This is a genomic window from Chrysiogenes arsenatis DSM 11915 (assembly GCF_000469585.1).
Taxonomy (GTDB): domain Bacteria; phylum Chrysiogenota; class Chrysiogenetes; order Chrysiogenales; family Chrysiogenaceae; genus Chrysiogenes; species Chrysiogenes arsenatis.
The window spans coordinates 1-56,045 of record NZ_AWNK01000012.1; the positions used below are offsets into that span (position 1 = coordinate 1).

Genomic DNA, 56,045 nt, shown 5'->3' on the forward strand with positions numbered 1-56,045 from the left:
TGCACGAATGGCGTAATGATCTGGGAGCTGTCTCGGCTAGAGACTCGGTGAAATTGTAGTAGCGGTGAAGATGCCGCTTAACCGCAGCAAGACGGAAAGACCCCGTGCACCTTTACTATAACTTGGCAATGATAATCGGTGTATCATGTGTAGGATAGGTGGGAGGCGTAGAAGCTGGGACGCTAGTCTCGGTGGAGCCAACCTTGAAATACCACCCTTGGTACACTGGCTATCTAACTCTCTCCCGTAATCCGGGAGGAGGACATTGTCTGGTGGGTAGTTTGACTGGGGCGGTCGCCTCCGAAAGAGTAACGGAGGCGCGCGAAGGTTTCCTCAGGACGGTCGGAAATCGTCCGCAGAGTGTATTGGCAGAAGGAAGCTTAACTGCGAGACCAACAAGTCGAGCAGGTACGAAAGTAGGTCAAAGTGATCCGGTGGTCCCGCGTGGAAGGGCCATCGCTCAACGGATAAAAGGTACGCCGGGGATAACAGGCTTATCTCCCCCAAGAGTTCACATCGACGGGGAGGTTTGGCACCTCGATGTCGGCTCATCGCATCCTGGGGCTGGAGCAGGTCCCAAGGGTATGGCTGTTCGCCATTTAAAGCGGTACGCGAGCTGGGTTCAGAACGTCGTGAGACAGTTCGGTCCCTATCTGCTGTGGTCGTAGGATACTTGCGAGGGTCTGTCCCTAGTACGAGAGGACCGGGATGGACAAACCTCTAGTGCACCAGTTGTCTCGCCAGAGGCACAGCTGGGTAGCTATGTTTGGAACGGATAACCGCTGAAAGCATCTAAGCGGGAAGCCAGCCTCAAGATTAAGTATCCCCATGAGAGTCCATGTAGACTACGTGGTTGATAGGCTGGGAGTGTAATGGTAGTAATACCTTCAGCTGACCAGTACTAATAACTCCATTGAACTTTTTAGATTTAGAACCTCGTTTGGTGCATTTTTTGATGATGGGCTTTCTAGCAGAACGATTACTACTTGCACACAACAACACTCTATTCGATTCGCAAACATGTAAACACAGTTTGTCTGGTGCCGATAGGGCAGAGGTCACACCCGTTCCCATCCCGAACACGGAAGTTAAGCTCTGCACCGCCGAAGATACTTGGGTTATCCTGGGAAAATAGGTCAGCGCCAGACTTTTTATTTTTTTTTAAATAGCCAAAAACACTGTGTATCGAACATTAAAACATTACAAATCATCTTGCCTAGCGCCGATAGGGCAGAGGTCACACCCGTTCCCATCCCGAACACGGAAGTTAAGCTCTGCACCGCCGAAGATACTTGGGTTATCCTGGGAAAATAGGTCAGTGCTAGGTTTTTTATTGTTTACAATTATGGACTATAGACGTCACATGCGAAATCCCCCTGAGAACAATGTTTTCAGGGGGATTTCGTGTATTTGGCGCTTTATAAAAGGCAGAATGTTATTCGTCGTTCTCAAACTCCGTCACTGTTTTGCCTCCAGTAGACATCCACTGCAGGTAGGCCTTAATAAAATCGTCTATAGCTCCGTCAAGTACGCTATCTGGATTGCCTGATTCATGCCGCGTGCGAAGATCTTTGACCATTTTATACGGGTGGAGCACGTAGCTGCGGATTTGAGAGCCCCAGCCGATTTCTTTTTTGCTATCTTCTACTTCACGTAACGCGGCCGTTTTGATCGCTAGCTCATATTCATAGAGCTTGGCGCGGAGCATTTTCATGGCTTGTTCTTTATTTTGGTGCTGGCTGCGTTCATTTTGACATTGTGTCACCAATCCGGTCGGCATGTGGGTAATGCGCACGGCAGAGTCGGTTGTATTGACATGCTGCCCGCCAGCACCGCCTGAGCGGTATGTGTCAATTTTCAGGTCAGATTCATTAATATCAATTTCGATGTCGTCGTCAACTTCGGGGCTGACAAATATTGATGCGAATGAGGTGTGGCGACGCGCATTGGAGTCAAAAGGAGAAATTCGTACGAGTCGATGGACTCCGGTTTCAGCTTTTAAATACCCATACGCATAGAGTCCCTGAATAAAGAGCGTGGCGCTTTTCATTCCCGCTTCTTCGCCTTCTTGATATTCGAGAATAGTAATTTTGAATTTATGCCGCTCCGCCCAGCGGGTATACATGCGGTACAGCATGCTTGCCCAATCTTGGCTTTCGGTTCCTCCAGCGCCAGCGTTAATGGTCACATAGGCATTTGACGGATCTTGTTCGCCTGAGAGTAAGACGGTAAGTTCATATTCTTGAACTTCTTTTTCCAGCTTATGAAGGTGTGTTAAGAACTCTTCGGTAAAACTTTCATCTTCTTGGGCGAATTCGTAATGGACGAAAGCATCGTCACAGCGACCGCGAAGTGCGCGGAATCCTTCGAGAGCATTTTTTAGCATTTTGTCTTCGCGTAGAATTTTCTGCGCCAGTTCCTGATTGCTCCAGAATTTCGGATCTTCCATCATTGGAACGATTTCGGCGAGTCGCTCTTCTTTTGCTGTTATGTCAAAGGCACCTCCGGAAAAAAGCAATTTTTTCATTCAGGGCGTTCAAGGTTGAGGCATGATGTTCAAGCATAAGTTTCCTTTGTTGTTATTCTTGCGTAGGTCGTCTTTGTGGGTAGTATGCCGTAAATTAGTGACACCCGCCGGATGAGCAGTTGTCTTTGCCGGAACAGCTTGAGCCACAGTTCTTGGGTGGCTCTTCTTTTTTTGCTCGTGCACGTTGCACGAGATAAACGACAGCAACGGCGATAGCGCCAAGAACAATGAGTATGTCGAGTGTTTTCAAAGTAAACTCCAATGAGGTCGCATCTAGTATTTGAAAATGGACGTTTGAGTATAGATTGAAATGCCTTAACATTTCAATCCCTCTGGAAAAAGGGAATTTTCTCAGCTATGATAGAAAGCTTGGTGATTCGGGCAGCCACCCCCACACCAATCCGGTTCGCCGGGGAAATTTTTTATTCGGGAGTGCACCATGGAAAAGCGCGAAAAGCTTTATGAAGGCAAAGCGAAAGTCATTTATTCGACAGATGATCCCACCGTAATTATTCAATATTTTAAAGATGATGCCACGGCGTTTAATGGGTTAAAAAAAGATCAGATTTTGAATAAAGGAATTATCAATAACCGCGCAAGCGAGATCCTTTTTCTGTATCTGGCGAAAAATGGCATTCCCACGCACTTTCTTGGACGACCCAGTGAGCGCGAGATGGTGTGTAAAAAAGTTAAGATTATTCCCGTAGAAGTGATTATTCGTAACATAATTGCAGGCTCTCTTGCCAAGCGACTTGGTAGTGAGGAGGGGGTTGTACTGAATAAAACAGTTGTAGAGTATTGCTATAAGTCGGACGAGCTAGGCGATCCCTTTATCAATATCTGGCATATTGATGCGATGGGATGGGCGACGCGTGAACAGATGGCGATTATTGACGATCTTTCTATAAAAGTGAACCAACTGCTTGTTGATTATTACAAAAGCATTGGGATTAAGCTCGTTGATATCAAGCTTGAATTTGGTGTCGATTGCGAAGGGAACATTATCCTTGCGGATGAAATTTGTCCCGATACCAGCCGCCTGTGGGATGCTACGACAAAATGAAAAAATGGATAAAGATCGTTTTCGTCGCGACTTGGGTAAAATTGAAGAGTCATATGCCGAAGTTATCCGTCGCATAGAAGAGCGGGGATGTAACTGATGCTTGCCAAGGTATATGTTACGTTGAAAAATGGCGTCCTTGATCCTCAAGGAAAAGCGATTCTCGGGTCACTCCATGCTATGGATTTTCAGAGCGCCCGCGATGTTCGCGTCGGGAAGTATCTCGAAATTGAAGTGAATGGCACGGATCCCGAATTGGTGCGGAGCGAAGTGGCTGAGATGGCGAAAAAACTCCTCGCCAATACGGTCATCGAAAACTATCGCATTGAACTGGTGAATGGATGAAGGCCGGTGTCATTGTTTTTCCCGGATCGAATTGCGACCACGATTGCTACCACGCGCTAAAGCATGTGCTCGGCGTTGAAACGGTCTTTATCTGGCACAAAGAGGGGTCACTTGGCGATGTCGATGCCGTAGTGGTTCCCGGTGGTTTCAGTTACGGCGACTATCTGCGTTGCGGCGCGATTGCGAAAAACTCTCCCGTCATGCGCGATGTTATCCGCTTCGCGGGCGAAGGGCGACCCGTTGTTGGTATCTGCAACGGCTTCCAGGTATTGACCGAAAGCGGCCTTTTGCCGGGTGCCTTGATGCGCAATCGTCATCTGAAGTTTCTTTGCAAATCCGTGCAATTGCGGGTGGAAAATGCAGCAACGTGCTTTACCGCTCGTTACCAACAGGGGCAAGTGATTGATATTCCGATTGCACACCATGATGGGAATTATTATGCGGATGCCGCAACGCTTGACACCATGGAAGAAAACCAACAGGTAGCTTTCCGTTATGTGGATAACCCCAATGGCTCGATGAGCGACATTGCCGGCGTCCTGAACAAGCGCAAAAACGTGCTGGGGATGATGCCGCACCCAGAGCGGGTTGTCGAGTCGTTGCTTGGTGGCACTGATGGTTTGCCTCTCTTTACCGCACTCAAAGAACACGTGGTGGGCGCATGACACAAAAAACAATGGTAGTGGGGCCAGAACTGGCTCGCGAATTTGGATTAAAGGGCGATGAATACCAAAAGGCGCTCGACATAATGGGTCGCGTCCCAACACTGACGGAACTCGGTATTTTCAGCGTTATGTGGAGCGAGCACTGCTCCTATAAATCGAGCAAAATTCATTTGCGTGGCTTTCCCACGGAAGCGCCTTGGGTCGTTCAGGGGCCAGGCGAAAACGCGGGCATCATTGATATTGGTGATGATGAGTGCGTGGCGTTTAAAATTGAATCGCATAATCACCCTTCGTTTATCGAGCCATTGCAAGGTGCTGCGACCGGTGTTGGCGGGATTTTACGCGATGTCTTTACTATGGGCGCGCGGCCAATAGCGGCGATGAACTCGCTCCGCTTTGGCGAACTCGACACGGCGAAAAACCGCTACTTACTGAGCGGAGTCGTCAACGGGATTGCGTGGTACGGCAACTGTTTTGGTGTGCCGACGGTGGCTGGCGAAGTCTACTTTGATGACCAATACAGCACCAACCCCCTCGTAAACGCATTTGCCCTTGGATATGTCAAAAAAGACAAAATCTACTACGGCAATGCCAAAGGGGTTGGCAATCCGGTGATGTACGTCGGCGCGAAAACAGGGCGCGACGGTATTCATGGCGCGACGATGGCGTCAGCCGACTTTGATGAGAACTCTGAAGAGAAACGTCCGACGGTTCAAGTTGGCGATCCTTTCACCGAAAAACTTCTCCTCGAAGCCTGTCTTGAGTTGATGCAGACGGAGTATATCGTCGGGATTCAAGATATGGGAGCGGCAGGGTTGACCTCCAGCTCTTTTGAAATGGCAGCGCGCGCGGGCAGTGGCATAGAGATGTGGCTCGACCGCATCCCTTGCCGTGAAACCGCAATGACGCCGTATGAAATGATGCTTTCCGAATCGCAAGAACGGATGCTCATGGTTGTGCACCCCGGTTGTGAAGAACAGGTACGTGCGATTTTTGCCAAGTGGGATCTCGATGCCGAAGTGGTAGGGAAAGTGACCGATGATGGGAGAATGCGCCTCCTTTTCCACGGCGAAACCGTGGCCGACCTTCCCATTGAACCGCTCGTTGATGCCGCTCCGCTCTACGATCGCCCAACCCAGCGCGGAGCGTATCTTGACGAGGTGCAAGGTTTTGACTTTGCCACGGTTGCCGAGCCAGAGGATTGTGGCGTCGTCCTCCAACGCTTGTTAGGTCAATCGACCATCTGCTCGAAAGAGTGGATCTACTCGCAGTACGATCATCAAGTGCGCACGAATTCCGTTTTTGTGCCAGGCTCCGATGCGGCGCTGGTGCGGATTAAAGGCGGCAGCAAAGGGGTCGCGATGACGACGGACTGCAATAGCCGCTATTGCTACCTGAACCCGTATGAGGGTGGCAAGGCGACCGTGGCCGAAGGGGCGCGTAACATTGCCTGTACGGGTGCAAAGCCGCTCGCTATCTCCGATTGCCTCAACTTTGGGAATCCGGAAAAACCGGAAACCATGTACCAGTTCGTGGAGTGCGTGCGTGGCATTAAAGAGGCCTGTCGTGAGCTGGGCATTCCTGTGATCAGCGGCAACGTGTCGCTCTATAACGAAACGGCTGGTCAGGGCGCTATCTATCCTACGCCAACGGTTTCGACGGTTGGTTTGATAAAAGATATCGAAAACCGCGTCCCTTCTGCGTTCCAACAGTGTGGAGATGTTGTGTACTTGCTGGGGACGAATCGCGATGAACTCGGCGGATCGGAATATATCAAGATGACGCTCGGGAAAATCATTGGTGATGCGCCGAAAGTTGACTTGAGCGAAGCCAAGCAGTTGGTCGAAGTGTTGCAGCAACTCGCACAAGCCAAAGTGCTGCAGAGTGCGCATGACTGTGCCGAAGGCGGTTTGGCGGTTGCCCTGGCAGAGTGCGGCATCAATGCTTGTGGCGGCGCGATGGGTGCCAGCGTAAATCTTGCAGGTGGCATCCGCACCGATGCAATTCTTTTCGGCGAAACACATTCACGTGTCGTCGTGAGCGTGGCACCAGAGCAGGTTGCCCGTTTTGAATCGTTGATTGCGGGTCAGTATCCTTGTGCGCGCATCGGGGTTACTGGGGGAACGGCGCTCAACATCAGCATTGAGCGTACGCCTGTAGTGGCGGTGCCGATTGATCGGTTGGCGTATACCTACCGGTATGCGCTGAGAGAGCGCATGGGAGTGTAAACTTCCTATTAAGTGTCCATACGACAAAAGCCGCCCCACCTTTGTGTGGGTGCGGCTTTTGTGTCTCAAGGGGGTTTCGATGAATGTTGTTCTTGGGTATATCACCACGCCTGATGTCGACTGCGCAATGAGTATAGCGCAACAGCTTGTTTCGCAAAAGTTAGTGGCCTGCGCGAATATCATTCCTTCAGTCACTTCGGTGTACGAATGGAATGGCCAGATTCAGCACGATTCGGAAGCGATTTTGCTGGTGAAAACCACTGCAGAGTCTCAATGTGCGGTGGCAGAGGCTGTGTGTGCCGTTCATCCGTACGAGTGTCCCGCTATCCTTTTTTATCCTTCGTCAGGCGGATTTCCGCCATATCTTGACTGGGTTGCGTGCCAAACTATTCGCGCGACGTAATGTAGATGGCACTGAGGTCATCCGATTGCAACTCTTTGCAAAACGTACCATCCGCTAGGCGCATGCCCGTGGCATTGGTAAAGGTGTCGATGATGGCTTCGAGCGAGTTGTGTGTGCGGAAGGCGTGTTGCAATTCCGGCGAGCTAAATTCGGGTGACTCGCATAAACCGTCAGAGTAAATCAGGATGCTGAATGATTGCGGTAGCTCTATCGCGGATACTTTGAACGTCGGGTAGTACACCATGAGTGGTGGGTTGTTCGAACGGTATTCTTGAATTTTCCCTGTGCTCAGGTCTTTGATCAGCAAAGGGTACATTCCGAAAGAAGCATAGCGCAGGCGCCGCTCACGAGCGTTGACACAAATCATCGTGAAAGAGACCAGCTCGTCGTCCAGAAGGTAGTTTTTAATATAATCAAAGTATTCTTTCACGGTTGCGTCAAGGCAACCGCTGATAGTAACGGCGTCAAGTCGATTAATAAAGGCTGCGGAGAGAGTGGCCGTTACCGAGGCGCCCAGCCCTTTTCCCATGCAGTCGATAATGTAGAACAATTGGTGGTCTTCGTCTGCTTTGATTACGCCGTAAATATCTCCACTCAAAATATCGCGAGGCTCATAGAAAATCGTACTGCTCAGCGTCGTGAGTTGTTCAGAATCATCGCGGATGATGAGTTGCTCTTTCGAAAAAGCGGTTTGTTGTTGCGCTTCCATGTAAGCGTGCTGGCTTTGGAGAGCAAAAAATTCTTGCTGTTTTCGTGCTTCTTCTTCCGTTATTTTGCGCTCAAGTTCTTTGCGTGTGGTGATGATATGTGCGTAGTAATCGATTATTTCGTACAGACGGGGTGTTTCCACTGGCTTGTTAATAAAACGATTGATCCCTATTTCGATCGCATCCACAAAGCAGTCACGATCGGAAAAAGCGGTCGTCAGAATAATCGGAACCGTACGGTTTTTTTCACGAATATGGCGTGCCATTTCGAGACCGTTCATCTTTGGCATTTGGACATCGGTGATGATGATGTCGGGGTTGGTGTTGTGGAACATTTCCAACCCTTCTTGGCCGTTCGTCGCCATATAAATGGTGCCAATCCGTCGTTTGAGAATCCGCGCATAGAGTTTGCGTGCCATGTCGTCGTCTTCGACGTAGAGCAAAGTCAGGTCAAGGGTGTTATTCTCGATGGCGCTCTTAGCGGAAAGCCCTGCGGTAGGGAGTTCGCAGCGATCTTCTAAGCGGAAGAAGAGATCGGCTTGTGTGCCATTTCGAGTGTAGAAGATGGCGTCACTCATCTCGATAGCCATACGGATGCCGCGATGGTGCAGGCTCATTACCCCTTGAGTGAGTTGGCGGGTAATATATGAATGAAAGCAGAAGCCGCCACCAGAATCGGTGATGGTGATGCGCATGAGGTTATGACGATAGCGGGTAAGCGTATACGAAATAGTGCCAATAGCTGATCGTGCGGCTTCATGAACGAAATTTTCGTATTCGCCATCCATAATCAGTGCATTCTTTTTCCCTTCATCTGCATTGATAGCAAGGATTCCGTGTTCAAATGCGTTCAGGATGATTTCGTGAAATACCAGCGCGATAGTTGATGATACGACGGAGGGAACTTTTTCTTGATTGAGGTAGTTGTCAAAATCAATTTCAGCTTGATTCACCGCATCAAGTGAGAGCGTAATGCTTTTCGGTGGGACAATAATCCGGTCTATTTGCTTGCCGTACAGGCACAAATGGAAGAAAGAGATTGACTGTTCTGCATCCAGCATCTCTTTATTCGTCCGAAAGAGAACTTGGTTGCGACTAAAGACGATTTCTTTTTGTTCACCCATTACTTGTGATAAGTAGGTTGAATTCGTGAGGAAGATGGTGGCAAGTGGGTCGGTCGGAATGACTTGAAGCGTAAAAGGAGCATTGTAGTTACCAAGTTTCGGCTCATGCTGCCGAAGTATCAGCGGTTCGCCATGTTCAGAATGGAGAATGACGGGCGGCATGCCAAAGTTGGCCACCAGCATTGTTTGGCGTACTTGTTGGAAAAAAGCAAAGAGCATGGGGATATCGTGGTGCGCATGAAACCGGATGTTTTCACGCACATATTCAATAAAGCGGCTAATGCGAAACTCTTCGCCATTCGACGCACTCACAAAGCGATCAAAGAGTTTAACGACTTGTTCGTGGTTTGAGGTGGTGTTCGTAAGCACCATCAATACGGTATCCGGAGTGATTGACTTGAGGAGTGCAGTCGACTGAGTTTGATTACTGAATGATTCTATAAAGAAATCTTCAGAAAAATGGTAGTCCGCATAGGATGGGTTCAGCATGGAAGTCCTTCCAGCAGCATGAGGGATTTTTCACCATTTTCGCAGCGAAAATGGTGAAAAATTCAACCGGCGGCTATGTCAAAATATACGAATCAACGAGCTGTACAAGCCGACTGATCTCTGGTTTGGTGATGGTATCGTTGACCCCCAGTGAAAGGGCTTTTTTGCGGTTTTCATCGCTCATGATTGAAGAGAACATGATAATTGGCAGCGAGTCAAACTCATCCATTTCGCGGAGTCTTTTGACTAAGTGCATGCCGTCCATGCGCGGCATTTCCACGTCGCTGACGAGGAGGTGAAGTTGATCCATTGCGTTTTCGCCAGAAGTTTTTGCCTCTTTTGCGGCACTCAGAAAGATGTCGAGCGCTTCCTGACCATTGTTCGCAGTCAATACGTTGTAGCCAGCGCTGTGGAGGGTGTCATAAAGAAGCTTACGGATAAAGGTTGAATCTTCGGCAATAACGACATGGTGCTGCTTGCGACGGCTGGTCGAGTCGCTGGTTTGGCTTACTTTGATATCGGTGGCGACATCGTATTTTTCCATACTGAGCTCAGGGTTGATGTCGGCAATAATTTTTTCAAAATCAAGTAGCATGATCAGGCGATCTTCAAGGCGTACAACGGCGACAACGCAGTCATTCCCGCCACCTTCAAGAAACTGGGAAGGAGATTCGACATTTTCCCAAGAAATGCGATAGATACGGCTGACGTTATCAACCGAAAATCCATTAAACATCTGGTTGAATTCAGTAACGATAATTCTTTTATCTTCCATCTTGTTGTCGGTAGTGATCCCAAGCCAGCCAGCAAGATCTATCAAAGGGATAAGGCGACCGCGGAGGTTAAATATGCCGGTGACGCATGGATGGGAGTTCGGGTAGTCGGTGGTTTCCGGCGGTTTAATGATTTCGCGAACCTTCGCAACGTTGATGCCGTAATACCCCACTTTGACAGATCCATCGGGCTGAATTTTGTTGATTTGAAACTCGATGATCTCTAGTTCATTCGTGCCACTCTCAAGGAGTATCCCTTTTCTATCCTCTGTCTGACCCATGGAGCCGTACCTCCCACCGTGAAATAAGATAGCGCGAATAGTAACGGTATTTATCGAGAAAGGCAACTATTCCCTTGTGGAATACGCGGCGTGTGAAACGACAAATTCTCGTTTGGCATTGTTATTGAATGCTTCCGTGATGTAACAGGAGGATAGTGCCATGGTTAACGGTATATACACAGCAGTCAGTGGTATGTTGATACAGTCAAAGCGATTGGATGTGGTGTCCAATAACTTGAGCAACATTAACACTGCGGCCTTTAAGAAAGACACAGTTACTATCGATAATTTTCGTGCGAAATCAACCACGCGCGAAGAGGAAGATTGGCGCAAAACGCTTTTTAACGAAACGATCAATAACACCCATAATATCCCTGCAATTGACGTTGATTACGGGCAGGGGCAGATTATCGAGACGAAGAACCCGTACGATGTTGCCATTGATGGCGACGCCTTTTTTGCGGTGCATACCCCATGGGGCGAGCGCTATACCCGTAGTGGCAATTTACAAGTTGACACGCAGGGCAACCTGACGACGAAAGAAGGTTTTATTGTCAAGTCAACGACCGGTAACGGTTTACAGTCTCGCATCACCATTACAGATCCTGAAACGCTCGATATCAATCAGGCGGGGGAAGTGTTTGTCGATGGGGCGCAGATTGCCGCTCTGAAGCTTGTCCGTTTTGAAGATGAGCGTGATTTGCGAAAAATCGGCTTTAACCAGTATGAAAAAATTTCCCCTGAAGTCGAAGAACAGCCAGCGACGAATTACCGATTGCGTCAGGGATATCTCGAGATGTCCAACGTAAACATGGTACGGGAAATGGTAGATATGATCGAGATCAACCGCTCCTTTCAGGCCTATCAGAAAATGGTAACGACGATAGATCAATCGATGACTGAACTCTTTGGCGCGTCCAAAGGGATGTAACCCGAAAATACAGAGGTGATGTATGCTTCGCGCACTCTACACAAGTTCTACCGGAATGATGACGCAACAATCGAACATTGATAACATTGCCAACAACCTTGCGAACGTCAATACTGTTGGCTTCAAAAAAGCCCGTGTGGATTTTCAAGATCTTATGTACCAAACCATTAAGCCAGCAGGCTCTTCAACCTCCGCTGGTATTACTCGGCCAGTTGGTGAGCAGCTTGGTTTGGGGGCGCGTGTGGCTGGCGTGACCAAAATGCATACGCAAGGCAGCTTCATGCAAACGGGGAATCAGCTTGACCTTACGATCGAAGGGGCGGGCTATTTTCAAATCGACATGCCTGACGGTACTATCGCGTACACTCGTAACGGGGCTTTTACCAAGAATAACGAGGGGCAAGTGGTAACAGTAGATGGCTTTACGTTGAATCCCGGCATCGTTATTCCAGATAATGCCGAACAGATTTTTATCGGTCAGGATGGAACGGTAACCGCAAAAATTGCGGGTGAAGTTGACCCTGCCGATCTGGGTCAAATAACCACAGCACGCTTTATCAACCCTGCTGGTTTGCACTCTATAGGAAGTAACTTCTACAAAGAATCGGCGGCTTCCGGTGCGCCGCTGGTTGGTGTTCCTGGCCAGGAAAGCCTTGGCGCTATCGCGCAGGGGTATTTGGAAATGAGTAACGTGCAACTGGTCGAAGAAATGGTCAATATGATTACCGGTCAACGGGCGTATGAGATCAATTCGAAAGCGATTATTACCGGTGACGAAATGTTGCAAACCGCCACCAACCTGAAACGGTAAGGGGTGATGCTATGAAATGGGTTCTCTCTTTTGGAATTATATTTTTTGTGGCGATCTCTTCGTGGGCCAGTTTTCCGGTGTTGCAAGTGCTTGATGCCCAGCAAACACCAACTCAGCAAGTGTCAATCCCTACGGTGCCTTCACAAAAACACGTGGGCGTGATTAAGGATATTATCGAACAGTACGTGCAGCAGGAGCTTGGTTTGCTCGCTGGGATTGAACGGATGCAGTATCGCGACGACAGTGTATTGCGTGGCAAGCGGCTTAGCGTTTCTGGCTACATTAACCGCAGTGGCGTTTCCATGCTCGACGTTCGCGATGAGCAGGGGAATCATTTGGAAGTTCGTGTGACGGTGTTGCAGCGGCGGGTGGTGTATCTGCCTGTCCGGTCGTTTGAGCGTGGCGAAGTCGTGACTCGCGACGACTTTGTCGAAGATGTGGCCGATGCCCGTTTTCAGCGGCAGGCGCTTGATATCGACCAAATGGTTTTTGACGACCACGTGGTGGCTACGCGTCCGCTGAGCCCAGGGAATGTGGTGCGCATTGGCGATCTGCGACGTGACCATATTGTGAAACGTGGCGATGTGGTGAAAGTTGTGTACCGTAATGCTGGCGTTACTATTGCTATGAGCGCGATTGCTCAGTCCAATGGCTATCGTGGCGAAACTATCACCCTGAAAAATACCAGCACAGGGAAAACCCTTTCGGCGCGAATGACTGGGCGTGATCACGCCGAATTTATTTTTTAGCAAACGAGAGTCGCATAAAAAAGGAGCCAATAATGAGAAGTTTACGGTGGATAGGCGTTGTGCTGGCGGCATCGCTGCTTCAGGGGTGCTACGTCTTTAGCTACTATCCGGAAACGGACACCTACGTGACGACCGTGGAAACAAAAAAATATGTCAACCGGAATTATTCGCGTGAACGGATGATGGAAGCGAATAATTCTGACTGCTATGCCTGCCATAGCTCAACCCGTTCGATGGCTCCGGCTCATGGTGGGTACATGCATCAGAATAGTATGATCGCTCCGCCCTCACATGGACAGCGGATGGCGATGTCGTCTCCTCATGGTGCCAATACTGGCGGGATGATTATTATGCCTCCGGGGTATACTGGTGGCCATCCAATGGCGGCTCCCGATGGGTACGTGTATGAACATACCGTGCCGACTATTCCAGCGGGTCCAGGCGGAATGCCGGTGCCAAGTTTTGGTTCTGTTCCTCCAATGGCGCAGCCGTATCGGTAAGTGGTGAACGTATGTTGATTGGGCTCACGGGTGGTATTGCCAGCGGAAAATCAACCGTCAGTCATCTTTTGCAGCAAAGAGGGTTGCCTGTCGTGGATGCCGATGTTGTCGCGCGCGAAGTGGTCACACCAGGTAGCGCGGTGCTTCGGGAAATTGTCGCCCATTTTGGTGCGAATATTTTACTGCCAGATGGGATGCTTGATAGAAAAAAACTCCGGCAGGAGATTTTTTCGCAACCTGAACAAAAAAAACAACTCGACGATATTTTGCTTCCGCGTATTATCGAGCGGCGTAACCAACGTATTGCGGAGTTGCAAGAGCACTCCCCTCACGTCGTCTACGACGCGGCCTTACTCATTGAATCAGGCAGCTACGCGCAGATGGACATTGTCGTGGTGGTGTATTGTGAAGTGCCGATTCAGGTTGAGCGGCTCATGCAGCGTGATGGTGTCACAGCACAAGCCGCAATGGAGGCAATCCGTTCGCAAATGCCATTGCACCGTCGTATGCGCTACGCCGATTATTGCATTGATAATTCCAAAGATCGCTCTGCGCTGGAAGCGAAAGTCGATCAGTTTTACCAGAAGCTTGTGTCTGGAGAACTGCGCCCCCGCGAGCATTGAGCGTCTTACTCTTCCTGATGACGATCCTGTTGCAGTACTTTCTCTTGGACGTAAATGTTGACAACGGATGCGAGGTCAGCTTCGCTCCCTTCATCCATGCAGCCACACAAGGTGTACAAAATGCCAGCAGGAATGGGATGTTCCTCCGCGATATCTTCTGCTAAATCAAAAAGTTCTTCCATTAACTCTTCACGGTTCATAGGAGCCTCGTTAGGATTTTTGTGTGATTATAGCAGGATTCTGGTCTAAAATAGGAATTTTCTCTGGAGAAAAATCGTTATTCATCATCAAGCTTTGCATGGTATATCATCCATAAATACATGCCTCACTGAAGGAGTAATACGGATGAATATTCACGCACTTTCGGTTAGTACCACCAAAGGGGTTCGCAAGCATAATGTTCCGATGGCGAAATTTCTGGAAAATCACGGAATTGAGGGCGATGCCCATGCCGGAAAATGGCACCGTCAAGTAAGTTTGCTTGCACAAGAGTCGATTGACACTATGGTGGAAAAAGGGCTGGACGTTAAAAGCGGAGATTTTGCCGAAAATATCACGACAACAGGACTTGATCTTACCGCGCTGGCGCTTGGGGATAGAATCCAAATAGGTGAAGAGCTGACGCTGACTTTGTCGCAAAAAGGGAAGGTGTGTCATCATCGCTGTGCGATTTATTACCAAGCTGGCGATTGTGTGATGCCACGCGAAGGGATCTTTGGCGTGGTCACTCGTCCTGGCACCGCTCAGGTTGGAGATCCTATCCGTCTTTTGAGCAAAGTACAGGTGACTGCTGGGATTATCGGCACCGCAGCCGAAGAAGAAAAGTGGGGCGAAACATTGCGTGCGACGTTACATGCAGCGCTGCAACCTGCTTTCGTCCGGTTTGATCAACTTGATGCGGCACAGGAAAAGTTGCAACCGATCATGAAAGATTTAGTCGACTATCAAGGGATCGAGCATTTGGTGCTTTTAGACGCCACGGGTGATATCTGGAAAAAACTTGGTTTGCAAGATGGCGACAGACCGCATACGTCAAAAATGGGCCAAACGACATTGTACGTTATTGCGCATCCGGCTGATCTGAACGCTATCTTTGGCCTTGTTGGAGGCGCCTAGCGTGAAGGTCTATACGAAGACAGGTGATAGCGGCACTACTGCGCTCTTGGGCGGCGAAAGGGTTTCCAAGTATCATCCGCATATCGTTGTGTATGGTGAGTTGGATGAACTGAATTCGCTTGTTGGTATGCTCCATGCTTCGCTGACGACGGGTACGGAACGAGAGTTTCTCCTTGGCGTGCAAGCGGATCTCTTCCAGATGGGCGCGTGGTTGGCACTGCTGCCGGGTTCGCCACTCATTGAGCGTCTGGCTCCGCTGCGTGAAGAGCAGGTACGGCAACTTGAGGAGCAGATTGACATATGGCAAGGCGAATTACCGGAACTAAAGAGCTTTGTTCTGCCAGGGGGAGATTCGAGTGCAGCGCTAGCACATCTGGCGCGTACCGTATGCCGCCGTACCGAGCGAGGTGTTTGTCAATTGTTGGATGCGTTGCCAGAGGGTGCGTATCGGATACAGATTCAACGGGTGGCGGTGTATCTTAACCGCCTATCGGATGCCTTGTTTATGCTGGCGCGCGTTATAAATGTTATGCGTGGTGTGTCGGAAAACGTGTGGCACCCTGTGGCTCATTAAACTAGATTGCGAGAAAAAGGAGCGATTTATGCCGTATGTCAACATTAAGGTAACGAAAGAAGGATTAACGGTCGCCAAAAAAGAGGAGTTGATTCGTGGGGTAACGCAACTGTTAGTTGATACTTTAGGGAAAAATCCTGCTACGACGGTAGTGGTGATTGATGAGGTCGATATGGATAATTGGGGAGTCGGGGGCGAGCGGGTGAGTGTTATTCGCGAACGCCAGCAATTACAGCAGTCTCAGCAGTAGGCACATGGTATGGTGCAACTGCCTTGTATAAAAAGTGTTGACTTCGGATTAAGGCGTGTGTCAAAAATTGCACGTTTGCGATAAACATTCTTGAACAAAGGCGTATCTATGTTTGATTTTCTCTTTGGAGTGTTTTCAAAAGATTTAGCGATGGACCTTGGGACGGCCAACTCTCTTATTTACCATAAAGGGAAAGGGATTGTCCTGAATGAGGCGAGCGTTGTTGCGATCGATAAGTCGAGCAATAATGTTATCGCTTGGGGGAATGATGCCAAGAAAATGCTTGGCCGGGCAAATCAGGATATTCGTGTTATTCGTCCGCTAAAAGATGGGGTTATTGCTGACTTTGAGATTACGAACAAGATGATGCGCAAAATGATTGAGGCGGTGTATAACCGCGTGCACTTGATCAACCCACGGATGATCATATGTGTGCCAGCCGGGATTACGTCGGTTGAGAAAAAAGCGGTAATCGATGCCGCGGAGCAGTCTGGCGCGCGCTCGTGCTATTTGATTGAAGAGCCGATGGCGGCGGCGATTGGTGCCGGATTGCCGATTAGCGAGCCGATTGGGAACATGGTCGTCGATATTGGTGGCGGTACGACGGAAGTTGCCGTTATTAGTCTTGGGGGAATCGCGTATTCTGAAAGTGTCCGTGTGGCGGGCGATGAATTGAATGAATCCATCATGCGCTACTTGCGTACTGAATATAATATGCTGATTGGCGAAAATCTGGCGGAAAACATCAAGTTTGCAATTGGAAGCGCCTACAAGCTGGAGCATGAAATTTCATACATGGTCAAGGGGCGGAATCTGACAACGGGGATCCCTGGTTCTGTAGAGCTGAGTAGTGTGGAAGTCCGTGCAGCGATTATTGAGCCGGTAAACGCTATCGTCGATGCTATCAAGCGGGCTCTTGACAAGACAAGCCCAGAATTGATTGCTGATATTGCCGATCACGGTATCGTTCTGACGGGTGGTGGTGCTCTCTTGCGCAATTTGGACGTGCTTATTTCACGCGCGACAGGCTTAAATGTCATTGTGGCGGACGACCCTTTAACCAGTGTTGTCAAGGGGACGGGCTGGGCGCTTGAAGATATGCGCACGTATCAGAAAGTGTTCGTTAACTGACACGTTAGCGCAACGTGGCCATGATATGTTTCTCAGTAAGATAAGTAAATATGCAGGCTGATGCTCTTTTGCTCAGCCTTTTTTTGTGGCAGAATTTCTACGCTTGGCATGTGAATTTTTTCGAATGATTCGCTTGACACGTAGAAAAAGTTGTTTTATTTCTTCATTACCAAGGAGGTCATAAATGGCAAGTCTTATCCGGCGTGAAACCGATTATGCGATTCGAATTGTGGCGTATCTGGCTGGACGGAAAGGGGAGCGCGTTAAAATTTTTGATATCTGCGATCGATTGTTTTTAAGTAAGCCAATCGTAATTAAAATCATTCAACAACTCAAGCGTGGGGATATCGTAGAAGCAAAGACAGGGAAAGCTGGTGGCGTGATGCTCAGTGCTGACCCAGAAACGTTGAGTATTTACGATATTATGGTTGCTATGGATAACCAAAGCTCTATTAACAGTTGTAATGATGCCGAAGAGAAATGCGAACTCCAGCCTCTGTGTCGGATTTCACGGTTTCTAAAAGAGCTTCAGGGTGACGTTATTCGGCAATTCCAGGCAGAGAAAATGAGTCAGTTGGTCTTTTTGGAGAAGGATTTAGAGAAATTACACGCCAAGTAAGTGAAATGAGTTGAGCTGGAGGTATTCATGAATGATTATCGGTATGACAACGAAACCGTCAAAGGGTTCATTGTTTCGGCCTGTTTCTGGGCAGTTATAGGGCTGCTGGCCGGTCTATTGATCTCAATCCAGATGTGGTCACCAATGCACAATTTTACCCCAGAACTTGCGTTTGGCCGGATGCGGGCATTCCACACGAATGTGCTTGCGTACGGTCTTGGCATTGGGGCGGAGTTTGGTCTTTTTTATTACCTTACCGTCCGTTTGTGTAAACGGCCATTGCTGTTCCCGAAGCTTGCCCGTTTCCACCTGTATCTTTTCAACGTAGGGATATTGTTGGCCTGCGGTTCTTTGCTTTTGGGCTACACGCAATCGCTGGAGTATGCCGAATTTGAGTGGCCGTTCGACATTGCAATCGTTGTATTATGGGTTATCTTTGCTATCAATATTATGGGAACTATATTTACCCGTAAAGAGCCACAAATGTATATTTCGTTGTGGTTTATTATTGCCACGGTTGTGACGGTGGCCATCCTCTATATCGTCAATAACCTTGCGATTCCAACGGGGCTTATGAAGTCGTATCATCTCTTTGCCGGTGTTAATAGTGCCAACGTGCAGTGGTGGTATGGCCACAACGCGGTTGGTTTCCTCTTTACAACGCCGATTTTGGCTATGCTGTACTACTTCTTGCCGAAATCGACTGGGTTGCCGATTTATTCGCATCGGCTGTCTATCGTCGCATTCTGGTCGTTGATTTTTGCTTATCTGTGGACTGGAGCGCACCACCTTGTGTATACGCCAGTCCCCGATTGGATTCAGACATTAGCTATTGCGTTTACCCTCTTCTTAATCGCGCCTTCGTGGGGATCGGTTTTTAATACCTTCTACACGGTTGATCAGGATTGGTCGAAGATGCGGACAAACTATCTGACCAAGTTTTTCCTCGTTGGCGTGACATTTTATGCATTGCAAACGGTGCAGGGGCCATCGCAGGGCATTCGTGTGATAAGTTCGCTGATTCACTATACCGATTGGGTGCCAGGGCACGTGCACATGGGTACTATGGGTTGGGTTACGATGATTATCGTGGCATCGATCTACTACGTCATTCCGAAAATATACCATACGGAGATCTACAGTGAACGGCTAGCGAACGTCCAGTTCTGGTTGGTGTTAGTCGGTCAGTTGATTTTCTCTATTTCCATGTGGATAGCAGGGATTATGCAAGGGGCAATGTGGAAAGCAACCAATCCTGATGGGAGCTTACAGTACACCTTTATGGAGAGTGTGAGCGCCAGCTATCCGTATTGGCAGATCCGGACCTTAGGCGGACTTATCTTTGTGGTCGGGATGCTGCTTTTCCTCTACAACATATACATGACGATGCGACGCGGGAGTCTTCAGCGTCCGCAAACCGTGAAAGCGTAGAGGAGGGGAAACATGTCAGCAGATAAAAATGGATTCTACTCAAAGTCCGTACTGTTCACGCTTGTTGCCACGGTTACCGTGTTAATCGGAACCGTTGCGACGGTTTTCTACCCTATGTTTACAGAAGGGATGAACCCTAAGCTCGCTAACCTCCAGCCATTTACCGCGCTGGAACTTGCGGGGCGTGATATCTATCAGCGTGAAGGGTGTGTAAACTGTCACACGCAGACCGTCCGGCCACTGAAAACTGAAGTCATGCGCTATGGAGAGTACTCGAAAGCAGGCGAATTCGCGTACGATTATCCTTTCTTATGGGGCTCAAAGCGGACAGGCCCTGATTTGGCGCGCATTGGTGGTAAATATTCTGACACGTGGCACGTGGCACATATGGCCAATCCTCGGACGTTTTACGCCGATTCAAACATGCCAGCGTATGCCTTTATGGCTGATCGTATGGTAAAAGCAAATGCTACGCGTCGTGGCATGCAGGGGCTTGGCTTTCCCTTCACGGAGGCTGAAATTGAAGCGCTCTCTCAGAAGACAGAAATGGATGCGATTATCGCGTACTTGCAGGTGACAGGAGCTGCCGTAACGGGTGGTGTGAAGAAAAGTGGTCAGTTAAATCTTGACGACATCGAATCAGTGAGCCCGCTTGATGGCAATGCCTCGGCCGCTGCGGCAGGGCGTAACGTCTTTATTGCATTGTGTGCTGGGTGTCACGGCGATCAGGCACAAGGGGTACAGGCGAATGATTACTACGCGCCATCGCTTATCGCTCATGCTCAGATGAATCTGGAAGACCGGATGAGCTTTGTGATTATTGCTCAAGGTGGCCGTGGTATGGGCTTTCTGATGCCTCGCTACGGCGAACAACTGACCAAAGATAAAATCTGGTCTGTTGTTGAATACCTGAAAACGCTACGCCAGCAGTAACAATGAGGAGGTTCACGTATGGCATCGACACCAGATACACACGAAGAATTTGATGATTTTGAAACGTTTGAAGCGCATGAAACAGCACGTAAACTGCCGATCGGGTGGGTTGTGCTCTATCTTGGGTTGATAGTGTTTGGCATCTACTATGTTGCGGCATATACGCCAATTATTAGTGGTTGGAGCCAAGATAAGGCCTACCAAGAAAGTATTCAAAAGTAAGTATTCGCAAGCGTCTCTCACTCGCAGAGTGGGAGACGCTTTGCATTGGAAGGATGTATGGAAACAGGAACCTTGTGGTATTTGTTGTTTGGTATTGCACTCGTTGTTGTGTTGATTGTGATTACCATTCACACCTATCAAAAAAAACATCGCGATCACATTGAAGAGCCAAAGTACCGTATGATGCAAGACGGCGATGAGTGAATTAACGCCATACCGTACGTGGCGTCGCTATGCACGGTGGTTTCAGGCGGTAGTTATCTTTACGCTCCCTTTCGTGCTGATTGACGGGGAAAGCGCTTTTCGCTTTGATATCCCAACACTCACCTTGTTGGCATTCGGGAGAGCGTATGCCCTCGAAGAGTTCTTTTTTCTGGTTGTCGCTCTCTTGTTTTGCGTGGCGGTGTTTTTTGCCGTTACGGTGGCGCTTGGTCGAGTGTGGTGCGGCTGGGTCTGTCCACAGACGGTGTTTATTGACGTTACCCGTTCGCTTGATCATCCCGGTTCTCTGTCATTGGTGGGCATAGCGGTGGCGTACTCGCATCTGGTTATTGTGGCGGTGCTTACGAGCGCCAATCTTATCTGGTACTTTGTCTCGCCGTACGACTTTTTCGGGCAGCTGTGGCATGGGGAACTTGGTGCCGTGGTGTGGGGATTTTGGATCACCCTGAGTAGTTTTTTCCTCCTCCATTTTACTCTGGTGCGTCACAGTTTTTGTACCACAATTTGTCCGTATGCAAAGCTGCAAGGGGTTTTGTTTGACGATACAACGCTGGTGATTGCATTTGATGCCGAGCGAGAGGGTGATTGCATCAAGTGTCATCGTTGCGTAAAAACTTGTCCGGTTGGCATCGACATTCGTGCTGGCGTGGTTTCCGCCTGCATCAATTGTGCAGAATGTATCGACGAATGTCGTGATGTGATGCGTCGATTGGAGAAAAAGACTCTCATCGATTACCGCTTCGGTGTGGCGCGTGGCTCTCAGGGGTCATTCTGGCGTCCCAGTGTCCTTGTGCTCAGCGGAGTGTCACTGGTCTTGTTGGCCATATTGATATGGATGGGCGCAGCCCGAACATCATTCGAGGTTATCGTCCGTCCGCATTACTTGTACCCACCAACGCAGATTGGCGAAGATGTGGTGAATGCCTATTTTATCAAAGTAAAAAATAAACAACGCGACACACAGGAGTTCACCTTGGCTGTGCATAGTGAATATCCTGCTGAACTCCGCGCCCCAAGCTTGCTGACGTTAGGCGGTGGGGCAATGCAAGAAATTGCCGTTATGATGGCGCTGAAGGCACCGCTAGAGGAGAGACGGGTATTGATACCAATTGTGCTTTCTGTAACCAATGCCGCTCGCAAGCACACCGCTTCGCAAACCCTGAACTTCCGACTTCCTGAAAGGAACTAATACTCATGGGCTACATGAAATATTCTCTGTATGCGGTTATTTTTTTCGCACTGGCTGCCGTGTTTTCCAGTGCATGGTTCGGGGTACGATATTTTGACGGAACCGTTGTTGCCAAACCATACGACGCCGCATTAGCGTGGGATCGTGCCTTGGTCGAACGTGAGCGACATGGCTGGGCCATGATGGTCGATGTTCCTGCGCCGTTGCAACGTGGGCAGACGATAGTGGACATCCGTTTCATGCAGCCTGATGGCTCGGTTGCTCCTATCACTACCGCGCATATCCAAGTAGTTGCCGTTCATCGCCATCAGGAGCGGCAGGAGTTTGTTGTTACGCTGGAAGATGGGCGCTTTCGGGTTCAGCCAGATTTCCCCTACCCAGGCGCATGGCAAGTCATCGCCACGCTTCAGCCTGAAACCGTCCCCTTTACCATCGAACAGAACCTGTACGTCGTGGAGTAGCCGGTATGACTTCGGTGCTTATTCTGATTGTAATTAGCTTAGTGCTCGGACTCGGAGCGTGGCTGGTGTTTTTAGCCGCGCTCCGTTCCGGACAGTTTGATGACGTGGAAGGGCCAAAGTACCGTATGCTTGATGATGACGAAAAGGATCCTACATGAAAATCAGCATAATGGAATCACAGGATAAGCCACGAGAAAAACTTGAAAGTCGCGGTGCCGAATCGCTTTCAACCGCAGAACTCGTCGCCGTTATCCTTGGGAGTGGCACCCGTGGTTGCGATATTCTGAGCATCGGTAAGCGAGTTGAGGCACTGATGTTGCAACATCGTCAAGCGTTATCGCTGGATGATTTGCAGGGTGTCGCTGGTATTGGTGCGGCCAAAGCGTGCCAGCTCATGGCGGCACTGGAAATGGGGCGGCGGCTGTATGCGGCGCGTGGTGCGCGCATTGCTTCTTACCGCGATGTGGTTCCATTGCTTGAAGAGTACCGCCATAAAAAGCAGGAGTATTTTGTGGTGCTCACCCTTGATGGGGCGGGTTGTCTGATTGAAAGGCGTGTGATTACTATCGGAACGCTGAATGCCAGCTTAGTTCATCCGCGTGAAGTGTTTGCGGATGCTTTGTGCGACCGTGCGGCAAGTATTATTGCCGCACACAACCACCCATCAGGATCATTAGATCCCAGCAACGAAGACAAAGCTATCACCGAACGGCTGCGCAAAGGGGGAGAGTTGCTCGGGATACAGTTCCTCGATCACATTATTATCTCGCCGCAGGGCGAAGTGAGTTTAAAAGAGCTGGGGTTTGTGTGAGAGCATTGATTGAAGCGTAGATGTTCTCTTCCTATTATCGGTTGCGCATCAGTGCACGGTATTGCTGGACATACCTGTTGTGTTCCTGAAGTGTTGCACTGAAGGCATGTCCCCCGCGTCCGTCCGCAACAAAAAAGATATAGTTCGTTTGTGCTGGAAGTAGCACGGCGTTGATGGCTGCGGCGGAAGGCGAGCAGATAGGCGTTGGTGGCAAGCCATTGCGCGTATAGGTGTTATGTGGCGTATCGGTTTGTAGGTGACCGCGCAGCAGCGTGCCGTCATAGGAATCAAACATGCCGTAAATGACCGTTGGATCGGATTGCAATCGCATTCCCCGTTTGATGCGGTTGTAAAACACCGAAGCAATGAGCGGCATCTCTTCTCGATTGCCTGCCTCTTTTTCGATGATAGAGGCGAGGATCAACCCTTCACGAGCCGCCTCAGGCGTAGGAAATTGCGCCAGCATGGCTGTTGTTTTTGCCTGAATCTGCCGCATCAACTCTTGCTCTCCATTCACTTTGGCGAATAAATAGGTTTCTGGATAGACGGCTCCCTCAAACGTATCGAGCGCTGGTTGCGCGGCGATGAATTCCGCGAGTAATTTTTCAAAAAGCGCCATATCTAAAAGGGTATTTTCGTTGATGATCGTGCGAATCTGTTTCCAGTTTGAACCCTCTGGGATAGTGATGGCATGCAAGACGGAAACGCCACGGTGCAATATGTTAGCGATGTCGCGCAGGCTGGCATCTGGTGTCAGCAGATATTCGCCGCTTTTGGGTGGCAGGTTTTCTAAGCGGACGAGCACAGGGTAGAGCCAGTGATACGGTGCGATATCCAGCGTTTGCAGTTGGCGGCCAATATCGCGAACAGAGGTTCCGCGTGGTATTTCGAGTATGCTTTCTGTAGTGACCGCAGGAGTATCCCATTGCGTTTGTAACCAGTGCCAGCCACCAAATGCGACCGCGATGCTTATGGTGAGAAGAAGCGAGCAGGATATGCCAATGATTTTTAAATGGCGGGCCATTGGTGTTCTCCAGCACACCAACGCGTCGTGTGCGGTGTTAGGAGGGTTCGAAAGAGCGGGAACGCTACCATATCGCCCGGAAAAAAGGTGTGGTGGCGTACCAGATGAACAAGAATCGGCATAATAGTTTCGTGGGAAATTGAGCCATGAGCCGAGGCGTTGTCAGCGATGCCTACGGCGATATTTTTACCTGCTATTATTGGGAAGAGCGTACATCCAAGCAAGAACGAGCGGGCGCACATTTGAACGCGCCCATCAAATTCGAGATCGCAACACCACGTCCAAGCAAACAGGGAGAAATCTAACGAAGACCCAACGCCACACTTTCCGCCACAGATAATCGCCGCGTGCACCGTCGCAGGCGTCTCTGCCTTCACGCGGTTGGCGGTGGTCAGATTCGCAAAGCTTTTTTGGAGCTTTGGCTGATGTTGTTCGTCGAGCAATAGGATGTTTTGTGGTGCCAGAGCGGGCAGGAGTGTGACCTCGTCACTGTGGTGCGTGTGGGGTTCTGCCATCAATCCATAGAAGAGGCTGCCTACAGCAGGGGTAATGCGGTCAGGTTCCCAAAAGCCGAAACGTTCAACAAGTGAATCGTTGCGACGGAAGCGACACACTGGCGTGGCGATGGTATTCATGTCGTCGCAGATGCGATGAATTGTTCGAGACGGTGCTTGTTCAGAGCGCCTTCGCGGAGAATCACAACTCGCCCCTCTTGCCACGTGATAATGGTGGAAGGGGTGGTTTGTGTACTGTCGTCGTCATGAAGCACGGCATCAACCGCCAGTGGCAGGCAGGCAACCGCGCTGGTGGCAGCAGGTTGTCCACTTTGATTGGCGCTGGTAGCGCTGATAGGGCCGGTATGTTTCACAAGAGCACGCAAAAGAGCATGCCCAGTGATCCGCACCGCAATATTCCCCTGTGCGTCGACAACACCAGCCGGAAAAGGGATGCGAGCCGGGAGCACTGCCGTAAGCGGTCCTGGCCAGAAGGCTTCCAGCAGTGGGCGTTGGTACGGTTCGATTATAACGCAACGTTCGACCTGTTCCCATGATCCGCAAATTACCGGCAGCGGTTGGTCGTATTGGCGCCCTTTAATGGCAAAAATACGGCGCGTAGCGGACTCGCTCACGGCCAATCCACCAATGCCATAGGTGGTTTCCGTCGGGAAGCAGAGAACCTGCTCCCCTTTCACGGCACGGACAAGCTCAAGGATTTGACTGAAAACGAATACTACTGGCTGATTCACGTTATATATTCCACTCTGCTTCAACTTTAGCCGATTTTTCGAGAACTTTTTTCGCCATATCTGCCTTGAATGCTTCGAGTTTCGTGGCGACCTCTTCGTCAAAAACACCGATCATTTGTGCGGCATAAATAGCAGCATTTTTCGCGCCTGCTTTACCGATTGCCATTGTGCCAACTGGAATGCCTGCTGGCATCTGCACAGTGGAAAGGAGGGCATCAAGGCCTTTAAGGCAGCTGGAGTCAATGGGCACGCCAATGATGGGGAGGGTCGTTTTTGAACTGAGCACACCGGCTAAGTGTGCCGCCGCACCGGCACCAGCAATAATCGCTCTGAATCCACGTGAGCGAGCGCTTTTTGCCCATTCTGCCGTGCGATCAGGGGTGCGGTGTGCCGAACAGACGATGACCTCAGAACGTATGCCGAACTCGCGCAGTTGCAGCACCGCTTCTTTCATAATGTCCATATCGTTGTCTGACCCCATAATAATACCGACGAGATGTGACATAGAAGCTCCTTGAAAAATTTATTTATGAGGCGTACACCCCAACGAACCACTAAAAAATGGCGCAAGAGTAAGTGAAAATGAGTCCTGCGACAAGTAAAATCGGTGGTTGACGTTGCACGCATCGGCTGTTATAACGTGCAAGCAATCTTCATCAAGAGTAGCTGAGGGACGGGCCCGACGAAGCTACAGCAACCAATCCTTCGGGAAAAGGTGCTAATTCCCGCGCTTCCAGTGCGAAGCGAAAGATGGGGTCAGCACGGTATGTCTCCACAGCATCCGCTCCTGATCTCAGGTGCGGATTTTTTATTGCTTGTAAGGAGAAATGCTGACATGGATAAAATGGTTGTTCACACCAGATCGTTCACGTTACACCTTGGCGAAAAAGGACTTTTTCTGCAATCAGGGCGGATTTTACCGGCGGTTACGCTGGCGTATGAAACCTATGGCTCGCTGAATGAAGAGAAGTCGAATGCTATCCTTATTTGTCACGCACTGACGGGGAATGCGCACGCTGCTTTTTACCATCATGAGTCAGACAATAAGCCAGGATGGTGGGATGATGTTATCGGGCCAGGGAAATGTATTGACACCGAACGCTATTTTGTTATTTGCACGAATATTATTGGCGGATGCGATGGTACGACGGGGCCACGCAGTATAAATCCTTTAACGGGACGACAGTACAATACGCAATTTCCTGTGGTAACGATTGCCGACATGGTGCATGCGCAACGGTTATTTTTGAGTCAGTGCTTTGGTATCCGCCGCCTGTATGCTGTGGTCGGTGGCTCGCTTGGCGGTATGCAGGCGCTGCAGTGGGGGATAAGTTATCCCAACCGGATGGAGCGGATCGTTGTTATTGGTGCTACAGGGCGAATTTCGGCGCAGGCGTTAGCGTTTAATAAGGTTGGTCGGCAAGCTATTATGCGTGATCCGAATTGGAAAAATGGCAATTATCCCGATGGTGCGGGGCCGATTGATGGCTTGGCCATTGCGCGGATGATGGGGCATATTTCATATTTAAGCTATGACTCGATGAACCGAAAATTCGGACGTGATTTTAAGAAAACAGATGGTTTCTACGATTTTTTCGGGGAGTTTCAGGTGGAATCGTACCTGAATTACAACGGGTACAATTTTTCTAAACGGTTTGATGCGAATGCCTATCTCTATATTACCAAAGCGATGGATCTGTTTGATGTCGGCCTGGAGCGCTCGTACCACGAAGCATTAGGGATACTCAACGCGCGTGTATTGATTGTTGGTATTACCAGCGATATCTTGTTCCCGATTGCAGAAAGCGAAAAATTGTGCCATTCGCTGGTGAAGCAGGGAAAAGATGTGACCTATTATGCTATGGAATCAGATGTCGGGCACGATGGCTTTTTGGTGGAGTACCCCAAACTAACGCCAATTATGCAGGATTTTCTAAATAGTTAAGGTGTGGGCTGGTTCTCTGTTGGCAAAATGTATGGCGTAGCTGCGGTGCTAATTGCAACTTTCGTGCGCCACTCCGTGTTGGGGTTGGTGCTCACCGACAAGGAATTGATACCCTTTCGAAATCGTAAATATTCCGTAGATAATGACTAGCATCATGGCGACGCGCATCATCCATGTGCGCAAGCGTGTTTGTTTGATAAGCCCGACAAAAGTGCCAAGTAGTAAGAGCGGCGGAATGGTGGCAATTCCAAAGGTGATCATCACCAGCGCTCCCCAGATTGGGTGAGCGGTCGCCGCTGCTGTAATGGCAAAAAAGTAGACAAAACCACATGGCAGCAACCCATTCGCCATGCCTAACGCAAAAAAACTACCCAAGCTTTTGCCATGGATAAGTTCAGTAATCCATGCGCGATACCACGTGGTATGTGACAATGAATGTTCGAGCTTTTGCAAGAAAGGGATTTTTCCGGCAAGGCTAAATCCGGCTGCAATCATGGTAACGCCAGCGAGCATGAGCAGTATTCCGCGTGCGGTATTCGTAAACGCTAGTACACTGCCGAGTGCGCCAAAGAGGGCGCCGATCAGTGCGTAAGTGCTGACACGCCCGAACCCGTAGGCGAGGTGTGCGGGTATTTGCCGGAGTTTTCCTGAGCTTTCATCGATTTTAGCACCGCTGTACGCGATAACAATTCCGCCGCACATTCCTACGCAATGTCCGAAGCCGCCCACAAGGGCGATAGTGAAGAGTGAGACAAAGTCAAGGTTTATCATGCGTTTTCTTGTTACATGTTGACAGTGCGTGTTGCGTTGTAGTGTCTAAATTCATCCATTTCGGCATTTTGTTCAGCGACGCGTTTTTGGTTGATGGGTTCGTACTCTTGCTCGAGAGCTGCCACAATTGGTCGATCAAGATGATCATCGCTTACCATTTGTTGAAGCATGTGCCGAACGTCTTTTTTCTCCATACCACGGCGATAGGGGCGGTCTTCGGTAAGTGCAACAAAGACATCAGCCACACTGAGAATACGCGAGCCGAGTGGTAATTGTTCTTTGGTTAAGTGGAATGGATAGCCCGTACCGTCGAGTTTTTCGTGATGCAGCGAGGCCCATTGGTTGACCGTCTGTAGTTGACGGAGTGGCTCTAGGATGCGATAGGTATGGTAGGTATGTGATTGCACAAGGTTATATTCTTCTGCTTCGAGCGGTTCGGGTTTTTCTAGAATCGTAATGGGGATAGCGAGCTTACCGAGATCATGAAAGTGCCCCGCGATGCGGAGCTGGGCTTGTTCGTGTTTGGAAAAGCCGAGCCGTTCACCAAGTTGTTCGGCAACTACAGCGACTCCGCGTGAGTGGTTGGCGGTAAAGGCACTGCGGAAGTCGATGACGCGGCTAATCATAGCGGAAAACTGCAGCATCATGTCCATAGAAAATTCAAGGCTCATGGGCTGTGCTTTTTGACGCAGGAGAAATTCGGTATGCTGTGAAAGGGCATCAAACCAAAAGTATTCGCGTTTTGCAAGATCGGCAAATGTGAGGCAGAGCTCGCGTGGGAATATGCGCACTGCTTCGCGTAGTACCCGTTCGCGGATGGTTGCGAGTGATCGCATCGGGTCGGGGTACTCACGAAGCATGATGTCAACGCGGTCGGCTAAATGGAGAATAGCGCTTTCAAGCGGCATTTCAGGTGTTTTTGTCGTCCATGGATGGTGGTGGTAGCGGACAATGGTTGCTGCGCGCTGGAACGGCTCAAAGAACGACAGCATGTAGTAGCCTGTTTCGGCATGCCGTTCACCTGCTGGTGTATAGTCAAATTGAAGGGTGGCAAGCCTTGATGCAAGATTCAAACTGCCAATATCGTGCAGTGATGATGCGATAAAAAGGTGTTGTTGGTCAACCGGATGGATCTCCATTGCTTCGGCAATGGAGAGCGCAAGGAACGTTACTCTCTGATGGTGATCAAGGAAGATTGGATCGATTAAATCTATAGCGTGCGAAATAGAGAGAATAAGATTCGTACTCTCAACAAAACGATCGTTGTCATGCATATCATCCCCCTGTTACGTGTGACCCCACACCACACTAATATCTGCATCACAGAGTAGCAGGGAAAAAGATGGAGAAACAAGGGAAAAGTAAAAAACAAAAAGCGCCCTGGGGTTACCAAGACGCTTTTCTTGAAAAGATAGAATGAATGCTACGCAGGTGCTGGCGCTGGAGGAGCGTCTTTTTTCTTGCGTTGCGTGAAGTAGAGAGCAATCAGTACCGCTAAACCGATGACGTCGGTCATGTGATCCGGCGAAACCAAGGCAAAGGCGGTAATGAAGAGCACTGCCTGTTTCCAGCGAACGACATGGCCGAAGAACCATGACTGGACAGCTGAAGAGAGAGCAAAAATACCCAACATGGCGGTGGCGAAGCGGAGAATAACATCAATGTACGTATGACCCATCTTATCCAGCAGCTCGCCGTTGAGGAGCAGATCTGGCGCATAGAAGAACATAAAAGGAACGATGTAGGCGGCGATTCCAAGCCGGAACGAGGTGTAGCCGGTTTTCATCGGATCCGATCCACTGATAGCCGAAGCGGCATAAGACGCAAGGGCAACTGGCGGCGTGATGGCCGATACGCAGGCAAAGTAGAAGACAAAGAAGTGGGCGATTAAGGGCTCAATCCCCATGCTAATCAACCCAGGAGCGACGACAGATGCTGCTACGGCATAGGCGGCCGTTGTTGGCATCCCCATTCCAAGGACAATGGCGATACACATTGCAAAGAACATAGCGAGAAATTCACTGGTGCCAGCAATGCCGAGGAGCAATGAAGAGAACTTGAGGCCGATACCAGTCAGGGCGATGACACCCATGATAATCCCGGCCGCAGCACACACGCCCATCAACTGAATACTCCCTTTAGCACCGGTTTCAAGTGCTTTATACACCTTACCGAAGCCCATACGGTTTTCTTTATTCACCCAACTGATCAGGAACGCTGCGATGATAGCATAGAAACCAGAACGGATAACCGATACCCCCATCATGAGCATTCCGAAAAGGATGACGATCGGGAGGAACATATACATGCGCCGCATAACATCGCCGAGCGGTGGCAGCAGGTGACGCGGAACACCGAGGAGGTTTAGTTTGCTGGCTTCCTTGTCAACCATGAAGTAGGTAGAAGCAAAGTAGAGTATTGCGGGAAGAATGCCCGCCATCATGATGGTGGTGTACTTAATGCCCGTCATTTCGGCCATAATAAAGACCCCGGCGCCCATGACGGGAGGCATGATTTGCCCGCCAGCAGAGGCAACGGCTTCGGTTGCAGCAGCAAAACGCGGATTGTAGCCAACCTTTTTCATCAGTGGGATGGTCAGTGAACCTGTCGCTACCGCGTTTCCGGCAGAGGTTCCATTGATGGTTCCCATAAGGGCACTGGCCAGTACAGCAACCTTGGCGGGACCACCGCGGAGGTGTCCACTAACAGAGAACGCCCATTCTACAAAGAACTTCCCTACGCCAGAGACGGTCAGGAAGGCACTGAAAATAATGAAGATGATAATGTATTTTGAGGAGATATCAGTGGGGACACTGAATACGCCGTCTAGGCTGTAGATATAGGTAAAGAAGCGTTCCATGCTGTAGCCGCGGTGGTAGAGCATGCCGGGCAGGAATGGGCCAAGGAACGAGTAGCCAATAAACACAAGGCAAAGGATCACCAGCGACCAGCCGCTGACGCGACGTGCCATATCAAGCACAAGGAAGGTGCCGACGATACACATGTAGAAGTCAAGAGTTGTTGGCATAACTCCCATGCGGAACATCATTGCCTGATAGTCTTGGATGATGTAAACCCCGACAACGATACTGGCGATTACCATTAACCAGTCGATAACATGTGGTTTTTGTTTACAAGCACTTGACCAGCCGGGGAAAAGCAGGAAGCCAAGAGTGGAAAGTGTCATAACGTGAAGGATACGGAAAACCCATGGGTCAATCGGGTAAAATACAAGGCTATAAATATGAAAAACGGAAATGAGCACCGCCGCAAGGGCGATAGCTTTTCCCAGCATGTTCTGTGGATCGCGCAACGCATTGAGCTCGATGTCTTCATCGATTTCAAGTTTTAGTCGCTCTTGGGCGGCCTCGAATCCTTTACCTTTTTCTGAATTCGTCATATATGGAGTCCTCACATTCCTCTGAAATGTGTCTCAAAAAAAGCACCCCCGCCGCAAGTTCGGGCGGGAATGCTTTCCAAGACACTCTTTTGTCGGTCGAAGTAATACTTACTGTTTTTTGTACTCAGGTGGGTACACGTCTGGGTGAAGTGCAATACCTTTTTCTTCATAGTAGCGGATGGCACCAGGGTGCATCCACATCCATGTGTTTTTCGTCACGGCTTCTGCTTCAGTTTCCTTGGCAGCAGAGTGTGCATTTACGAGTTGTCCATGGTTCTCAAAAACACCTTTTACGATTTCATACACGAGGTCATCAGGGAGCTTTTTGCTGGCAATAGCCATATTCCAGATGCCGATAGTTTCTACATCGTTCTGCAAGAAGTCATACGCAGAAGCCGGAATGGTTGCTGGAGCAAAGTAAGGGTACTCTTTTACGACTTTTTCGCGGGCTGCGCCATCAACACCGAACATGACGATCTTGCGCTGGTTGGACATTTCGAGTACGGCGCCAACCGGAAGGCCTGCTGCAAAGCTGTTGGCTTCAAGCTGCCCGTCCATGTGTTGTCCAACAAGGTCGCTGATGCCAGCGTGACGTACGGTTGCTTTAATGCCAAGCAGGCTCAGAATGCGTGGGTGGAAGGTGCCGGCAGTGCCGCCCTGTGGTCCAACGCCAACGCGCTTCCCTTCGAGGTCAGCAAGGGTTTTGATTCCAGAATCAACCGTTGCCCACCACTGCGAATAGGTGTTGTACATTGGGAAGATAGCGCGAACTTCGCGGTGCTTCACGCCGTTCGTCCAGTTTTCAAGACCATTCCATGCTTCAAAGGCTGGTCCCATGGTGACCATGCCAAGGTCGAGATCGCCCTTGTTGGTAAGCATCATGTTGTGGTTTGGACCGCCGGTAACTTCTACACTTGTAGGGATGCCAGTAACTTTTTCGATGATCTGCGCCCAACCACTGCCATACACGTAGTAGGTTCCACCAATTGATGCTGAACCGATAACCAATGTGCGTGGCCAGTTCTTCTTTGCTGGATTACTCCATGCCATTGATGCGGCAAGAGCCACAACACCGACAGCAACAACCGCTGTCTTAAAAAACTTCTTCATTCCCATGCGTTTCTCCTTTTTTTCTTTGGAATCAGAAATCACTTCCATAAAGCTGTTCTAACGCGAGTATATATGGCACACACTCAGATAAAAACAAGCGTAATTTACACAAAGGTAAGGATACTGCCCTGATATGCACAGAGAGCGGGTTTAATGGTACTGTTGGACGTTGAGTAAAACGCCCGAATCATGACGCAGTTTGTCAACATTTGTCCCAAGAAACGGAGAACAAAAATCAGTTTGAAATAATGAATTGACCGAGTAGCATGCAGGCCACAATGCCGAGTAGGCAGTAGAGTGCTTTTCTATAAACAGTGGCAGAAAAACGGCTCCGCACTTTTTGTCCGTAGGTCACTCCACCGATAGCAACGAGCAAGAGTGGTGCGGAAATAGTCAGCAGATCAAAGCTCAGCTTTCCCAGTGCACCGAATGTTATGGTTTGAATGAGTTTGCCCGCTAGGAAGCTGAGGTTCAGCACTTGGATCATTGCAACAGTGGTCAAACCACTTTCTAAAAGATAGAGTAGGATAATTGGTCCGCTCACATTCACGGCGCCGCCCAGTGTTCCGCCAAAGAGCCCAAACCCTACCATGCTACTGCGGGGAAATTTCCTGATAAACGACCATGAGATGCGACCGGGAAAAAACACCGTGAAAAGGTAGAAGAAAAGGGCACCAGCCAAAATGAGGCGGAAGGTGTTCGAGTTGTAGTGTACGAGGAGCAGGGTGCCTAGGGCGCTGCCGATAACCATGGTGAGCGGGAGGAGCCAGTGTCGCGAAACATTGCTTCGCCAGTTGCCGCCATTGCGGATGCTGATAATATTGATAGCAATATTGGGGATTAGTGTCACGAGGATGGCAGTCTGGACATCGGTAAGCAGCGCAATCAGTGGCGTTCCAACCATGGGAAAGCCGATGCCGAGTGCCCCGTGTATGAGTGCCGCGACACCGACAATTGCCAGCGTCCAAAGAAAGATTTCGGGTGAGAAAAAGTCCATAGCGTGTGTTAGCTCTTCATGTTGATAAATTGCAGCGCAACAGGTAAGTCAGTGGTGCGCAAAAGGGCAATAACTTCTTGCAGATCATCAATTTTTTTCCCAGTTACGCGCACTTGGTCGTCCATGATGGCGGCTTGGACTTTCAGGTTTGCATCTTTGATGATCTTGACGATTTTTTTGGCGGATTCTTTGTCAATCCCCTCTCGCAGGGTAACAACTTTACGAATCATCCCGCCAGAAGCGGCTTGAATTTCCCCGAACTCCAGACATTTGGGTTCGATTTTCCGCTTAATTAGGCTGCTGATCATCATGTCACGAATGGCGGTCATTTTCATGTCGTCCTCGGTCAGCAGCGTGATTTTTTTTCCTTTTTTATCAAATGTGATCTCTGTTTTTGAACCTCGAAAGTCGTAGCGGGTGGCAAGCCCTTTTTGCGTAATGTTAATAGCATTGTCAAGTTCCTGAAGGTCAAGTTGACTGACGACGTCGAATGATGGCATACGGTGGTCTCCTTTCGGGTATTACAGCGGCACTATTTCGTAATGCTCTTGGTGGAAGTGATTGTTTGATTTAATGACTAATTTAACATCGCAGTCATTTTCCAACGTTTCGACGTAGTCGGCGGCCTCGGAAAACAGGATATCAGCGATGTCGGAGTACGCTTCGACATAGAGTTTTTTGCCGCGATACACTCCGCTGATACGGCGGATTTCGCGGAAAATCTCATAGCAGACGGTATGGGGCGATTTAATAAAGCCTTTCCCTTCGCAATAGTGGCATGGTTCGCACAAAATTCGTCCTAGACTGTCACGCACCCGCTTGCGGGTCATTTCTACCAGTCCCAGCTCGCTAAATGGTAAGACATTTGTTTTCGCGCGGTCGATTTTAAGGGAATGCTCGAGCGCTTGCACCACTCGCTGACGGTTTTCTTCGTCTTCCATGTCGATGAAGTCGATGATAATGATGCCGCCGATATTGCGCAGTCGTAATTGATAGGCGATTTCTTTAGCCGCTTCAAGGTTGGTCTGTAACAGGGTATCTTCAAGGTTTTTCTTGCCGACATAGCGACCGGTATTGACATCAACCGCTGTAAGTGCTTCGCCTTGATCGATGACGATATAGCCACCTGACTTCAACCAGACTTTGCGGCTGTAGATTTTTGCGACTTCCACTTCAATGTTGAACGCATCAAAAATAGGTTCTTTGCCGCGATAGTGTTCAATGCGGTCGTGAAGGTGAGGCAAGAGGCGGGCGGCAAATTCTCGTGCGCGGTTGTATTCCCCTTCATCATCGACAATCAGGCTATCGACTTCGCGCGTAAATAAGTCGCGCATCGTTTTAAAGGTGAGGTCAAGATCCTGATACAGCAACGCGGGCGCTTTCACCGAACCGCCATTTTTTTGTGTAATGGTTTTCCAGAGACCGCTCAGAAAGTCAAGATCGGCGCGTAGATCGTCAGCGTTTTTATTTTCTGCAACCGTACGTGCGATCATCCCCACGCCCGCTGGGCGCATGGCTTCTAAGATCGTACGGAGTCGTTCGCGTTCGTGTTCACGCTCAATGCGTCGTGAAATGCCGACATGATTGATGGTGGGCATGAGTACTAAATGGCGTCCAGGGAGCGTAACATAGGTGGTAATGCGCGCCCCTTTGGTGGAGATGGGTTCTTTTGATATTTGTACTAAGAGCTGATCGCCCACTTTGACGAGCTCGTCGATGCACGGGAGTTCGACCGTGCTGCTGTGTTCTGGGTCGCGGTTGACTCCGTCGATCAGATGGGAAAAGTCGTCATTCGCGCCTTCGATATCGGCAACATACAGGAAGGCGGCTTTTTCAAGCCCGATATCAACAAAAGCGGCCTGCATTCCCGGTAGCACCTTGGTGACAACACCTTTATAGATATTCCCGACGAGAGAGCTTTCTTGTTTGCGCTCGATGAAAAGTTCGACCAGTTCATCGTTTTCAAGGTACGCAACGCGTGTTTCATACTCTTTGCGGTTAATAATGATTTTTCGTGACATGAGTACCTATAGTCGTAGCGGTAAAGGGGTCTTGGTAAAAAAGCCCAGAATGCCGCTTTGGTGTGAGCAAAGCGGATCTCTGAGCTTTTTGATGTTTGTGTCCAGCAGGGAAGCAAAAGCCAGTGTTATTCGCCGTTGAGTTTCTGAACGATTTCTTCAAGAATGAAGACTTCGAGTATATCTCCGACCTGAATGTCGTCAAATTTTTCCAAGCCAAGTCCGCATTCGTAGTTCGTCCGCACTTCTTTAACGTCATCTTTGAAGCGTTTCAGCGAAGCGAGTTTGCCGGTATATACCACGATGTTGTCGCGTACCAAGCGAACATGTGAGTTGCGGTTGACGTCGCCATCGGTGACGTAACCACCAGCAATGGTGCCAAGTTTCGGCACACGGAAGGTCTCACGCACTTCAACGTGGCCGGTAATTTTTTCGACAATCTTTTTGTCGAGCATCCCTTCCATCGCCTTTTTAATGTCGTCAACCACTTCATAGATGATGGAGTAGGTTTTCACTTCTACCCCGTCACGTTGTGCCAGATCCTGCGCTTTTGGTTCAGGGCGGACGTTAAAGCCAATGACGATGGCATTTGAGGCTGAAGCAAGGTTAATATCGGTTTCGGTAATCCCGCCCGCGCCTTTATGAAGCACGACAAGTTTGATTTTCGGTGTCGAAAGTTTTTCCAGCGAACTGGCCAGTGCTTCGGCAGAGCCATGCACGTCGGCTTTGATGATGACGCCAAGTTCTTTGGCTTCGCCATCTTGAATTTGCGTAAAGAGATCGTCGAGTGTCATTTTCGACTTGCTGGCAATGGTAGCCGCTTTGGATTTATCTTCACGGCTTGAGCAAATCTGGCGCGCAATTTTTTCGTCAGAGACTACTGCTGCCATATCACCAGCGTCAGGGACTCCAGTGAGGCCGAGTACTTCAACTGGGGTTGAAGGGCCTGCTTCGATAATCGCTTTTCCGTGCTCATCAAACATGGCGCGGACTCTGCCATAGCAGGTTCCGGCGACCAAAATGTCACCTTTGCGCAGTGTCCCGTTTTGAACAAGGATAGTCGACACGGCGCCACGGCGTTTATCAAGACGAGATTCAATAACTGTACCGCGTGCTTCCCGCTCAGGGTTGGCTTGGAGTTCGAGCACGTCCGCTTGCAGTAATACCATTTCGAGTAGCTCAGGAATCCCTTCGCCCGTCTTGGCAGAAACGTGCGAGAAAATCGTCGTGCCACCCCAGTCTTCTGAGAGAAGTTCAAATTCAGCCAATTCTTGCTTCACGCGCTCAGGCTTCGCATCAGGTTTGTCAATTTTGTTGACCGCTACGATGATTGGTACCCCCGCCGCTTTTGAGTGGGCGATGGCTTCGCGTGTTTGCGGCATAACTCCGTCATCGGCGGCGACAACGAGGATGACAATGTCAGTCACTTTCGCTCCGCGTGCCCGCATCTGGGTGAACGCTTCATGGCCAGGCGTATCAAGGAACGCAATGCGGCGGCCATCGCCAACGTCGACGTTATACGCACCGATGTGCTGTGTGATCCCGCCAGCTTCGCGGTCGGCAACCCCAGAAGAGCGGATTTTATCGAGCAAGCTCGTTTTTCCGTGGTCGACGTGTCCCATAATGGTGACGACGGGCGGGCGTTGGATCAGGTTGGTTTCGTTGTCTTCTAGGACATCAAGCAGGTGCTCATGGTCAAGTTTGCGCACTTCAATAATGGCGCCATATTCACTTGCCAGTAATTCTGCGGTTTCCGCATCAATAACTTGGTTGATGTTCGCCATAACGCCGTACCCAACAAGTTTCGCAACAATTTCAGTGGCTTTCTTGGAGACAGCTTTGGCGAAGTCGGCAACGCTGATCGCTTCGTGCACAATAATTTTGACTTGCTTATTCGACTCGATAGTCGAGACGTTCTTGAGATTCCGCCCTTCGCGGCGTTTTCTTTTTTTGCCGCCGCCAACACGTTCGATATCGTAGGCGTCAATTTTCCAGCCGCCAGCGGTACGAATTTTCTTGGGGATAGCATCAGAGGTTTCTGGTTTTTTGGCAGTTGCCTTGGGCCCAGTAGCATCTTCTTTTTTGATAAACTTTTGTTTGTCTTTAATTTTATCTTTTTTGCGGTTCGCAACGTCAAGTTCTGGCGCTGGTACCGCGGAGTCGTCGGTTGGTTTGGGGCGCATCGTCCGCTGACGGTTGTCTTGGCGTGGTGCATCCTTATCCTGGAATTGGCCTCCACCGCCGCCACCAAATGGTGGGCGTTGCCCTTGTCCACCTTGGCCGCCACCGCCGCCTCCCATGCCAATGCCGGGGCGACCAGAACGGTCAAGTTTAGGCCGTTCACGATCGAGACGCGGGCGGTCAGGACGATCACCCGCAGGAGCCGCAGAAGGGTCTTTGCGCTCAAGGCGTGGTCTATCTGGACGGTCTGCATCCACTGGGCGACGTTCAAGGCGTGGTCTGTCTGTACGATCCGCGCCGCCTGCGGGGCGAGGTTCGCCAGCTGGACGTGGTTGTGGCGCATCGCTACGCACTGGGCGCGCTTCGCCGTCGCGCGTAAAGCTGAATTCGCGTGTTGGGCGGCGGCGTGGTTGTTGCCCTGGCGCGGGACGATCGCCCTGCGGGCGAGTCGCGCCGTCGCTTGTTTGACTGTTCGGAGTAAATTCGCGGCGTGGCCGTTGTGGTTCTTGGCCATCTCCGACGGCAGGACGAGGCGCCGGTAGCTCGTCTTTCGCAATGCGCTGCTCCTGAGGGTTCGCCGACTGTTCAGCAGGTGCCGCGGGTTTAGGTGAAGACTTGGGGGTCGTCTGTTCGGCCGCTTGCGGTTCCGGCGCCGTTTGAGCTGTTTTAGGAGCTGCTTCGGTGTGTCCGGCTGCACGGGTTTTGCCAGGAGATGATTGCTTCTGCTTCAGTTTGGCCGCATCACCAGCTTCGACCGTTGCGAGGGCCGATGAAACGTCAACGCCAATATCCTGAAGCCCTTGCATGATCTCCTTTGAACTGGTACCCAGTTCCTTGGCAAGTTCGTGAACTCTCAGTTTTGCCATGTAGCACTACCTTCTTCCAAAATTCTGTATAGTTCTAAAAAATAATTCATCGATTCGGCTATCCCTGCGTCGCAAATGACAACGCAACTCCTGTCGTCAGCTTGGAATAATTCTCCAAGCTCACTTTGCTGGAAAATGTTAATTAACTTAAGGTTACGATCGTGGACAAACGTCAGTATATTTCGTCTCCGCGATGGTGAGATATCTCTTGCGAGCAAAACCAGCGAAACCCGTTCGCGAGTCAATACCTGCATCACCTTGGTGTAACCGGAAAAAGCCTTTCCAGCCTTGATTCCAATCTTAACATAATTGAGAAGAGTTGTTTTAGTCAATTGCATCAGTTCTGCGATTTTTTCCCGCTCTTGATAGGGTGCAATCTCTGTGGTGCGTAAGGCGGTGGTGATTTTTTTGTGCTGTATCCCTTTTCTGAGACAGTTCCAGTTCAGGCAAAGCGAAGCTCCGCGTCCGGGAAGTTTATGCCGTAAATCCCATACCAGCTCACCCGTTGGGGCGAGGCAAAGGCGAACAAAAGTACTTTTTTCATGCTTTTCACGGCAGACAATGCAGGTGCGTTCCGCTTGCTTCAATCAGTCCTCACTCATCCCCGGCTTGCGGGGCTTCATCTTCGTATCCGTCTTCGTCATAAAACTCTTCTTCAGTGCCATATTTTTCGTCATATTCCTCTTCTGAGTAAATGTCGATTTTCCAGTTTGTCAGCTTCGCTGCCAGTCGTGCATTTTGCCCTCGCTTGCCAATGGCGAGTGAGAGTTGGTCTTGTGGTACAACAACAATGGCGGCGTTTTCATCGTCATAGATGTCAATTTTAATCACTTTTGCGGGGCTCAGTGCGTTGCGGATAAACATGGCGGGCTCGGGGAACCACTGGATAATGTCGATTTTTTCGCCACCAATTTCTTCGACAACAGCACCGACACGGCTCCCTCTGACCCCAACGCAGGCACCAATTGGATCCATGTTGTCGCGGTTCGCGCGGACGGCAATTTTACTGCGCGAGCCTGCTTCACGGGCAGCAGCTTTGATTGAGACAGCCCCAGATGATACTTCCGGGACTTCCTCTTCGAAAAGACGACAGAGGAATTCTTCGTTCGTGCGGCTCAGGTAAACGCGGATGCCGCCACGACGGTTATGTTCCACGTCGCGGATGACGGCTTTGATCATCTGTCCGGCTCGAAAATGTTCGTTTTCAAGGTAGTCCTTAACGGTCATAACGCCGTCGCATTCGCCAAGGTTCAGGATGACGCGGTTGTTCTCTACGCGGTCAACGGTGCACAAAATAAGCTGTCCGATGCGGTTGGAGTAGTCGTCAAAAGCCTGTGACTTTTCCACGTCACGAATTTTCTGAAGAATAATTTGTTTCGCGGTTTGCGCAGTAATGCGCCCAATGGCGTGGACATTGGCGGGAACTTTGATGGTCTGGCCAACGCGCAAGTCCTCGTCGATTTTAGCGGCGTCCGCTGCCGATATTTCAAGGTGGCGATCGCGGACATTGCCGACGATAACTTTTTCAAAAAAAACATCAAACGCGCCCGTCTCTTCGTTAATCGAAAAATGGATAATGCTTTCTTGCGAATATTTCCGCTTTAATGCGGCGATAACGGCGGTTTCGATGGCTTCCATAAGCGTGAGTTTATCGAGTGATTTTTCACGGCAGAGTTGTTCAATTGAGCTGATAAAATCGTTTTGCATGGAGTTACTCCCACTCATATTCGAGGTTGGCTTTTTCTATTTGGGTTACAGGGATTTCGATCGGTATGCCGCGATCTCGTTCTTTCAAAATAATATGCTCCGCACTCGCGTACTCGATATAGCCCATGTGGAGCTTGGTGTTCAGAAGCGGTTCGCTCAGTTTGACCCGTGCGAGCTTGCCAAGGTGGCTCTGAAAGTCGGCTACACCTCTGATTTTTCGATTGATCCCCGGGCTGGAGACTTCTAAATTATAGCGAACTCCAACAACATCTTCGACGTCGAGAATATTGCTGAGTTCAACACTGACCCCTTCGCAATCGTCAAGCGTGACGCCACCTGGGCGGTCGATGTAGACGCGAAGATACCAGCCGCTGGCATTGATAAGTTCAATGTCAAAGAGCTCTAAGCCGCGATCCGCTAGGATTGGCTCGGCAAGTGTTGTGACGGTGGCGATTATGTGTTCCTTCTCCATGATCTCTTCTTTACTCCTGCGCCATTGGCGAAAACTCTCAATAAAAAAAGTGGGTGCGGAACCCACTTCACGTTTCAACCGATTCTGTTCGTTTCAACCCATTCAGTGCGAGTTTTTTAGCATAGAAGTTTTCCCTTTGGCAAATGGAATATTTGAACGGTCATTTCGTGCTCATTCGCTGCCAGGGAGGACGGTTCCGAAAATAAGTCGCCTGATGTCGTTATAAAAGGCAAAGATCATAAGGGTGGCTAGCAGCGCCATGCCGATACGAGTGGCAATCTCACGGACGCGGATGGTCGGGCGTTTTCCCGTCAGGGCTTCAATGAGGTAGAACATAAGGTGCCCACCGTCAAGGATCGGTATTGGCAAGAGGTTCAGGATGCCGAGGTTGACCGAAATCAGCGCCATAAAAAAGAGAATGGAATTCATGCCGTGCTGCACCTGATCGGCGGCGACTTGTACGATCATAATCGGGCCGCCGATATTGTCGGCCGGAATCACTTGCTGAATCATTTTTACAATGCCGGTTACGGTGAGTACAACCAATTCCCACGTTTTCACACTGCCGAGCCAGAGCGCATCAAGCGGTCCGTAATGGACTTTAACAACGTCTTTGCCTGACGCAATGCCGATCAGGCCAACGGGTGTCTCTTCGCCGAAAATATTTTTACTTTGTGACAGGCGTGGGGTTACGATGAGGTCATGCAATGTTCCGTTGCGCTCAACCGTAATGCGGGTTTGCTGCTCAGGGCGTTCGCGCACGGTGTTCACCAGATCATCCCACCACGTGACGCTTTTTCCTTCAATCTCTACAATACGGTCGCCCGCGATCATGCCCGCTTCGGCAGCGGCCGAGTTTTCCATCACGTTACCGACTACGGATTTGAGGTGGTTGACACCGTTCATGTGGACGGCAGCAAGGAGAATAATTGGCAAGGCGATATTGGCAATTGGCCCCGCTATAACGATGGCAATGCGCTGCCAGACGGTTTTGTGGGCGAAGGATTTTTCTCGTGCCACAGGGGCGTTTGGGTCGTCGCCGTCAAGTGATTCTCCTTGCATTTTCACATACCCGCCAAGGGGGATGAGTGATATCTGGTATTCGGTTTCGCCGAATTTTTTCCCCCAGATGCGCCGTCCAAAGCCAATTGAAAACACGTCCACGCCGACACCACACAGCTTGGCAACGGTGAAATGTCCAAGTTCGTGGATGAAAATAAGAAATCCAAGTATCAGTAGGGCGGCAAAAAGACTCATCGGGTTACCTCGGCCTCTGCGGCCAGGCGGCTTTGCATGTCAAGATTCATTAGGTGCTCCAGTGATTCGAGTGCAGTAGGGCGGTGGGCGCTAAGAACCGCCTCCACAATATGTGCAATGCGCACGAAGGTAATCTTGCCTTGCAAGAACGCGTCCACGGCGACTTCGTTGGCGCTGTTTAGCACTGCCGCTGCGCTGTCGGGTTGGCGCATGACCTGCTGTGCAAGGTGCAAGCAGGGATAGCGTTGAAGATCGGGGGCTTCAAAATGCAGGGTAGCTAGTTCGTGCAGTCGGAGTTTTTCAACGCCGACTGGGTGGCGTTCGGGGTGAAAGAAGGCGTATGCCAGTGGTATTTTCATAGATGGGCGGCCAAGGTGTGCCAAAAATGAACCATCGCGATATTCCACCAGTGAGTGGATGATGCTTTCGGGATGGATAACCACGTCAAGCTGGTCAGGATGAACGTTAAAAAGCCAGCGCGCTTCGATAAGTTCCAGCCCTTTGTTCATCATCGTGGCGGAGTCGATAGTGACTTTGCGTCCCATATTCCAGTTGGGGTGGCGGAGCGCCTCATGCACCGTGGCTTTTTCGAGTTCGCTCAGTGGTAATTGGCGTAAAGCGCCTCCACTGGCGGTGAGGATGATATGAGAAACATCTTCACTCCGCTGCCCTTCGAGGCACTGAAAAATGGCGCTGTGTTCACTGTCGACCGGAAAAATGGTTACACCAGCCTGTTGGGCGCGTTGCATCACCAGTGCCCCACCAGCCACAAGTGTTTCTTTATTGGCAAGGGCGATATCTTTGGTTTCATTGATCGCGGCCAAGGTGGGGGCAATGCCGGCACTTCCAACCAGTGCCGCAAGGACAAGGGTGGCGTCGCGTTCGCATGCTACTTCTAAAAGGCCATTTTCGCCACTATAGACAGGGATATCGATTTGTTGACGGAGCCATTGCGCATCGGCTTCACTGGCGATGCTGATGAGCGCGGGGCGAAAGTATGCCGCCTGTTGAAGAAGGAGCTCCCGGTTATTGCCAGCCGCGAGCGCACTTACTTGTAAGCGATCAGGGTATTGCGCCACAATTTCTAGGGCGCTCGTGCCTATCGATCCTGTTGAGCCAAGGATGGCCAGTGTCTGCATGGAATCCTCACAGTACGATTTGAGATGCAATGTAGAAAAATGGTGCCGTAAAAATAAGGCTGTCCATACGGTCAAAAATGCCACCATGTCCGGCAAGTAATGTTCCGGAATCTTTGGCTCCTGCATCGCGCTTAATCGCTGATTCTACCATATCCCCAAGAACGCTGATGCCACCAATGAGCGCACCGCACAAGAGCGGCAGCGGGAATCCTGTGGGGAAATAGTGATCCCACAGCGCAAACACAAGCGCAGACCCCGCCACACCGAAGGCAAAGCCTTCCCATGTTTTTTTCGGGCTGATGGTAGCGGCCATTGGATGTTTGCCGAGAGCTTTCCCTCCGAAATAGGCGAAGCTATCGGCTGCCCAGATGGTAAAGAGAAGTGCCAGAAAGAGCCAGACATGAACCGAATGAATCAGGATCATGGCGCTGTAGCCGATGCCGATATACATGAACGCAAAACTATAGCGTGCCGTGGAAACAATATAACGGGAAATCGGATTGGTACGGCTCATGCGCAGGGCGATGCTGGAATAGAAGAGGATGACGCTGACGGCCAGTCCGAGTTCGATGCCAAAGCTGAACATGAATACTGCCAGAAAGAGAGAAAGAAGGAGGTAGAGGCTTTTCGTGTTGGTGAAAGAGAAGTATTCGAGCGCGGTAATGCTTGCCGCGAGTGCGCAGACAAAGCCAAAAACGTAAAAGGGAGAGTACAAAATGACCGCCAGCACCGCAGGGATGGCGAGAAGTGCTGTAATAATCCGTTGTCGCATGATTCCTACCTGTAAAACGGCTCACACTGGTTGATGAAAAACCCCAATCTGCGGTCTCTCGAAGCCTGAGGGACGTGTTCGCTCAGGTGGAGAGCGGTGCATATCGGGGTTTTCATCGCGTGTGGGGAGAGTAAATTTCTTCCTGAAACGTCAGGTTACACTTTCATCAGCTCCAGCTCTTTGGCTTTTGCGAGATCGTCAATTTTCTTGCTGTAACCATCGGTAATTTTTTGAATTTCATCTTGGGCTTTTTTGGCCTGATCTTCGGCAATGGTTTTATCTTTTTCCAGTTCCTTGACCAGATCATTGCCGTGGCGGCGGATGTTGCGGATGGCGACTTTCCCCTCTTCGGCAAATTTCTTTACCTGTTTGGCAAGATCTTTACGCCGTTCTTCGGTCAGTGGTGGCACGCTGAGGCGGATGGTTTTTCCGTCATTGCCCGGAGTCAGGCCGAGGTTGGCTGCCATGATCGCCTTTTCAACTTCGGCGATGATGTTCGATTCCCACGGGGTGATGAGCAGGGTTGTCGCGTCACTGACCGTTACGGTGCCGATTTGTGAGAGAGGTGATGGATTGCCGTAGTAATTGACCCGCACGCTGTCAAGGATGTTCGTGGATGCCCGCCCAGTACGCAGCGTGGTAAATTCTTTCTTGGTCGCCTCGACCGCTTTGGTCATTTTGTCATTCATCTCGGTATAAATATCTTGAACCATGTGTTAACCCTCAACTATCGTCCCGATTTTTTCACCGCATAAAACACGGTAAATGTTGCCTTCAACTTTCAGGCTGAATACCACAATGGGAATCTGATTGTCCATACATAAACTCGCTGCGGTGGAGTCCATCACTTTGAGTTCTTTTTTGAGCAGATCAATGTGGCTGATCGTGTCAAAGCGCACGGCATCTGGATTCTTTTTGGGGTCGCTATCGTAGATGCCATCAACCGACGTTGCTTTCATAATGATTTGCGCGCCGATTTCGTTCGCGCGCAGTGCGGCAGCGGTATCCGTCGAAAAGTACGGGTTGCCCGTTCCCGCGCCGAAAATAACCACGCGACCTTTTTCGAGGTGGCGCACGGCACGGCGGCGGATGTACGGTTCGGCTATGGAGTTCATTTCAATGGCCGACAAGACACGTGTCGGTACGTGAAGTTTTTCGAGTGCGTCTTGCATGGCGAGGGCATTGATCATGGTGGCGAGCATGCCCATGTAGTCCGCGGTGGAACGATCCATCCCTTTGGCACTAGCGGCGACTCCGCGGAAGATGTTCCCGCCGCCAATAACCAGAGCAATCTGAATATTGTGGCTCAGTGCTTTTTTTATTTCTTTGGCGATGTTGGTGGCGACCGTCGGGTCAATGCCATAGCCCAGTTGTCCCATTAACGCTTCGCCGCTGATTTTCAGCAGTACCCGTTCATAGTGTGCCATTCGTTCCTCCGGTAGTGTCAGGAGTGTTTCCACTCAGGTTTTTTGCAAAAAAAAAGCTCAAGTTGCCTTGAGCTTTTTGTGTTTCTAAGAGTTAGCGGGCTCCCTGAACCTGCTGCATAACTTCTTCTGCAAAATTGCATTCTTTCTTTTCAATCCCTTCGCCAAGCTGGTAACGGGTGAAAGAGAGTAATGTCGCACCTGCTTCGCTGAGCAATTGCTTGATTGTTTTATCAGGGTCTTTGACAAATGTCTGGTTCACCAAGCACACGTCTTTGAGAAGTTTTTCAACTTGCCCTTTGACGATGTTCGGGATGATTTTTTCGGGTTTGCCAGATTCAACGGCTTTCGCGGTGAAAATCTCTTCTTCTTTCGCAAGGTAGTCCGCGTCAACCGAGTTTTGATCAAGGAAGAGTGGATTTGCCGCTGCTACGTGCAAGCAGAGATCTTTGGCTAAGTCGGCGCTTCCACCTTGCAGGCTTACGACAACACCAATTTTGCCGCCCATGTGCGTGTAGGTGGCTACTGGGTTGCCTGCGGCGCGTACAAAGCGACGAATCGACATGTTTTCGCCAATTTTTGCTATTTTGTGGTTCAGCTCTTCTTGCACGGGGATTCCGGCAGGAGTGATAAGGGTGAGCAGTTCTTCAACGCTAGCTGGGTCTTTGTCAGCAACGAGTTTTGCAATATCAAGTGCGAAGTTTTGGAATTCAACGTTTTTCGCTACGAAGTCAGTTTCGGAATTGATTTCTGCGATAACGCCGATGCCATTCGCATCGTATGCCACAACCATTCCTTCTGCTGCGACACGGCCTGCTTTTTTCGCAGCTGCCGAAAGACCTTTTTTGCGGAGGTAATCGACGGCTTCTTCCATATTTCCGTTTGTTTCATTCAGTGCTTTTTTACAGTCCATCATCCCTGCGCCAGTTTTTTCGCGCAGATCTTTGACCATTCCTGCAGTAATTTCAGCCATGATTATACTTCCTCTGCTTCTTCTTCAGTGATCTCTTCAGAAATGAATTCGCTCTCTTCGCCAGTAATGTCGCCACCTTGCTCGTCAAGCTTGTTTTTTCCTTCAAGGATAGCGTCAGCGAGTTTGGAGCAGATTAAACGGATCGCGCGAATGGCGTCATCGTTACCAGGAATTGGGAGATCGATAAGGTCTGGGTCGCAGTTGCTGTCAAGAACGGCGATGGTTTTGATACCAAGCTGACGAGCTTCAACGACAGCGTTGTGTTCGTTCTTCGGGTCAATAATGATCATTGCTTCTGGCAGCGTTTCCATATCGCGGATTCCGCCGAGGTTGCGCTCAAGTTTGGCGCGTTCTTTTTCCAGCTTGCTGCCTTCGAGTTTTGAGTAGCCAGCATAGTTTTCTTCTGCCAGCGCATCAAGCTGCTTGAGGCGTGCTACGCGAGTTTTGATCGTACCAAAGTTGGTAAGTAAGCCTCCGAGCCAGCGGTGATTGATGAAGTACATGCCGCAACGGAGTGCTTCTTCGCGAATCGCATCCTGCGCTTGTTTCTTGGTGCCAACGAAAAGGAAGCGCGCGCCGTCGCGTGAGTCGAGGCGAACGTCGTCGTAGGCTTTGCGAAAGAGTTTAAGGGTTTTTTGCAGGTCGATGATGTGAATACCATTGCGGTCGCCGAAGATGTATTTCTTCATTTTCGGGTTCCAACGGCGGGTTTGGTGGCCGAAGTGGACACCAGCTTCAAGTAACTGTTTCATAGTGATCGTGGACATGTAAAGCCTCCGTTTGTCCTCCACACTCCTCAAAGAACCGTTCACGGGAGAAGGGAGTGTGTGCGTTTTATTTGAACCGAGGGTTTATATCGTATCGGGTTGGAGAATGCAAGCGCGAAAGAAGACACAAAAGAAACAACAACTCTATTTGACTTTATGATTTTCTCTGTGGTATACGCTCCGCTTGTCAATTTATATCACAGGAGGACAACTTGGCTCATACAGCTTCGGCGAAAAAGCGGATTCGCCAGTCACTCAAGCGCAAGCAACGCAACAGCTACATTAAAACTACCCTGAGAACTTTCAATAAAAAGTTTGAGAAGGCCGTCGTGGCTGGTGATCAGGAAGTCGTGAAGGAAATGCTGGTTACATGCCAGAAGAAGCTTGCAAAAGCCGCTTCCAAAGGTGTTATTCCGAAGTCTACGGCCAGCCGGAAAACTTCGCGCCTTGCACAAGCTGCAAAAAAATTAGCCTTGGCGAGTGCCGCGCAAGCGTAAACGTCTTTGATCTGACTCTTGCACGCTGACAGGGAAAAAACGGAAAAGCCGATAAGCATTTGCTTAGTCGGCTTGTCGTTTTTCCGGCCAGCGGCACGTCGTGTTTACGGGGCAGCGCAAGCACTCCGGCTTGCGAGCATCGCAACAGCGCCGTCCATGAAATATAAGGATGTGATGTAAATGCGACCAGATGTTTTCTGGCGTTGCTTGCATGAGGTCTTGTTCCACCTGCCAGACGTTTTTTCCATCCGATAATCCAATCCGTTTACTGACCCGAAATACATGCGTATCGACGGCGATGGCATTGCCGTTTCCGGCGCAACTGATAATCACATTGGCGCTTTTGCGCCCTACGCCCGGGAGTTGCATCAGGAGTTCCCGTTGCATGGGGATGGTGCTCTGAAAGGAATCGCGCACCATTTGGCTGGCGGCAATAATATTGCGCGCTTTCGTCTGAAACAGTCCACAGGTGCGGATGATGGCGGCGACATCGTCGTACTGCGCGGCGGCTAAATCGTCGACACAAGGATAACGCGCGAACAGCTCACGCGTTACCAGGTTCACTCGCTTGTCAGTGCACTGTGCCGAGAGCACTACGGCAACCATAAGTTCGTATGGGTTGCGAAAGTCAAGTTCGGGGCGGGCGTCGGGATAGGTGGCCGTTAATGCGGTGATGACGGCGTCAACTTCATCTGCGCTGAGGAGCGTCATCCCTCTTCCTGTGTGTGCAGGATGTGATAGAGCATGCTCATGCGCACGGCAACACCGTTTTCTACCTGCTCAAGGATAACGCTGCGCTCACCGTCGGCCACATCAGGAGCCAGCTCTACGCCGCGGTTGACGGGTCCAGGGTGCAGGATGATGGCATCTTTGCGCATTAGATTCAGACGCCGTTTATTGAGCCCCCACTGACGAGAATACTCTTCGACGCCGGGAAAAAGTGGTGTGCCGTGCATCCGCTCCAGTTGTATCCGCAGCATGATCACAACATCGGCCCAGGGGAGCATTTTTTCAAAATCTGAGGAAATCGTAATGCCTGGTACATGGAATTGACGTGGCATCATGGTGCGCGGGGCGCAGAACGCAACATTGGCGCCGAGGCGTGTCATGCCGATGAGGTCTGAACGCGCGACACGGCTATGGGCGACGTCGCCGACAATGAGTACGTTCAGGCCATCGAGGGTGCCAAAGTGTTCGCGGATGGTGAACATATCCAGCAGGGCTTGTGATGGGTGCTCGTGAGCGCCATCGCCTGCGTTGATAATGCTGGCGTCAAGGTTCTCAGCGAGGAGTTTGGGGATGCCGGAAACTTGATGGCGCACCACGATGACGTCGGGTTTCATCGCCATGATATTCTTGGCGGTATCCATCAGCGTTTCGCCTTTGGTGGTCGAAGAAGTTGAAGAGCTGAAGTTGATGGTATCGGCACTGAGCCGCTTGCCGGCAATTTCAAACGAGGTGCGGGTGCGGGTCGAGTTTTCAAAGAACATATTGATTTGTGTCCGCCCTTTCAGGGTTGGAACTTTCTTGATGACACGGTTGCTGACCTCTTTAAAGCCTTGCGCGGTATCGAGTAGGGTAATAATGTCGCTCTTTTCAAGGTGATACATGCCGAGAATGTGCTTTTGTGTGAATGCCATTTTTATGCTCCCTGTTGGTTTGGATCGTGTATCCAGACGGAATCTTCGCCATCCAATTCGCTGAGTTTGACGAGAACCTCTTCGCTGCGCGATGTTTGGACGTGTTTCCCTTTATAGCGAGCATAGAGTGGCAGTTCATTATGGCCACGATCAATCAGCGCAAATACTTCAATAGACTGTGGGCGCCCTTGATCCATAACGGCATACATGGCACTGCGCAGTGTTCGAGCGGTGAAAATAACGTCGTCAACCAGAATGATCCGCTTGCCTTGCACAGGGAAAGGGATGCTGTTTCCTTGAAAAACGGGTGCGGAATTCGCCATGGAAAGATCGTCGCGGTAGAGCGTGATGTCCATCACGCCGCAGGGGACGGCGATGCCGGAGAGTCGCTCTAGGGCAGTTGTCAGGCGTTTCGCGAGGTACTCGCCACGCGTACGGATTCCCAGAATCATTGTGGTGCTAAGCTCTTTGTGGTTTTCGATAATCGTCATCGCCACGCGAGTGATGGCGTGCTCGATCTCTTGCTGATCCATGATTTGCTTCATGCGGGACTCCTTGAACTGGGGGTTATTGAGCAACCGATGTGAACGTTACATTTCTGTTTGCTTGGCTTCTTCCCAAAAATGTTCCAATTGTTCTGGCGAGTACGAACCGGATGGTGCGTTGGCTGTTTGTGTTTCTACATGGCGGAAACGTCGTGCAAATTTGCCGTTGGTTCGGTTTAGCGCGACTTCCGGTTCCACGCCCAGTTTGCGCGCTAGATTGACGACGGTAAAGAGCAGATCGCCAACTTCCTGTTCGATGGCGTCTTGCGTCAAATGCGGCGCGGCGATGGCTTCGCGTATCTCGGCAATTTCTTCATCAAGTTTGGCAAAGACCCCTTCGGCACTTGGCCAATCAAAGCCTATTTTGGCTGCTTTTTTCTGGAATTTACAGGCTTTACTGAGGGCAGGGAGGGCGCGGGGTGTGCTGTCGAGGGCGCTGTGCGGAGCATGGCCTTTTTCCTGCTTCTTGATTTCGCTCCATTGATCCAACACGGCTTGTGCGGTGTCGAGGGTTTCGTCGCCAAAAACATGGGGGTGACGGCGCACCATCTTTTCGCAAACGGCCTCAATAACATCGTCGATGGAAAAATGTCCTGCCTCGCTCGCAAACGCACTGTGAAAGAAAACCTGGAAAAGCAGGTCGCCCAACTCTTCTTTGAGGTGCTCCATACTGCCGCTATCGATGGCGTCGACCACTTCGTATGCTTCTTCAATAACGTATTGGCGGAGTGTTTGGTGGCTCTGTTCGCGATCCCACGGGCATCCGTCCGGAGCCAGCAAGCGGTCAATAAGGGTTTTGATTCTGTCGTACGGGTGATGGGGAAGGCTCATCGCGTCAGGCTCCGATTTCAGTGACAATGAGTTCGGCAAGCTCTTCTGCCCATTGTTGTATTTGTGTTTGGTCGTCACCTTCAAGCATGACGCGAATTTTATTTTCTGTACCAGAATAGCGGATGAGCGTGCGGCCACTGTTGCCAAGGAGGGCGTCGATTTCGGCAATCCGTTTGGTAGTGCGTGGGAGATCTTCTATCGGTGTTTTTTTCGATACCGTCCGGTTGATGAGCACTTGCGGGAAGCGCGGCACGCGGCTGGCGAGGGCATCGATATTTTTCCCTTCCTGAACCATAATGGCGAGAATCTGCAGCGCACTGACGATGCCGTCACCAGTATTGGCGTAGTCCAGGAAAATGAGGTGTCCCGATTGTTCGCCACCAAGGTTAAAGCCGCCAAAGCGCATCCGGTCAAGCACGTAGCGGTCGCCAACATTGGTGCGGATGAGTTTGAGGTCGATAGATTCTAGGTAGCGCTCTAAGCCAATGTTGCTCATAACCGTGGTAACAACAGCGCCACCGCGCAGAGCGGCGCGCTGCTTTAAATAATGGGCGGCAATGCCGATCAGTTGATCGCCGTCTACGGTTTGTCCAAAGCGATCGACCACAATTAAGCGATCCGCATCACCATCCAGCGCAATGCCGATGTCGGCATTCGAGGCTACAACGGCTTGCGCCAAACTGTTGACATTGGTGGCGCCGCACTCTTTGTTGATATTCGTTCCATCTGGATAACAATGGATGGGAATAACTTCCGCACGGAGCTCGCGAAATACTTCGGGAGCCACTTTATAAGCCGCACCATTGGCGCAGTCGACAACGATTTTCAGCCCCTCAAGGGTCATGCCACGCGGGAACGAGCTTTTGCAGTATTCGATATAGCGTTCCATCGCCCCTTCTATCCGTTTCGCTTTTCCAAGGCGATCACGTTTCGCCATCCACGCGTCGGATATCCCTTCTTGAAGACTTTTTTCGATGCGTAACTCCAGTTCGTCATCAAGTTTAAAGCCGTGCTGATCAAAGATTTTAATACCGTTGTCGTAATAGGGATTATGTGAGGCGGAGAGGACAATGCCCGCGTCGGCACGGAGGGTTTTGGTCATATACGCAATGCCGGGAGTTGGTAATGGGCCAAGCAAAACGGCATCAACACCAGCAGCGGTTATGCCAGCTACGAGCGAGTTTTCGAGCATATATCCAGAGCGGCGGGTATCTTTCCCGATAACGATTTTACGTTTCTGTGATCCGTCGCTAAACAAATTGGCGACGGCCATTCCCACTTTAAGCACAAAGTCAGCCGTCATAGGAAAGCAGCCTGCTTCGCCGCGGATGCCATCGGTGCCGAAGAGTTTTTTCATGGAGAGAATTCCTTTTTAATGTGATCGAATGTATGGCGATCATGATAATCGGGGGGAATGTGAGAAACAATCAAAATTTCATGGAATGGTGGAAAACTATTGCGAAAGTGATGGGAGGTGATGTCGAGGGCTCAAGGGGGTGTGTCAGGCGACGGTAGTGTGATATTTTGCTGCATTGAGCGATAACGGAAACATCGTATTATTTAGTGAGTTTACTGAGATATTAAGCCTTGACACTCCATGTGTTTTTTTTGTATTTGTGAACTCAGATACGTTGCCGAGGCGCCGTTTTTACATTACGTTGCGAACGTGATAGGTGGGATTATGCTGGTAAAGCGTTCTATTATTTCGTTGTTGATTCCCGTTCTTGCGGTCTCCTCCTCAGTGGCGTTTACACTCCATGAGGGTTTTCTGCGTGCTCTTGAAAACAATACTGATCTGTTGGTGCGAAAAAATAATACCGTGATTATTGATCGCGATATTGATGCTGCGCGTGCTCTTGTTCGACCGCGTCTGGATGCTATCGGACGTATGCAACGAGAGGAGCTTAGAGATTCAGGAAATTCGTTCAGTGATTATCGTCGTAACACCTCTCATTGGGAATTGATTCTGACTCAGCCACTTTACGATGGCGGCGACGCCCAATATGAGCGGAGTTTACAGGAGAGTCGACGGGTATCAGCCGAGTATTATTTGCGAGAGATATCGAATCAGACAGCTTTGCGCTATGTTGAAGCATATCTAACGGTGTTGCAGGAACAAGCACTTTTGAAGCTTGCAAATGATTCGTGGCGTGTGAATAAAGATATTTTTGAAAAAGTAAAACGCAAGGTTGATTCCGGTCATGGTACGCGTTTAGAGCTGGAGCGATCGCTAGCAAAGCTGAACGAAGCGACTGTCAATATGACTGTTCAAAGGAAGAATTTTCGTGAGTCACTCGTACTGCTTCGTGATTTCGTGCAGACAGAGGTGAGTGCGGATGAGCTTGTTTTGCCCCGCTTCTATGCTGCATTGCCGAATTCGTTAGATGACGCGCTTCGTATTGCTCTTTTGGAACATCCCTCCATGAAGGTTTCGCTGAATAATATTAGTGTTGCTCTCTATGAATACCGTCGGGACGATAAGCGGATGAAACCTGCAATTGACCTGATTAGCCGTTATCGCCAAGGTGATGAAATACCTAGCGTAGGATCTGCTACCGATGAGTTCAGTGTGGGTATAGAGGTGCGCTATAATATTTACCGTGGTGGGCGTGATCAGGCGCTTGGTGAAAAGGGGCTCCGTTATGTGGAAGAGAAAAAAATCCTTTTGCAGCAAACTGAGCAGCAAATTGAAAATCGGTTGAGATTGGCGTGGAATACACTCGAAATGGGCGAAAGCAACATCCTCTCTGCCAAAGATTTTGCCTTCTCTAAAGGGCAAGTACTACGGACGACCCTCACTGAATTTGATCTTGGTACGGTTGACTTAAACTCCGTGCTTGAGGCGGAAGAAGAGAGTGTTAATGCTCAAAAGATGGTTATTCGAGCAGAATTTGAGGCTGTTTTGGCAAAATATCGCGTACTTGAAGGGACAGGGGCGCTTGCAGCCACATTAGTACGCGATGAAGGCCGTTTTGGTGGTACGGTTGCTGGTGAGAATGTGACCGAAGTTTCTCGATTTTCAGAGCCTTCGCGAGATGCCAACCTGCCGGTATCGGATTCCCAAAGGGGTTTTAGTGATTCTTTAAATAGGTTTGCTCTTGATTGGTCATCGGGATCATCTGTGCCTTTCGGTGAGCCGAAATCGGTTGGAGATACACAACAAGGTGGCAAAAGCGAGGGCAAAACCGTACCCATCGAAAAGGTGCCTCTCGAGCACTCCTGTTATACGGTCACGGCGCAGCAGCTCAATCATCGCGCAGCACCAGATCGCTGGAGTGCCGTTGTCGGGTTGTTTACTTTTGGTGAGCAGGTGTGCGGTGGGAAAGAGGATAGTGGATGGGTGAGGATTGGTGATGGGTGGCTTCGCTCTCGCCATTTACAACCGATTAATGAGGGGTATCATAATAGTTCCCCAGAAGAACTCATTACCGATTCAAACAAACTGATGGTTTCTCACGCACGCAGTAAAATCAAATCTTCCTTCACTGCGCCATTTGTTGAACAAATTGGCGAGAGCCATCCATGAAAGGGCATGAAAACACAGAATTTCACGAGGATATTCTCCGGAAGTATAAAGGAGACCCGGTTCTCGATAGTTTAGTGATCTACTGCAAGCTTAATGGGCGGCCATACACGCAGGAGTCGTTGGTCGCGGGACTCCCAATAGAACAGGGGCGGAATACCCCGACATTATTTTCAAAAAAAAGTTCAAAATCGCTCTTTTCTCGTGCTGCTGCTCGGGCGGGATTTAGAACGAAAATATTCAAAACAAAATTGCGCGAAATAAATCCGTTGCTTCTTCCGTCTATTTTGCTGCTTCACGGCCGTCACTCTGATGATGATGTTGCGGCCTGTGTTTTGTTGGGGTTCAATGACGAAATGACCCATGCACGAGTTATACTCCCAGAGCTTCCAGATGTTGAAAACACGGTAGCGTTGGCCGAACTTGAGCAGCGCTACTTCGGCATTTCCATACTTCTCAAAAAAGAGATTCAATTAGAAGAAAAAGAGCTTGGCATTCAGAGTGTCCGTGAAAACCACTGGTTCTGGGGGGCATTTAAGATAGTCAAAGAAATCTATCGTGATGTCATAGTGGCATCATTTTTGATCAATATTTTTGTGCTCGCAACGCCGCTTTTTACTATGAATGTGTATGATCGAGTGGTACCGAACGGCGCAGTAGACACGCTTTGGGTTCTTTCGATCGGTATTGGCGTAGTATATGTGGTGGACGTGCTACTGAAGTTTCTCCGTTCGTATTTCCTAGAAACGGCGGGTAAAAAGACGGATATTATTGCGTCATCTATCATATTCGAGCGGATATTGGATTTGCGGATGTCCTCATTACCCAACTCGATTGGGTCGCTCGCGAATATAGTCAAAGAATTCGAAAGTATCCGTTCATTTCTTACCTCTTCAACGGTTACGTTGCTTATTGATCTCCCCTTCGTGGTTATCTTTTTGTGGGTGATCTACTACATTGGCGGCTCAGTAGTTTTGGTGCCAATTACAGTGATTATACTCATTCTCTTGTACACACATTATGCTCGTGGCAAACTCAATGAAAGTATCAAAGAGTCTTATGGTGCCGGTTCAGCGAAAAACGGTGTGTTGATCGAGAGCCTTTCTTCAATTGAAACACTGAAGGCTCTTGGCTCGCTTGGGTATGCGCAGTGGAAGTGGGAAGAGGCGACAGCAGATATTGCCGAAAAAAGCATCAATACGAAAGTTATCTCAGCATCTATCACAACAATAACGTCTTTTTTGCTTCAACTTAATACGGTACTGATTATAATTCTTGGCGTCTATATGATTATAGATATGAATTTATCCATGGGCGGGTTAATCGCTGTAGTTATTATTTCGTCACGCACGATTGCTCCTATGGGGCAGGTTGCGAGTTTGCTGGCTACGTGGGAGCACACGAAAACCTCGTACAAAGCTCTTGATGATCTGATGAATCTCCCTGTCGAGCATCCTCATGGGAAAAAATTCATTGCTCGCCCAGAGTACCGAGGAAAAATTGATTTTCGGGGAGTAAGTTTTACGTATCCGGGGAGTGCGAAAGAGACACTGCGAAATGTCTCTTTCACCATCGAGCCTGGCGAAAAAGTTGCCGTTCTTGGCAAGATAGGCTCAGGGAAATCAACTATTCAAAAAATGCTCACTGCGCTGTATTACGCTGATGAAGGGGCTATTTTGATTGATGGCATTGATATTAAACAACTTGACCCTGCCGAGTTGCGCAAAAATATTGCCTATGTAGCCCAAGAGCCACTGCTTTTTTC

58 protein-coding genes, 3 rRNA genes, 1 pseudogene and 1 riboswitch (1 of these 63 running past the window's edge) are annotated in these 56,045 nt (G+C 49.9%); of the genes and pseudogenes, 30 read left to right on the forward strand and 32 right to left on the reverse strand.

Annotation, left to right across the window (positions count from 1 at the left end; translation table 11 throughout):
• From P304_RS0109600 to rrf (P304_RS0109610), 3 genes are all read left to right on the forward strand, one after another.
• A 23S ribosomal RNA gene (locus tag P304_RS0109600) occupies positions 1-926 on the forward strand; the annotation flags it as partial.
• Positions 927-1,036: 110 nt separating this feature from the next.
• Positions 1,037-1,148: ribosomal RNA gene (gene rrf / locus P304_RS0109605) — 5S ribosomal RNA — on the forward strand.
• 67 nt (positions 1,149-1,215) lie between these two features.
• Positions 1,216-1,327, forward strand: a 5S ribosomal RNA gene (gene rrf / locus P304_RS0109610).
• A 108-nt stretch (positions 1,328-1,435) separates the two neighbouring features.
• Here the strand turns inward: rrf (P304_RS0109610) and prfB are convergent.
• Together prfB and P304_RS16685 are read right to left on the reverse strand one after the other, a co-directional pair.
• A protein-coding gene (gene prfB, locus P304_RS14990; RefSeq protein ID WP_152514524.1) for a peptide chain release factor 2 occupies positions 1,436-2,564 on the reverse strand; the annotation gives its coding sequence in 2 pieces (ribosomal slippage) (positions 1,436-2,503 and positions 2,505-2,564; 1,128 coding nt in all).
• Between the two features lie 57 nt (positions 2,565-2,621).
• The gene (locus P304_RS16685; protein WP_160165050.1) at positions 2,622-2,777 is read right to left on the reverse strand and encodes a FeoB-associated Cys-rich membrane protein; all 156 of its coding nucleotides are present in this window, start codon (positions 2,775-2,777) and stop codon (positions 2,622-2,624) included.
• 189 nt (positions 2,778-2,966) lie between these two features.
• Between P304_RS16685 and purC the strand changes: the two are divergent.
• The 5 genes and pseudogenes from purC (at position 2,967) to cutA (ending at position 7,228) form a co-directional block, all read left to right on the forward strand.
• A pseudogene (gene purC, locus P304_RS14995) lies at positions 2,967-3,687 on the forward strand (phosphoribosylaminoimidazolesuccinocarboxamide synthase).
• The gene (gene purS / locus P304_RS0109625; protein ID WP_034765089.1) at positions 3,687-3,932 is read left to right on the forward strand and encodes a phosphoribosylformylglycinamidine synthase subunit PurS; all 246 of its coding nucleotides are present in this window, start codon (positions 3,687-3,689) and stop codon (positions 3,930-3,932) included. The pseudogene purC and the gene purS overlap by 1 nt, the downstream one beginning before the upstream one ends.
• A complete protein-coding gene (gene purQ, locus P304_RS0109630; protein WP_027390371.1) occupies positions 3,929-4,597 on the forward strand; it encodes a phosphoribosylformylglycinamidine synthase subunit PurQ in 669 nt (222 codons plus the stop codon). The genes purS and purQ overlap by 4 nt, the downstream gene beginning before the upstream one ends.
• Positions 4,594-6,825, forward strand: a complete 2,232-nt coding sequence (gene purL / locus P304_RS0109635) for a phosphoribosylformylglycinamidine synthase subunit PurL (protein ID WP_027390372.1) — start codon at positions 4,594-4,596, stop codon at positions 6,823-6,825. The genes purQ and purL overlap by 4 nt, the downstream gene beginning before the upstream one ends.
• A gap of 79 nt (positions 6,826-6,904) precedes the next feature.
• Entirely contained in the window at positions 6,905-7,228 is a 324-nt protein-coding gene (cutA, locus tag P304_RS0109640; protein WP_027390373.1) for a divalent-cation tolerance protein CutA, read from the forward strand.
• Here the strand turns inward: cutA and P304_RS0109645 are convergent.
• Positions 7,212-9,548, reverse strand: coding sequence for a fused response regulator/phosphatase (locus tag P304_RS0109645; RefSeq protein ID WP_027390374.1), 2,337 nt, complete (start codon positions 9,546-9,548; stop codon positions 7,212-7,214). The genes cutA and P304_RS0109645 overlap by 17 nt on opposite strands.
• A 73-nt stretch (positions 9,549-9,621) precedes the next feature.
• Positions 9,622-10,602, reverse strand: coding sequence for a chemotaxis protein CheV (locus P304_RS0109650; protein ID WP_027390375.1), 981 nt, complete (start codon positions 10,600-10,602; stop codon positions 9,622-9,624).
• 160 nt (positions 10,603-10,762) lie between these two features.
• On the opposite strand from P304_RS0109650, the gene flgF reads away from it, so the two are divergent.
• Genes flgF through coaE form a run of 5 tightly spaced genes read left to right on the forward strand, consistent with a single transcriptional unit; the run spans position 10,763 to position 14,216 of the window.
• A complete protein-coding gene (gene flgF, locus P304_RS0109655) occupies positions 10,763-11,533 on the forward strand; it encodes a flagellar basal-body rod protein FlgF (RefSeq protein ID WP_027390376.1) in 771 nt (256 codons plus the stop codon).
• A gap of 22 nt (positions 11,534-11,555) precedes the next feature.
• Complete coding sequence (flgG, locus tag P304_RS0109660; RefSeq protein WP_027390377.1) at positions 11,556-12,344, forward strand: flagellar basal-body rod protein FlgG; 789 nt, start codon at positions 11,556-11,558, stop codon at positions 12,342-12,344.
• Between the two features lie 11 nt (positions 12,345-12,355).
• Entirely contained in the window at positions 12,356-13,093 is a 738-nt protein-coding gene (gene flgA, locus P304_RS0109665; RefSeq protein ID WP_027390378.1) for a flagellar basal body P-ring formation chaperone FlgA, read from the forward strand.
• 32 nt (positions 13,094-13,125) lie between these two features.
• Positions 13,126-13,593, forward strand: a complete 468-nt coding sequence (locus tag P304_RS0109670; RefSeq protein WP_027390379.1) for a hypothetical protein — start codon at positions 13,126-13,128, stop codon at positions 13,591-13,593.
• A gap of 11 nt (positions 13,594-13,604) precedes the next feature.
• Positions 13,605-14,216 carry a dephospho-CoA kinase gene (gene coaE / locus P304_RS0109675; RefSeq protein WP_027390380.1) on the forward strand — a complete coding sequence of 204 codons (612 nt, stop codon included), beginning with the start codon at positions 13,605-13,607 and terminating at the stop codon, positions 14,214-14,216.
• Between the two features lie 5 nt (positions 14,217-14,221).
• Here the strand turns inward: coaE and P304_RS0109680 are convergent, their stop codons facing one another.
• Positions 14,222-14,416: a hypothetical protein gene (locus P304_RS0109680; protein ID WP_027390381.1), complete on the reverse strand. Its 195-nt coding sequence runs from the start codon at positions 14,414-14,416 to the stop codon at positions 14,222-14,224.
• A gap of 145 nt (positions 14,417-14,561) precedes the next feature.
• Here P304_RS0109680 and P304_RS16935 point away from each other — a divergent pair, with 145 nt between their 5' ends.
• The 13 genes from P304_RS16935 to radC all read left to right on the forward strand — a co-directional run bounded on the left by P304_RS16935 (position 14,562) and on the right by radC (position 23,175).
• Positions 14,562-15,332 (forward strand): MOSC domain-containing protein, encoded by a 771-nt coding sequence (locus P304_RS16935; protein WP_201766950.1) that lies wholly within the window; start codon positions 14,562-14,564, stop codon positions 15,330-15,332.
• 1 nt (position 15,333) lies between these two features.
• Positions 15,334-15,906: a cob(I)yrinic acid a,c-diamide adenosyltransferase gene (locus P304_RS0109690; RefSeq protein WP_027390382.1), complete on the forward strand. Its 573-nt coding sequence runs from the start codon at positions 15,334-15,336 to the stop codon at positions 15,904-15,906.
• Between the two features lie 28 nt (positions 15,907-15,934).
• The gene (locus tag P304_RS0109695; RefSeq protein WP_027390383.1) at positions 15,935-16,156 is read left to right on the forward strand and encodes a 2-hydroxymuconate tautomerase family protein; all 222 of its coding nucleotides are present in this window, start codon (positions 15,935-15,937) and stop codon (positions 16,154-16,156) included.
• Between the two features lie 108 nt (positions 16,157-16,264).
• Entirely contained in the window at positions 16,265-17,287 is a 1,023-nt protein-coding gene (gene mreB / locus P304_RS0109700; RefSeq protein ID WP_027390384.1) for a rod shape-determining protein, read from the forward strand.
• 184 nt (positions 17,288-17,471) lie between these two features.
• The gene (locus P304_RS0109705; RefSeq protein ID WP_027390385.1) at positions 17,472-17,906 is read left to right on the forward strand and encodes an RrF2 family transcriptional regulator; all 435 of its coding nucleotides are present in this window, start codon (positions 17,472-17,474) and stop codon (positions 17,904-17,906) included.
• Between the two features lie 27 nt (positions 17,907-17,933).
• Positions 17,934-19,337, forward strand: a complete 1,404-nt coding sequence (locus P304_RS0109710; protein WP_027390386.1) for a cbb3-type cytochrome c oxidase subunit I — start codon at positions 17,934-17,936, stop codon at positions 19,335-19,337.
• 12 nt (positions 19,338-19,349) lie between these two features.
• Positions 19,350-20,270 (forward strand): cbb3-type cytochrome c oxidase subunit II, encoded by a 921-nt coding sequence (locus P304_RS0109715; protein ID WP_027390387.1) that lies wholly within the window; start codon positions 19,350-19,352, stop codon positions 20,268-20,270.
• An 18-nt stretch (positions 20,271-20,288) separates the two neighbouring features.
• A complete protein-coding gene (locus P304_RS0109720; RefSeq protein ID WP_027390388.1) occupies positions 20,289-20,492 on the forward strand; it encodes a cbb3-type cytochrome c oxidase N-terminal domain-containing protein in 204 nt (67 codons plus the stop codon).
• Positions 20,493-20,549: 57 nt separating this feature from the next.
• Entirely contained in the window at positions 20,550-20,696 is a 147-nt protein-coding gene (locus tag P304_RS16940; protein ID WP_152514525.1) for a cbb3-type cytochrome c oxidase subunit 3, read from the forward strand.
• Entirely contained in the window at positions 20,689-21,903 is a 1,215-nt protein-coding gene (locus tag P304_RS16280) for a 4Fe-4S dicluster domain-containing protein (RefSeq protein WP_051321582.1), read from the forward strand. The genes P304_RS16940 and P304_RS16280 overlap by 8 nt, the downstream gene beginning before the upstream one ends.
• 14 nt (positions 21,904-21,917) lie before the next feature.
• On the forward strand, positions 21,918-22,364 hold the full coding sequence (locus tag P304_RS0109735; protein WP_160165051.1) for a FixH family protein: 447 nt from the start codon (positions 21,918-21,920) through the stop codon (positions 22,362-22,364).
• A 5-nt stretch (positions 22,365-22,369) separates the two neighbouring features.
• On the forward strand, positions 22,370-22,522 hold the full coding sequence (gene ccoS / locus P304_RS0109740) for a cbb3-type cytochrome oxidase assembly protein CcoS (RefSeq protein ID WP_027390390.1): 153 nt from the start codon (positions 22,370-22,372) through the stop codon (positions 22,520-22,522).
• Complete coding sequence (gene radC / locus P304_RS0109745) at positions 22,519-23,175, forward strand: RadC family protein (protein ID WP_027390391.1); 657 nt, start codon at positions 22,519-22,521, stop codon at positions 23,173-23,175. Before ccoS ends, radC begins: the two co-directional genes overlap by 4 nt.
• Positions 23,176-23,209: 34 nt before the next feature.
• Here the strand turns inward: radC and mltG are convergent, their stop codons facing one another.
• From mltG to purE, 4 genes are read right to left on the reverse strand one after another with little or no spacing between them, the layout of a single operon-like run.
• The gene (gene mltG, locus P304_RS0109750; protein ID WP_027390392.1) at positions 23,210-24,199 is read right to left on the reverse strand and encodes an endolytic transglycosylase MltG; all 990 of its coding nucleotides are present in this window, start codon (positions 24,197-24,199) and stop codon (positions 23,210-23,212) included.
• Complete coding sequence (locus P304_RS0109755; protein WP_027390393.1) at positions 24,184-24,834, reverse strand: hypothetical protein; 651 nt, start codon at positions 24,832-24,834, stop codon at positions 24,184-24,186. The genes mltG and P304_RS0109755 overlap by 16 nt, the downstream gene beginning before the upstream one ends.
• Positions 24,831-25,445: an L-threonylcarbamoyladenylate synthase gene (locus P304_RS0109760; RefSeq protein ID WP_027390394.1), complete on the reverse strand. Its 615-nt coding sequence runs from the start codon at positions 25,443-25,445 to the stop codon at positions 24,831-24,833. Before P304_RS0109760 ends, P304_RS0109755 begins: the two co-directional genes overlap by 4 nt.
• 1 nt (position 25,446) lies before the next feature.
• Complete coding sequence (purE, locus tag P304_RS0109765; RefSeq protein WP_027390395.1) at positions 25,447-25,950, reverse strand: 5-(carboxyamino)imidazole ribonucleotide mutase; 504 nt, start codon at positions 25,948-25,950, stop codon at positions 25,447-25,449.
• A gap of 145 nt (positions 25,951-26,095) precedes the next feature.
• Positions 26,096-26,202, forward strand: a riboswitch (SAM riboswitch).
• 78 nt (positions 26,203-26,280) lie between these two features.
• Between purE and metX the strand changes: the two genes are divergently transcribed.
• Complete coding sequence (gene metX, locus P304_RS0109770; protein WP_027390396.1) at positions 26,281-27,390, forward strand: homoserine O-acetyltransferase MetX; 1,110 nt, start codon at positions 26,281-26,283, stop codon at positions 27,388-27,390.
• Between the two features lie 48 nt (positions 27,391-27,438).
• Here the strand turns inward: metX and P304_RS15010 are convergent, their stop codons facing one another.
• From P304_RS15010 to rpsB, 18 genes are all read right to left on the reverse strand, one after another.
• The gene (locus P304_RS15010; RefSeq protein WP_051321583.1) at positions 27,439-28,161 is read right to left on the reverse strand and encodes a sulfite exporter TauE/SafE family protein; all 723 of its coding nucleotides are present in this window, start codon (positions 28,159-28,161) and stop codon (positions 27,439-27,441) included.
• A gap of 11 nt (positions 28,162-28,172) precedes the next feature.
• The gene (locus P304_RS0109780) at positions 28,173-29,435 is read right to left on the reverse strand and encodes an HD-GYP domain-containing protein (protein WP_027390397.1); all 1,263 of its coding nucleotides are present in this window, start codon (positions 29,433-29,435) and stop codon (positions 28,173-28,175) included.
• Positions 29,436-29,584: 149 nt separating this feature from the next.
• A complete protein-coding gene (locus P304_RS15015; RefSeq protein ID WP_051321584.1) occupies positions 29,585-31,561 on the reverse strand; it encodes a TRAP transporter permease in 1,977 nt (658 codons plus the stop codon).
• A 108-nt stretch (positions 31,562-31,669) separates the two neighbouring features.
• Positions 31,670-32,677, reverse strand: coding sequence for a TAXI family TRAP transporter solute-binding subunit (locus P304_RS0109790; protein ID WP_051321585.1), 1,008 nt, complete (start codon positions 32,675-32,677; stop codon positions 31,670-31,672).
• Between the two features lie 229 nt (positions 32,678-32,906).
• Entirely contained in the window at positions 32,907-33,668 is a 762-nt protein-coding gene (locus P304_RS0109795) for a sulfite exporter TauE/SafE family protein (protein ID WP_027390399.1), read from the reverse strand.
• Positions 33,669-33,676: 8 nt separating this feature from the next.
• Positions 33,677-34,168: a YajQ family cyclic di-GMP-binding protein gene (locus tag P304_RS0109800; RefSeq protein ID WP_027390400.1), complete on the reverse strand. Its 492-nt coding sequence runs from the start codon at positions 34,166-34,168 to the stop codon at positions 33,677-33,679.
• Between the two features lie 21 nt (positions 34,169-34,189).
• Positions 34,190-35,689 (reverse strand): Rne/Rng family ribonuclease, encoded by a 1,500-nt coding sequence (locus P304_RS0109805; protein ID WP_027390401.1) that lies wholly within the window; start codon positions 35,687-35,689, stop codon positions 34,190-34,192.
• Positions 35,690-35,814: 125 nt separating this feature from the next.
• Positions 35,815-38,733: a translation initiation factor IF-2 gene (infB, locus tag P304_RS0109810; RefSeq protein ID WP_027390402.1), complete on the reverse strand. Its 2,919-nt coding sequence runs from the start codon at positions 38,731-38,733 to the stop codon at positions 35,815-35,817.
• A complete protein-coding gene (locus P304_RS0109815) occupies positions 38,721-39,320 on the reverse strand; it encodes a DUF448 domain-containing protein (RefSeq protein ID WP_027390403.1) in 600 nt (199 codons plus the stop codon). Before P304_RS0109815 ends, infB begins: the two co-directional genes overlap by 13 nt.
• A gap of 7 nt (positions 39,321-39,327) precedes the next feature.
• Positions 39,328-40,440, reverse strand: coding sequence for a transcription termination factor NusA (gene nusA, locus P304_RS15020; RefSeq protein WP_034765098.1), 1,113 nt, complete (start codon positions 40,438-40,440; stop codon positions 39,328-39,330).
• 4 nt (positions 40,441-40,444) lie between these two features.
• Positions 40,445-40,912 (reverse strand): ribosome maturation factor RimP, encoded by a 468-nt coding sequence (gene rimP / locus P304_RS0109825; protein WP_027390404.1) that lies wholly within the window; start codon positions 40,910-40,912, stop codon positions 40,445-40,447.
• A 171-nt stretch (positions 40,913-41,083) separates the two neighbouring features.
• Entirely contained in the window at positions 41,084-42,169 is a 1,086-nt protein-coding gene (gene rseP / locus P304_RS0109830) for an RIP metalloprotease RseP (RefSeq protein ID WP_027390405.1), read from the reverse strand.
• Complete coding sequence (locus tag P304_RS0109835; RefSeq protein WP_027390406.1) at positions 42,166-43,308, reverse strand: 1-deoxy-D-xylulose-5-phosphate reductoisomerase; 1,143 nt, start codon at positions 43,306-43,308, stop codon at positions 42,166-42,168. Before P304_RS0109835 ends, rseP begins: the two co-directional genes overlap by 4 nt.
• Before the next feature lie 7 nt (positions 43,309-43,315).
• A complete protein-coding gene (locus P304_RS16285; RefSeq protein ID WP_051321586.1) occupies positions 43,316-44,080 on the reverse strand; it encodes a phosphatidate cytidylyltransferase in 765 nt (254 codons plus the stop codon).
• Between the two features lie 155 nt (positions 44,081-44,235).
• Positions 44,236-44,793, reverse strand: coding sequence for a ribosome recycling factor (gene frr, locus P304_RS0109845; RefSeq protein WP_027390407.1), 558 nt, complete (start codon positions 44,791-44,793; stop codon positions 44,236-44,238).
• A 3-nt stretch (positions 44,794-44,796) separates the two neighbouring features.
• Positions 44,797-45,507 carry a UMP kinase gene (gene pyrH / locus P304_RS0109850; RefSeq protein ID WP_027390408.1) on the reverse strand — a complete coding sequence of 237 codons (711 nt, stop codon included), beginning with the start codon at positions 45,505-45,507 and terminating at the stop codon, positions 44,797-44,799.
• Positions 45,508-45,598: 91 nt separating this feature from the next.
• Positions 45,599-46,477 (reverse strand): translation elongation factor Ts, encoded by an 879-nt coding sequence (gene tsf / locus P304_RS0109855; RefSeq protein ID WP_027390409.1) that lies wholly within the window; start codon positions 46,475-46,477, stop codon positions 45,599-45,601.
• Positions 46,478-46,479: 2 nt separating this feature from the next.
• On the reverse strand, positions 46,480-47,244 hold the full coding sequence (rpsB, locus tag P304_RS0109860; RefSeq protein WP_027390410.1) for a 30S ribosomal protein S2: 765 nt from the start codon (positions 47,242-47,244) through the stop codon (positions 46,480-46,482).
• Between the two features lie 212 nt (positions 47,245-47,456).
• Between rpsB and rpsT the strand changes: the two genes are divergently transcribed.
• Entirely contained in the window at positions 47,457-47,741 is a 285-nt protein-coding gene (rpsT, locus tag P304_RS0109865) for a 30S ribosomal protein S20 (protein ID WP_027390411.1), read from the forward strand.
• Between the two features lie 63 nt (positions 47,742-47,804).
• On the opposite strand, the gene nth is transcribed toward rpsT, so the two are convergent.
• From nth to glmM, 5 genes are read right to left on the reverse strand one after another with little or no spacing between them, the layout of a single operon-like run.
• Complete coding sequence (gene nth / locus P304_RS0109870) at positions 47,805-48,452, reverse strand: endonuclease III (protein ID WP_027390412.1); 648 nt, start codon at positions 48,450-48,452, stop codon at positions 47,805-47,807.
• Complete coding sequence (locus tag P304_RS0109875; protein WP_027390413.1) at positions 48,449-49,381, reverse strand: aspartate carbamoyltransferase catalytic subunit; 933 nt, start codon at positions 49,379-49,381, stop codon at positions 48,449-48,451. Before P304_RS0109875 ends, nth begins: the two co-directional genes overlap by 4 nt.
• Positions 49,382-49,383: 2 nt before the next feature.
• Positions 49,384-49,926 carry a bifunctional pyr operon transcriptional regulator/uracil phosphoribosyltransferase PyrR gene (gene pyrR, locus P304_RS0109880; RefSeq protein WP_027390414.1) on the reverse strand — a complete coding sequence of 181 codons (543 nt, stop codon included), beginning with the start codon at positions 49,924-49,926 and terminating at the stop codon, positions 49,384-49,386.
• 45 nt (positions 49,927-49,971) lie between these two features.
• Positions 49,972-50,757: a nucleoside triphosphate pyrophosphohydrolase gene (gene mazG / locus P304_RS0109885; protein ID WP_027390415.1), complete on the reverse strand. Its 786-nt coding sequence runs from the start codon at positions 50,755-50,757 to the stop codon at positions 49,972-49,974.
• A gap of 4 nt (positions 50,758-50,761) precedes the next feature.
• Positions 50,762-52,114 carry a phosphoglucosamine mutase gene (gene glmM, locus P304_RS0109890; protein ID WP_027390416.1) on the reverse strand — a complete coding sequence of 451 codons (1,353 nt, stop codon included), beginning with the start codon at positions 52,112-52,114 and terminating at the stop codon, positions 50,762-50,764.
• Positions 52,115-52,438: 324 nt separating this feature from the next.
• Between glmM and P304_RS0109900 the strand changes: the two genes are divergently transcribed.
• Entirely contained in the window at positions 52,439-54,283 is a 1,845-nt protein-coding gene (locus tag P304_RS0109900; protein WP_027390417.1) for a TolC family protein, read from the forward strand.
• Positions 54,280-56,045, forward strand: the 5' portion of a protein-coding gene (locus P304_RS0109905) for a type I secretion system permease/ATPase (RefSeq protein ID WP_034765101.1). The gene runs 424 nt beyond the window's last position; the window shows 1,766 of its 2,190 coding nt (coding positions 1-1,766); its start codon is at positions 54,280-54,282; its stop codon lies beyond the right edge, outside the window. Before P304_RS0109900 ends, P304_RS0109905 begins: the two co-directional genes overlap by 4 nt.

What these genes read in the sequence shown, in the direction of transcription:
- P304_RS0109735 (WP_160165051.1), top strand. Translation starts at nt 21,918, where the DNA reads ATGAAATATTCTCTGTATGCGGTTATTTTTTTCGCACTGGCTGCCGTG.
- glmM (WP_027390416.1), bottom strand. Translation starts at nt 52,114, where the DNA reads ATGAAAAAACTCTTCGGCACCGATGGCATCCGCGGCGAAGCAGGCTGC.
- nth (WP_027390412.1), bottom strand. Translation starts at nt 48,452, where the DNA reads ATGACGCTCCTCAGCGCAGATGAAGTTGACGCCGTCATCACCGCATTA.
- mltG (WP_027390392.1), bottom strand. Translation starts at nt 24,199, where the DNA reads ATGGCCCGCCATTTAAAAATCATTGGCATATCCTGCTCGCTTCTTCTC.
- P304_RS0109800 (WP_027390400.1), bottom strand. Translation starts at nt 34,168, where the DNA reads ATGCCATCATTCGACGTCGTCAGTCAACTTGACCTTCAGGAACTTGAC.
- P304_RS0109805 (WP_027390401.1), bottom strand. Translation starts at nt 35,689, where the DNA reads ATGTCACGAAAAATCATTATTAACCGCAAAGAGTATGAAACACGCGTT.
- P304_RS0109875 (WP_027390413.1), bottom strand. Translation starts at nt 49,381, where the DNA reads ATGGCATTCACACAAAAGCACATTCTCGGCATGTATCACCTTGAAAAG.
- metX (WP_027390396.1), top strand. Translation starts at nt 26,281, where the DNA reads ATGGATAAAATGGTTGTTCACACCAGATCGTTCACGTTACACCTTGGC.
- coaE (WP_027390380.1), top strand. Translation starts at nt 13,605, where the DNA reads ATGTTGATTGGGCTCACGGGTGGTATTGCCAGCGGAAAATCAACCGTC.
- P304_RS16280 (WP_051321582.1), top strand. Translation starts at nt 20,689, where the DNA reads ATGAGTGAATTAACGCCATACCGTACGTGGCGTCGCTATGCACGGTGG.
- pyrR (WP_027390414.1), bottom strand. Translation starts at nt 49,926, where the DNA reads ATGAAGCAAATCATGGATCAGCAAGAGATCGAGCACGCCATCACTCGC.
- P304_RS0109835 (WP_027390406.1), bottom strand. Translation starts at nt 43,308, where the DNA reads ATGCAGACACTGGCCATCCTTGGCTCAACAGGATCGATAGGCACGAGC.
- tsf (WP_027390409.1), bottom strand. Translation starts at nt 46,477, where the DNA reads ATGGCTGAAATTACTGCAGGAATGGTCAAAGATCTGCGCGAAAAAACT.
- P304_RS0109705 (WP_027390385.1), top strand. Translation starts at nt 17,472, where the DNA reads ATGGCAAGTCTTATCCGGCGTGAAACCGATTATGCGATTCGAATTGTG.
- P304_RS0109650 (WP_027390375.1), bottom strand. Translation starts at nt 10,602, where the DNA reads ATGGGTCAGACAGAGGATAGAAAAGGGATACTCCTTGAGAGTGGCACG.
- P304_RS0109710 (WP_027390386.1), top strand. Translation starts at nt 17,934, where the DNA reads ATGAATGATTATCGGTATGACAACGAAACCGTCAAAGGGTTCATTGTT.
- P304_RS0109670 (WP_027390379.1), top strand. Translation starts at nt 13,126, where the DNA reads ATGAGAAGTTTACGGTGGATAGGCGTTGTGCTGGCGGCATCGCTGCTT.
- purE (WP_027390395.1), bottom strand. Translation starts at nt 25,950, where the DNA reads ATGTCACATCTCGTCGGTATTATTATGGGGTCAGACAACGATATGGAC.
- flgG (WP_027390377.1), top strand. Translation starts at nt 11,556, where the DNA reads ATGCTTCGCGCACTCTACACAAGTTCTACCGGAATGATGACGCAACAA.
- radC (WP_027390391.1), top strand. Translation starts at nt 22,519, where the DNA reads ATGAAAATCAGCATAATGGAATCACAGGATAAGCCACGAGAAAAACTT.
- P304_RS0109900 (WP_027390417.1), top strand. Translation starts at nt 52,439, where the DNA reads ATGCTGGTAAAGCGTTCTATTATTTCGTTGTTGATTCCCGTTCTTGCG.
- infB (WP_027390402.1), bottom strand. Translation starts at nt 38,733, where the DNA reads ATGGCAAAACTGAGAGTTCACGAACTTGCCAAGGAACTGGGTACCAGT.
- P304_RS0109645 (WP_027390374.1), bottom strand. Translation starts at nt 9,548, where the DNA reads ATGCTGAACCCATCCTATGCGGACTACCATTTTTCTGAAGATTTCTTT.
- P304_RS15010 (WP_051321583.1), bottom strand. Translation starts at nt 28,161, where the DNA reads ATGATAAACCTTGACTTTGTCTCACTCTTCACTATCGCCCTTGTGGGC.
- nusA (WP_034765098.1), bottom strand. Translation starts at nt 40,440, where the DNA reads ATGCAAAACGATTTTATCAGCTCAATTGAACAACTCTGCCGTGAAAAA.
- P304_RS16935 (WP_201766950.1), top strand. Translation starts at nt 14,562, where the DNA reads ATGAATATTCACGCACTTTCGGTTAGTACCACCAAAGGGGTTCGCAAG.
- rpsB (WP_027390410.1), bottom strand. Translation starts at nt 47,244, where the DNA reads ATGTCCACGATCACTATGAAACAGTTACTTGAAGCTGGTGTCCACTTC.
- P304_RS0109790 (WP_051321585.1), bottom strand. Translation starts at nt 32,677, where the DNA reads ATGGGAATGAAGAAGTTTTTTAAGACAGCGGTTGTTGCTGTCGGTGTT.
- purQ (WP_027390371.1), top strand. Translation starts at nt 3,929, where the DNA reads ATGAAGGCCGGTGTCATTGTTTTTCCCGGATCGAATTGCGACCACGAT.
- P304_RS15015 (WP_051321584.1), bottom strand. Translation starts at nt 31,561, where the DNA reads ATGACGAATTCAGAAAAAGGTAAAGGATTCGAGGCCGCCCAAGAGCGA.
- rimP (WP_027390404.1), bottom strand. Translation starts at nt 40,912, where the DNA reads ATGGAGAAGGAACACATAATCGCCACCGTCACAACACTTGCCGAGCCA.
- purS (WP_034765089.1), top strand. Translation starts at nt 3,687, where the DNA reads ATGCTTGCCAAGGTATATGTTACGTTGAAAAATGGCGTCCTTGATCCT.
- P304_RS0109795 (WP_027390399.1), bottom strand. Translation starts at nt 33,668, where the DNA reads ATGGACTTTTTCTCACCCGAAATCTTTCTTTGGACGCTGGCAATTGTC.
- P304_RS16285 (WP_051321586.1), bottom strand. Translation starts at nt 44,080, where the DNA reads ATGCGACAACGGATTATTACAGCACTTCTCGCCATCCCTGCGGTGCTG.
- P304_RS0109695 (WP_027390383.1), top strand. Translation starts at nt 15,935, where the DNA reads ATGCCGTATGTCAACATTAAGGTAACGAAAGAAGGATTAACGGTCGCC.
- flgA (WP_027390378.1), top strand. Translation starts at nt 12,356, where the DNA reads ATGAAATGGGTTCTCTCTTTTGGAATTATATTTTTTGTGGCGATCTCT.
- mazG (WP_027390415.1), bottom strand. Translation starts at nt 50,757, where the DNA reads ATGAGCCTTCCCCATCACCCGTACGACAGAATCAAAACCCTTATTGAC.
- P304_RS0109755 (WP_027390393.1), bottom strand. Translation starts at nt 24,834, where the DNA reads ATGAATACCATCGCCACGCCAGTGTGTCGCTTCCGTCGCAACGATTCA.
- cutA (WP_027390373.1), top strand. Translation starts at nt 6,905, where the DNA reads ATGAATGTTGTTCTTGGGTATATCACCACGCCTGATGTCGACTGCGCA.
- frr (WP_027390407.1), bottom strand. Translation starts at nt 44,793, where the DNA reads ATGGTTCAAGATATTTATACCGAGATGAATGACAAAATGACCAAAGCG.
- P304_RS0109720 (WP_027390388.1), top strand. Translation starts at nt 20,289, where the DNA reads ATGGCATCGACACCAGATACACACGAAGAATTTGATGATTTTGAAACG.
- P304_RS16940 (WP_152514525.1), top strand. Translation starts at nt 20,550, where the DNA reads ATGGAAACAGGAACCTTGTGGTATTTGTTGTTTGGTATTGCACTCGTT.
- pyrH (WP_027390408.1), bottom strand. Translation starts at nt 45,507, where the DNA reads ATGGCACACTATGAACGGGTACTGCTGAAAATCAGCGGCGAAGCGTTA.
- purL (WP_027390372.1), top strand. Translation starts at nt 4,594, where the DNA reads ATGACACAAAAAACAATGGTAGTGGGGCCAGAACTGGCTCGCGAATTT.
- P304_RS0109680 (WP_027390381.1), bottom strand. Translation starts at nt 14,416, where the DNA reads ATGAACCGTGAAGAGTTAATGGAAGAACTTTTTGATTTAGCAGAAGAT.
- ccoS (WP_027390390.1), top strand. Translation starts at nt 22,370, where the DNA reads ATGACTTCGGTGCTTATTCTGATTGTAATTAGCTTAGTGCTCGGACTC.
- P304_RS0109715 (WP_027390387.1), top strand. Translation starts at nt 19,350, where the DNA reads ATGTCAGCAGATAAAAATGGATTCTACTCAAAGTCCGTACTGTTCACG.
- flgF (WP_027390376.1), top strand. Translation starts at nt 10,763, where the DNA reads ATGGTTAACGGTATATACACAGCAGTCAGTGGTATGTTGATACAGTCA.
- rseP (WP_027390405.1), bottom strand. Translation starts at nt 42,169, where the DNA reads ATGAGTCTTTTTGCCGCCCTACTGATACTTGGATTTCTTATTTTCATC.
- mreB (WP_027390384.1), top strand. Translation starts at nt 16,265, where the DNA reads ATGTTTGATTTTCTCTTTGGAGTGTTTTCAAAAGATTTAGCGATGGAC.
- P304_RS0109780 (WP_027390397.1), bottom strand. Translation starts at nt 29,435, where the DNA reads ATGCATGACAACGATCGTTTTGTTGAGAGTACGAATCTTATTCTCTCT.